Below are 57671 nucleotides of genomic sequence, written 5' to 3' on the forward strand. Positions count from 1 at the left end.
GATGCCGCGATGTTTGAGGCACTGGTGGCCACTACCGAGCGGCTGGCCAATGAAAAGGGCCTCCGGGTGGTAGTATTGTCCGGGGAGGGGCGGGCGTTTTGCGCCGGTCTCGATATGGGACGCTTTCAGGCCATGAAGGAAAGCGGCGGTAACGGGATCGCCGGCGGCGAGAAGCGCGACCTCACTGCACGCACCCATGGCATCGCGAACTTTCCGCAAGCTGCGGTCTGGGGCTGGCGCCAGCTTCCGGTGCCGGTGATCGCCGCGATCCAGGGCGTGGCGTTCGGCGGCGGCTTCCAGCTCGCGCTCGGGGCCGACATGCGATTCCTCACGCCAGACGCGCGGATGTCGATCATGGAAATCAAATGGGGCCTGGTGCCCGACATGGCCGGCACGCCCATTCTCGCAAGCCTCGTCCGCGACGATATTTTGCGCGAACTCACCTATACCGGCCGCATCTTCTCCGCGCAGGAGGCCATGAGTTATGGTCTCGCGACGCGGATCTGCGACGAACCGCGCACGGCAGCTTTCGAGGTCGCACGCGAAATCGCCGGCAAAAGTCCCGACGCGATCCGTGCCGCCAAGCGTATGCTGAACAAGCTCTCCGTCGATCCGGCTCCGGCGCTGCTGGCCGAATCCGTCGAGCAGCAGAAGCTGCTCGGCAGCCCCAACCAGACCGAAGCCGTGCGCGCCAATATGGAAAAGCGCGCGCCGCGGTTTGCGGACGCGTAGCGCGGCACTCCGTCATCACGGGGATAAGCCCGGTGATCCACGTTCTTTCTGGCTGCAGGCAAGCACGTGGATGGCCGGGTCAAGCCCGGCCATGACGAACTGAGAGATACTCGCAAGAAAAAGAACAAGACGATGACCGAAAACTCCCAACTCTTCCTCGGCATCATCAGCGGCGAGCGCCGGCGCGACCACGGCGAAGTCGCCGAACGGACCGAGCGCATCGCCTGCGGGCTGCAAAGGCTCGGCGTCAAACAAGGCGACAGCGTCGCCATGTTGATGCGCAACGACATCACCTTCATCGAAGCGGCTTATGCCGCGATGCGGCTCGGTGCCTATGGCGTGCCGGTCAACTGGCACTTCAAGCCGGAAGAGATCAACTATGTGCTGAAGGATTCGGGCACATCCGTGCTGGTCGCGCATGCCGACATGCTGCATCAGTTACGCGAGGCGATCCCGCAGGGCGTCACGGCGCTCAGCGTGCCGACCCCGCCGGAGATTCTCGCCAACTACAAGATCAATCCGGATCGTCTGACGACGCCCGACTTCGCGATCGATTACGAATCCTGGCTGAACCAACACCAGCGCTATGAAGGCCCGGCGGTGCCGCAGCCGCAGAACATGATCTACACCTCCGGCACGACGGGCCATCCCAAGGGCGTGCGCCGCTTTGCGCCGACGCCGGAGCAAAGCGCCAACGCCGAGCGCATGCGCGCGCTGATCTACGGCCTCAAGCCGGGTGCCCGCGCATTGCTTCCAGGGCCGCTGTATCATTCCGCGCCGAACTCGTTCGGCCTGCGCGCCGGCCGTCTCGGCGGCGCCCTGGTGATCATGCCGCGCTTCGACGCGGAACAATTTTTACGCGTGGTCACGACCGAGAAGATCGACACCATCTTCATGGTGCCGACCATGTTCATCCGGCTGATGAAGCTGCCCGAGGAAGTGCGCAGGAAGTATGACATGTCGTCCTTGCGCCATGTCATCCATGCTGCCGCGCCCTGTCCGGCGGACGTCAAGCGCGCGATGATCGAATGGTGGGGGCCGATCATCCACGAATTCTACGGCTCGACCGAGTCAGGTGCGGTTACGTTTGCGACTTCCGAGGACGCGTTGAAGAAGCCCGGCACCGTCGGCAAGATCGCGCCGGGTGCGGAATTGCGCTTCATCGGCGACGACGGCAGGGAACTGCCGCAGGGCGAGATCGGCGAAATCTACTCGCGCATCGCAGGCAATCCTGATTTCACCTACCACAACAAGCCGGAAAAGCGCGCCGAGATCGATCGCGACGGTTTCATCACCTCGGGCGATGTCGGCTATATCGACGCGGACGGCTATGTCTTCATCTGCGACCGCAAGCGCGACATGGTGATTTCAGGCGGCGTCAATATCTATCCGGCCGAGATCGAGGCTGCGCTGCATGCGATTCCCGGCGTGCACGATTGCGCGGTGTTCGGCATTCCCGACGCCGAATTCGGCGAGGCGCTGATGGCTGTGGTGGAGCCGCAGCCGGCGGTGACGCTAGATCCGACTTCCATCCGCAACCAGCTCAAGGTCGCGCTGGCCGACTACAAGGTGCCAAAGCACATCGAAATCCAGTCCAACCTGCCGCGGGAAGATTCCGGCAAGATCTTCAAGCGCCGCCTGCGCGATCCCTATTGGGAGCGGGCAGGGCGGAGGATTTAGCCGGCGCTGCCGTGCCAGCGCGAAGGGGGCTGCACTGCGTCCGGGATACCCCGGTGTGCACCGCCTCCATCTTTATCTTGCACCGCGGCAAAAAAATTGCACACTCGGAAGAGCCGGGCAGTTTGAGGTGGCCAGCCAATGTCTTCCCAGACCATGCCTTCCGAGATCGAAGTCCGGTCCAACCGCAGCGACGAGGCGCTGGCGTTGGAGGAGGATGCGCGGCTGCGGACCGACATTCGCCTGCTCGGGCGGATTCTCGGTGATACCGTCCGCGACCAGGAAGGCGCTGACGTCTTCGATCTGGTCGAACGTATCCGGCAAACCTCGATCCGGTTCCACCGGGACGAGGACAAGCTGGCGCGGCGGGAACTCGAGACCATCCTCGACAGCATGTCGATCAGCGATACCGTGCGGATCGTCCGCGCCTTCAGCTATTTTTCTCATCTCGCCAACATCGCCGAGGACCAGAACAACATCCGCCAGATGCGTGGCCGCGGTCCCGGCGGGCCGCGACCGAGCGCGCTGACCCAGACGCTCGCTCACGCAAAGACCGCCGGGATCAGCGCGGCCGAGCTGCGCCGCTTCTTCGAGGGGGCCCAGGTCAGCCCGGTCCTGACGGCACATCCCACGGAAGTCCGTCGCAAGAGCACGTTCGACCGCGAGATGGAGATCGCCGCGCTGCTCGACCGGCGCGAGCGCGTCCAGCTTACGCCGGAGGAGGCCGAGGCCTGCGACGAGCAGTTGCGCCGCGCCGTACTGACGCTGTGGCAGACCAACCTGCTGCGCCGGACCAAGCTGACCGTGCTCGACGAAGTCGCCAACGGCCTGTCGTTCTACGACTACACCTTCCTGCATGAGGTGCCGCGGCTGCATTGTGCGCTGGAGGACCGGCTGAACCGGGAGGAGGACGGCGCGCCCGGCGAGCTGGCGTCGTTCCTGACCGTGGGAAGCTGGATCGGCGGCGATCGCGACGGCAACCCCTTTGTCACTGCCGACGTCATGCGCGGCACGCTGCGCCTGCAATCGAGCCGGGTGATGAACTTCTATCTGGAAGAGTTGCATGTCCTCGGCTCCGAATTGTCGCTGGCCGCGCACCTCGCCGACGTCTCCGACGAATTGCGCGCGCTGGCCGAGCGGTCGCCGGATACTTCGCCGCACAGGAGCGGTGAACCCTATCGGCTCGCGGTATCCGGCATCTATGCAAGGCTGACCGCGACCGCTGCAAAGCTCGAGGTTGAGACGACGCGTCGTCCGGTCGGCGAGGCCGCGCCTTATGCGAGCGTGAAGGAGTTCAAGGCCGATCTCGACGTTCTGAATCGTTCTTTGATTGCGAACAATTCGGGCGTGATCGCGCGCGGTCGGTTGCGCTTGCTGCGTCGTGCCGTGGATTGCTTCGGCTTTCATCTGGCCCGGCTCGACATCAGGCAGAATTCCGCGGTGCACGAGCGCACGGTCGCGGAACTGTTCGATGCCGCGATTCCCGGCATGTCCTATCTGGCACTGAATGAGGAGGCCCGCGTCCATCTGCTGCTGCGCGAGCTGCGCAGTGCAAGGCCGCTGAGCTCGGTGTTCGTCAAGTACAGCGAAGAAACGCGCGGCGAACTCGCCATGTTCCGTGCCGCCGCCGAGGCCCATGCGCGCTTCGGCCCCGATGTGATCCACCAATGCATCACCTCCATGTGCAAGGGCATGTCGGATATGCTGGAGGTGGCGGTACTGTTGAAGGAGGTCGGCCTCGTCAATCCTTCCGGCCGCAGCGCCATCAACATCGTGCCGCTGTTCGAAACCATCGAGGATCTGCAGGCTTCATCCGGCATCATGGATAGGATGCTGGCGCAGCACGATTACCGCCGGCTGGTCGACAGCCGCGGCGGCATCCAGGAAGTGATGCTCGGCTATTCCGACAGCAACAAGGACGGCGGTTTCGTCACGTCGGGCTGGGAGCTGTATAAGGCCGAAATCGAACTGGTCGACGTGTTCGAGCGTCATGGCGTGCGCTTGCGGCTGTTCCACGGCCGTGGCGGATCGGTCGGCCGCGGCGGCGGGCCGAGCTATGACGCCATCATCGCGCAGCCCGGCGGCGCGGTGAACGGGCAGATCCGCATCACCGAGCAGGGTGAAATCATCTCCAGCAAATATTCCAATCCGGAAGTCGGTCGCAGCAATCTGGAAATCTTGGCCGCGGCGACGCTGGAGGCGAGCCTGCTGCATCCCAGGCAGAGCGCGCCGCGGAAAGAGTATCTCACGGCAATGGAGCAATTGTCGGCGCTGGCATTCAAGGCCTATCGCGGGCTGGTCTATGAGACCGAAGGCTTTGCCGATTATTTCTGGGGCTCCACCGTCATCACCGAAATCTCGACGCTCAACATCGGCAGCCGCCCGGCGTCGCGCAAGAAAACCCACGAAATCGAGGACCTTCGCGCCATCCCCTGGGTGTTCAGTTGGGCGCAGTGCCGGTTGATGCTGCCGGGCTGGTACGGCTTTGGCTCCGCGGTCGAGACCTGGATCGCGGAGCACCCGGAGCAGGGCATGGCCTTCCTGCAGGAGCTCTACCGCGAATGGCCATTCTTCCGCACGCTGCTGTCGAACATGGACATGGTGCTGGCCAAGAGCTCGATTGCGATCGCCTCGCGCTATGCCGAGTTGGTGCCGGACGTGGCCTTGCGCGAAAGCATCTTCGGGCGCATCCGGCGCGAGTGGCATGCCTCGATCGAGACCTTGCTCGACATCATGGGCCATGAGCGCCTGTTGCAGGGTAACCCGCTGCTGGAACGCTCAATCCGCAATCGCTTCCCCTACCTCGATCCGCTCAACCACGTGCAGGTCGAACTGTTGAAGGAGCATCGCTCGCATAGTCCGGACGAGCAGGTGCTGCGCGGGATTCAGCTTACGATCAACGGGATTTCTGCGGGGTTGAGGAATAGCGGGTGAGGTGAGCAAACTTCGGCCGTCGTCCCTGCGAACGCAGGGACCCATACCGCGTGATCTATCAGTAGGGGGAGGATGGGAGACATCATCCTTCAGCTACAGAACCCTGTGGTTATGGGTCCCCGCGTGCGCGGGGACGACTCGTGGTGGGAGATCGCACCTAACAATCAGCGCCCTTTGCGTTCACGGTTTCAACGCGCCCTGCGCACTTGTGTAGACCGCATAGAGCGATGATGAGCCGCAGATGTAGAGCCTATTCCGCTGCTGACCGCCGAAGCACAAATTGGCGACGGTTTCGGGAATGTGGATCTTGCCGAGCAGATCGCCGTCAGCCGTATAGCAACGCACGCCGTCCTCGTTCGGATCGCCCCAACCCACGGAGCACCACAGGCGCCCGGCGGTATCGCAGCGCAGACCATCGGTGATGCTGGGCTTGGGCATGTCCGCAAAGACCTTGCTGTTCGAAAGCTTGCCGGCCGCGAGATCCACGTCGAACACGCGGATATGCGACGGATTGTCCGGCCCGTCGGTGAAGCCGGTATCGCAGATATAGAGCTTCTTCTCGTCGGGCGAGAAGCACAGGCCGTTCGGCTCCACGAAGTCATCGACCACCACCTTGATGTCGCCGGATTTCGGATCCACCCGGTAGACGTTTTTCTTTTCCTGCTCGGGCTCCGCCTTGATGCCCTCGTAATAGCCGCCGATTCCGTAGGCTGGATCGCAGAACCAGATCGAACCGTCGGCCGCGACGACCGCGTCGTTCGGCGAGTTCAGTTTCTTGCCGTTGTACTTGTCGGCGATGATGGTGATCGAGCCGTCGAGCTCGGTTCGGGTGACCCGCCGGCCGGAATGTTCACAGGTGATCAGCCGTCCTTCGCGATCGATGGTGTTACCGTTCGAGTTCATCGAGGGCTGGCGATAGACGCTGAGATGACCGTCATCCTCCGAGAAGCGCATGATGCGGTTGTTGGGAATATCGGAGAACAGAACGTAACGCCCGGCTGCGAAGTAGACCGGACCTTCGGCCCAGCGGAATCCGGTCGCGACGCGCTCCACCGCCATCGTGCCGGCGAACGCCGGGAAACCGGTCGGTCCGAACGAAACCTTCGGCTTTTTCATCGACTCCAGGCGAGAGTCCGGATAGCGGGCGCCAGGAAGCGGGCCGAGCGGCAGGGGCGGCGTTGCCGTGGTTGGCGCGGCGGTCTGGCCGAGCGGCGCGACGGAGGCCGCGGAGGCCGTCTTCATCGTTACGGCCGAGGCGGCGAGTGCTGCCGCGCCGGTCAGTATCTTGCGACGGTCAAAACCGCCGCCTTGTTGCTGGGAATCGGAAAAGGTCAGCGAGGTTGTCATGATTTCCTCCCGTGTATTTTTGTTTGGGAGGAAAAACATCAGCCTGCATTCCGGCATAAAGCGGGCGGGCTGTGGTGAAATAATTGGACATGGAGGAGGAGTCGTCTCCCTGCGTTCGCAGGGACGACGGAATAGAGGCGAGAGCCCCTCAACTTGTCGCCCCTGCGAAAGCAGGGGCCCATAACCACCGGCTTTCGTTGTGTGATAAGGTGTCTGCTACCGCGCTTCCTCGATAGATCACGCGGTATGGGTCCCTGCGTTCGCAGGGACGACTGTGTGGAGAGTCTTCCTCAGATCGGATCCCACGTAAAGATGTCGGCGGAGCGGTCGAGCTTGTAGAACGATCCCGCGAGCGCCGGCATGCCGTGCTCGGCAATAGTCTGCGGCGTCCAGCCTTCGCTCCGCTGCACCGAGCGCAGCGGACGATTCTGGCTGAACAGGAAAATCTCGTTCATGCGCACGCCGAAGATCTGTCCGGTGACGTCCTTGGCGGCGTCGCTGAGCAGATAAGCGCATAGCGGCGCGATCTTCTCCGGACCCATCTGCTGGATCTTCGCTACGCGCGCCTTCTCGGCCTCGGTCTCGGTCGGGATGGTGCCGATCATGCGGGTCCAGGCGAACGGCGAGACGCAATTCGAGCGGACGTTGAAGCGGCCCATGTCGAGTGCGATCGACTTCGACAGGCCGACGATGCCGAGCTTTGCGGCGGCGTAGTTGGCCTGGCCGAAATTGCCGATCAGGCCCGAGGTCGAGGTGAAGTGCACGAAGGAGCCGCTCTCCTGTTCGCGGTAAAGCCGCGCTGCGGCGTGGCTGACATAGAACGAGCCCATCAGGTGCACCTTGATGACGGCTTCGAAGGCTTCGACGCTCATTTTGTGGAAGATCATGTCGCGCAGAATGCCGGCATTGTTGACGACGCCGTCGAGCCGGCCGAAATGATCGGTCGCCGTCTTGACGATCTTGCTCGCGGGGATCGCTTCCGCCACCGACTCGAAATTGGCGACCGCGGTGCCGCCGCGCTTCTTGATCTCCTCGACCACTTCCTCGGCGGGAGCTGCGTTCGATCCGGCGCCGTCGGCGGCGACGCCGGGATCGTTGACGACGACTTTTGCGCCTTCCGCGGCGCAGAGCAGCGCGATCTCGCGGCCGATGCCGCGGCCGGCGCCGGTGACGATGATGACTTTGTCTTGCAGTGATTTTGTCATTGTGTTGCTCCGGTTGTCCCCGTCATTCCGGGATGGTGCGAAGCACCAGACCCGGAATCTCGAGATTCCGGGATCGCGCTTCGTGCGCCCCGGAATGACAGGGTGTTACTTCTCGTTCGTAAAGATAACCGTACCACTTGCCGCGAACATGCCGCCGACGCCGTGGCAGACCGAAATCTTCGCGTCCTTGACCTGGGCCGGCGCGATGCCTCGCATTTGCCGCACGCTTTCCTGCAGCGCGTACATGCCATACATGCCGGAATGCATGTAGCTCAATCCGCCGCCATTGGTGTTGAGCGGCAGCTTGCCGCCGGGTCGAGTGTTGCCGTCGGCGATGAACTTGCCGGTCTCTTCGTGCGGCATGAAGCCGAGATCGCCGAGGCCGTAGAGCGGCAGATGCGCGAAGGCATCGTAGATCATCAAATGATCGACGTCCTTGTGGGTGATGCCGGCCTCCTTGAAGGCGGTGGGGCCTGCGACTTTGAAGGCGCGCGAGGAGTTGAACGTCTCCATCTGGCTGACCATCGGCGTTTCCACGCTCTCGCCGGTGCCGAGGATATAGACCGGCTTTCTCGGAAAGTCCTTGGCGCGGTCGGCCGAGGTCAAGATCAGCGCGCCGCCGCCGTCGGTAACGAGGCAGCATTGCAGCAGACGGAACGGGTAGGCGATCATCCGCGAGTTCAGCACGTCCGCAACCGTGATCGGGTCCTTCATCGTCGCGCGCGGGTTTTTCGCGGCCCACTCGCGCTGCACGACGGCGACCATGGCGATCTGCTCATGGGTGATGCCGTAAGTCTTCATGTAGCGCAGCACCGGAATAGGGAACATGCTGGGCGGGCCGTAGACGCCGAACGGTGCCTCGAACTGGCCCTGCAGGCTGTCGGCGGGGATCGAGCGCGGCAATTTGCCGATCATCGATTTTCCGCTCTCGGCGTGGGTGATCAGCACGGTCTTGCACAGGCCGGCCTCGATCGCTGCCGCCGCATGGCGGACGTGTAGCATGAACGAGCAGCCGCCGACGGACGTGCCGTCCACCCAGGTCGGCGTGATGCCGAGGTAATGGGCGATCTGCTGCGGGGTTTCTACGGCGGTCGCGATACCATCGATGTCGGACAGCTTTAGCCCGGCATCGGCGATAGCATTGAGCGCCGCATCCGCGTGGAGCTGGATCTGCGACATGTTCGGGATGACGCCGAGTTCGGTGGTCTCGGCAGCACCGACGACGGCAACTTGATTCCTGCGCATGGTGCTTAAGCCTTCGCCGGACGGAACATGGGAAGGGTGATCTTGTCGTCGAGCTTCTCGAACGCGACCTCGAGCTTCATGTCGAGCTCCAGCGCCTCCGGCGTCTGCGGGCAATCGATGATGTTGCTCATCATGCGCGGTCCTTCGTCGAGCTCGACGACGGCGATGGCGTAAGGCGGGGTGAAGCCGGGTGCGGCCGGGCGGTGGTTGATGACGTAGCTGTAGAGCTTGCCCTTGCCGCTGGCCTTGAAGACGGAAACCTTGCGCGAGGCGCAGGACGGGCAGAACGGGCGCGGCGGAAAATAGACATTGGCGCAGGCGTCGCAGCGCTGCAGGCGTAACTCGCCAGCCTGCGTGCCGTCCCAGAAATGCTGGGTCTCCGGGGTTGGTTTTGGTTTGGCGCGGGCGGGCTCGGCCATGTCGGCAGTTTCTCCTCGGGGAAGTCGGGCGTTTGCCCGCTTGTTGCGATCTTGATGCGACATTTGGCTGTTGCCCGTCAACGGCTCAGCGACGACGGCCATTGCATGGCCGCATTCCTGCGCGTGAGGGCGCTTGTATGCCAGCGTATCATCGGAGATAGTCCGCCCCACGGCAAATTGCCGACTGCATTTTTCGTCATCAGGCTCGCTTCAGACACAAGTGACGCCAAAGGAAGCGAACAAGAAAGCCATGCCGAACCATCCGACGCTCGCCAGCCTCGCCGCCGACCTCGACTCCGGACGCACCACCGCGCGCAAACTGGTCGAGGAATGTCTCGCCAAAATTGCCGATCCCGCCGGCGAGGGCGCGCGCGCCTTTATCCACGTCGACAAGGACGCCGCGATCGCAGCAGCCGACGCGATGGATCATCTGCGCAAAGCGCGCGCCGCGCCATCGCCCTATGCCGGCATTCCCGTCTCGATCAAGGATCTCTACGACATCAAGGGGCAGGTGACCCGCGCCGGCTCTCGCGCGCTGGAAGATTCTGCGCCGGCAGACGCCGATGCGCCGGTGGTGGCGCGGCTGCGCCGGGCCGGCTTCATCGTGATCGGCCGCACCAACATGACCGAGTTCGCCTATTCCGGCATCGGCATCAATCCGCATTACGGCACGCCGAAGAGCGTCTGGAACCGCAGCGTCGGCCACGTGCCCGGTGGCTCGTCCTCGGGCGCGGCGGTCTCGATCGCCGACCGCATGGCGTATGGCGCGCTCGGCACCGATACCGGCGGCTCCTGCAGGATTCCGGCTGCCTATAACGGCATCGTCGGTTACAAGCCGACGCAGGCGCGCGTGCCGCTCGACGGCGGCGTGCCGCTGTCCTCTTCGCTCGACAGTTTTGGGCCGCTGGCGCGTAGTGTAGCTTGCTGTGCGGTGCTGGATGCTGTGCTCGCGGATGAAGCCGTGCAGCCGCTGCAGCCGCGCACCGTCAAGGGCATGCGGCTCGCGGTGCCGACCACGATCGCGCTCGATGACCTCGACGAGGAGGTCGCCAAAACCTTCGAGCGCGCGCTGGCGACGCTGTCGCGCCACGGCGCGTTGATCGAGCGCATCGAGGTGCCGGAATTTCACGACGTCGGCGTCATGAACAGCAAGGGCGGTTTTGCCGCCGCCGAAAGCTACGCGTGGCACCGCTACCTGCTCACCGGCAAAGGCGACGTCTACGACCCTCGCGTCCGCGTCCGTATCCTGCGCGGCGAAGGCATCAGCGCGGCGGACTATATCGACATCCTCAAGGCGCGCCGCTCGTTCATAGCGCGAACCGAACAGCGCATCGCGCCCTACGACGCGCTGGTGCTGCCGACCACCGCGAATACGCCGCCCAGGATCGCCGACCTCGCCGACGACCAGGCCTTCGCCACGCAGAATCTGCGCGCCTTGCGCAATTGCACCCTGATCAACATGCTCGACGGCTGCGCGATCTCGCTGCCCGCGCATCGCGAAGGCGAGGTGCCGGTCGGGCTGATGCTCGCAGCCGCCGGCGGATCGGATCGCCGCGTCTTCCAACTCGCCGCCGGAATGGAGGATGTCATCCGTGTTTGATCTGACCTTCAACGTCGACGACAAGGGTATGCTGACGCCGCTGACGCTCGCGATCGACCAGGCCGTCATCGCCGGCTGGACCGGGCGCGATCCGGTCGCACGCGACAAACATATCGCCGAACTGGAAGCGATCGGTATCGCGCCCCCCGCGACGACGCCGATCTACTATCGCTGCTCGGCGCGGCGGATTACCCAGGACGATCGTATCGAGGTAACGGGCGGCGATTCCAGCGGTGAGGTCGAGTTCGTGCTGATCGGCTGGCAGGGTCGCATCTTTGTCGGCTGCGGCTCCGACCATACCGACCGCAAGGTGGAGAGCTACAGTGTCACCGTCTCAAAGCAGATGTGCGACAAGCCGGTCGCCTCGGTGCTGTGGGAACTGGAGGAGGTCATCGGTCACTGGGACCGGCTGATCCTGCGCTCCTGGGCCATCATCGGCGGCGCGCGGGTGCTCTACCAGGAGGGTACGCTGGATGCCATGCTGCCGGTGAACGACCTGATCGAGCGCGGCTTTGGCGGCAAAGGCCTGCCCGACGGCTGCGCCATGTTTGGCGGCACGTTTGCGGCCAAGGGCGGCATCCGCCCGGCTGATCGCTTCGAGTTTGAACTGGAGGATCCCGTGCTGAAGCGGAAGATCAGCCACGGCTATGACGTGATCGCGCTGCCGGTGTTGGGGTGACGCCGGGCTCTAACCGCAGTCATTGCGAGCGAAGCGAAGCAATCTATCTATCCCCGAGCTGAGGCGTGGATTGCTTCGCTGCGCTCGCAATGACGGGGATGGAACTCGTCAGAAATCGGGTGGTTCTGTTGTGGCCTGTTTGCGAGACTGCCAGCATGAAAGCAACCGCAAGAAACATCCACCATCCTGCCCCCGACATCGCCGCCCGCGTCGATGCCATCGACTGGACGCAGGCAACTGCCGATCTCGACGCGCAGGGCTGCGCTGTGCTGAAGGGATTGTTGTCGCCGGACGAATGCGCAGCGCTGGCTGCGCTTTATCCCGACGACAAGAATTTCCGCAGCCGGATCGTTATGGGGCGCCACGGCTTTGGTCGCGGCGAGTACAAATATTTTGACTATCCATTGCCTGATCTGATCACGGAACTGCGGCCCGCGCTCTATACACGGCTCTGCGGCGTGGCCAATCGCTGGAACGAAACGATGGGGATCGACATCCGCTATCCCGACAAGCATGCAGCGTTCCTGAAGCGCTGCCACGACGCCGGGCAGACGCGGTCGACTCCGCTGCTGCTGCAATATGGCGAGGGCGACTACAATTGCCTGCATCAGGACCTCTATGGCGAGCACGTGTTCCCGCTCCAGGTCGCGATCCTGCTGTCGGAACCGGGGCGCGATTTCGAAGGCGGCGAGTTCGTGCTGACCGAGCAGCGGCCGCGGATGCAGTCGCGGCCCGAGGTGGTGCCGCTGAGACAGGGCGATGCCGTTGCGTTTGCTGTGCATCATCGGCCGGTGCAGGGGACGCGTGGGCCCTATCGCGTTAACCTACGCCACGGCGTCAGCCGGATCCGCTCCGGCCATCGCCATACCGTCGGCGTGATCTTTCACGATGCCAAATGAGTGCGGACTGAGTTGACTGCGGATTTGTTCGAGGCCGTGCCGGATGTGCGCCCATCGCGCGAAGCGATGGCGGAGGGAGCGGTATTGCTGCGCGGATATGCGAAGCCCTTCGAAAACGAAGTGGTCGCGGCGTTGCGCGAGATCATCGCGCGAGCGCCATTCCGCCGTATGTTTACGCCCGGCGGTCATCAGATGTCGGTCGCGATGACCAATTGCGGCAGTGCCGGTTGGGTGACCGACCGCAGCGGCTATCGCTATGACGGCATTGATCCGGATTCCGGGCAGCCTTGGCCGGAGATGCCGCCGAGCTTCCACGTAATTGCCGAGCAGGCGGCCGCCGAGGCTGGCTTTGCCGGCTTCGCGCCCGATGCCTGCCTGATCAACCGCTACGCGCCCGGCGCACGGATGTCGCTCCATCAGGACAAGGACGAGCAGGATTTCGCCGCGCCGATCGTGTCGGTGTCGCTCGGTCTGTCCGCGATCTTCCTGTTCGGCGGTCCGAAGCGCGCCGACAAACCGAAGCGCTACCGGCTCGAGCATGGCGACATCGTGGTCTGGGGCGGACCGTCGCGGCTGTTCTTCCACGGCGTAGCCGCGCTCGCCGACGGCGAGCATCCCCTGATGGGCCGCCAGCGCATCAATCTCACTTTCCGCAAGGCGCGCTGATCCTCCCACAAGGGGAGAAGGGGAGAGACGTTCCATCGGCCGTTTTCATCGTCTATGCTCTTTCCGCCGGGGGGCCGACATGAGCACGACAGAAGCAACGTCCGAAACCACCGCCAATCGCACCGGCGTCTATCTTGCCGTGCTGCAGCTTGTGTTCACGCTGGGGTGGACCACTTACGTCATCTATTTGCCAAAACTCTGCGCCGATGTCGGCATCGCGCCATCAGCCGTGATCCTGATCCTGATGCTGGATCAGGCAATCTTCACCATCACCGACACCGCGATGGGGATTGCCGCCGACAAGATCGCACCCTTCGTCGGCAAGCTCGGCGTGTTCATCGCTGTCCTGACCGCAATTTCCTGCACGGCGTTTGTTGCGCTGCCGTTCGTGGCGGGTACGGGACCGGGCGCGCAGATCTGGTTCATCGCCCTGATCCTGATCTGGGTCGTGACGTCATCGGCCCTGCGCGCGCCACCGCTGACGCTACTCGGCAAATACGCGGCGCGGCCGGCGATCCCGTTTTTGTCGGCGCTGACGATGCTCGGCTACGGCCTGGCGGGCGCTGTCTCGCCCTATCTCGGCGTGGTGCTGCGCAATCACGACCCGCGGCTGCCCTTCGTGATCTCGGGCGTGGTACTGCTGCTCACGACGCTCGCGCTTTCGAGGGTCGAGCGTGATCTGGCGCAGACACCTCGCGCCGCAAAGCAACCGGTTGCGGCTGCAAAACCGCTTGGCCCGATACCGACGTTCTTCATCGCTTCGATGCTGATCCTCTCGCTCGGCTATCAACTGCATTTTTCCATCAACAGCACGCCGTTCTTCCTGCGCTTTGCCAAGCCGGACGAATTGCCATGGCTGATGCCGGTGTTCTGGATCGGTTTCAACATCGCGATGTTTCCGGCGAGCGTCGTGGTCAAGCATCGCGGCGGGCTGATCGTGATGGGGGCGGCCGGCCTGCTCGGCGCGCTCGCCGTGCTGGGCGCGGAGATGGCCGGCAATCTTAACATGCTGATCGCGGCACAGTTCGTCGCCGGCGCGGCGTGGGGCTGCATGCTGATGTCCGCGGTTTCGGCGGCGCTGGCGATCGGCGAGACCGGCGCCGAGGGCAAGGTGGTGGGGCTGGTCTTCTCCGCGCTGGCGCTCGCGACCTTTGCGCGGATGGCGGCGGTGGCCGGCGGCCTTCAAAAGCTGCCGGAATATGCGCCGCTGTTGCACTGGGCGCCCGTGGCGTGCTGGTCGGTTGCAGGTGCGGGGTTGCTGGTGATCGCAGCCTCGCGGATGCAACACGGTGGGGCGGCGAAGCAGGCCTAAGCGTTCTTCGCCGGGTGAATGAACGTCCACGGCGAGACTTCCGAATCCGTTGGCACCTCCACCGAGATCACGCACGGCCCGCCATCGGCCAGCGCCTTCTCCAGCGCGAGCCGGAACTGATCGGGCGAAGTTACCCGCGCAGCACCCGCGCCGAAGGATTCCGCCAGCTTCACGAAGTCCGGATTGACGAGGTCCGACGCCACCACGCGTCCGTCAAAATGCTGGCGCTGATCGCGCCGCACATTGCCATAGGCGTTGTTGTTGAACACCAGCGTCACCACGCCGATCTTGAATTGCACGGCGGTTGACAGTTCCTGCACGCCGAACATGAAGCCGCCATCGCCCGTGATCGCGACCACCGGGCGGTCCGGGTTGGCGACCTTGGCGCCCAGCGCGGTGGGGAAGCCGGAGCCGAGCGTGCCTTGATACCCCGAGGTGATGAAGGTGCGCGGCTCGTAGACCGGAAAGCCGTACCAGGAGGCGAAGCCAACCTGCGAGAGCTCATCGGTAACGATCGCTTTGGCCGGCAGCACCTCGCGCAACACGTTCAGATACGCCATCTGTGGCTGCACCTTCTGGATCTCCAGATGTGCCGCCGCGGTAGCTTCGCGGATTTCGGCGCGCCGGCCGCTGGTCCTGCTATAGCCAGCCTTCTTCACAGCAGCCGCGAGATCGGCCGTGCCAGCTTTCGCATCCGCGACCACGGCGGCATCGGACGTGAGTCGGCGCGTCTCGGCCGGATCGATATCGATGCGAACGGACTTCAGTCCCTTCGGCTGGTACGGCCAGCGGAATCCCGAGGCTGGCAACTCCATGCGCGTGCCGATCCCGATCATCAGATCGGTGTTCGGCCAGAGCTTGTAGGCCGCCGCCATGGTCAGCCCGAGCTCGTGCGCGTTGGAGACGATGCCGCGGCCGCTGCGGAACGCCACGACAGGCGCATCGATCATTTCGGCCAGTTCGAGAATCTCCTCGTGCGCATGGATCGCGCCGCTGCCGACGAAGATCATCGGCCGCTTCGCATCCTTGATCAGCGCAGCCGCCGCCTTGATCCGGTCGGGATCGGGTTGCGGCGCCGGAAACGGATCGAACACGGTTGAGGCGCCGACCTGCGCACGCTGCGTAAAGATGTCCCACGGCATTTCCAGCGACACCGGACCGCGGCGGCCCGACATCATCTCCTGAAACGCGCGCGACACCGCGGCGGGTGCGGCATCTGGGTATTCGATCCGCTCGGCCCATTTCACGAAGGTGCGCAGCGTTGCGAGTTGGTCCGGCATCTCGTGCAGATGGCCGCGGCCCTTGCCGAGAAACGCCGTCGGCACCTGTCCGGTCAGGCACAGCACCGGCTCGTTGCAGCCGAACGCAGTGAGTAGCGCGGCACTGGCATTGAGTACGCCCGGGCCGGGCACCACGCTGAACACGCCCGGCTTGCCCGATGAACGTGCGTAGCCGAACGCCATGTAGCCGCAGGCCTGCTCATGCCGCGCGCCGATCACCTTCAATTGCGCCTGATGGAAGGCATCGAACAGGCCATAGATCTGCGCGCCGGGCAGGCCGAACACGGTGTCGACGCCATGCGCGACGAGGCCGTTGACGATTGCTTCGCTGCCGGAAGTTGATTTCATAGTTCTGTCCACTCGCTCACGGGATTTATCAGGCTTCGTCGATGACGCCGTTTTTGAGCACACCGACGCCCTCTGCTTCAACCTCGATGACGTCGCCAGGCTTCAGATAGCGCGGCGGGTCGAACCGCGCGCCGGCGCCGGTCGGCGTACCCGTCACGATGACGTCGCCCGGCACCAGCGTGGTGAAGGTCGAGAGATAGTTGATCAGGTAGCGGAAGCCGAAGATCAACCGGCCGGTGCGGTCGTCCTGTCGGGTCTCGCCATTGACCTTCGTGGTGAGGCGGATGTCCGCAATCTGGCCTTCATCGGTGTAGGGCACGATCCAGGGGCCGAGGCTGCCGGTGGAATCGAAATTCTTGCCCTGGGTGACGTTGAACTTGGCGTGCCGCACCCAATCGCGGATGGTGCCTTCGTTGCAGAGCGTGACGGCTGCGATGTGGTCGAGCGCGGCGCTCTCCTTGATGTGCCGGCCGGCCTTGCCGATCACAAGCACCAGTTCGCCCTCGTAATCGAGTTGCGCCGAGGCGCGCGGGCGGACCAGCGGCGCGTTGTGGCCGACAAAGGAGCGCGGTGTCCGCATGAACATGCTCGGATATTTCGGCGCGTCCTGGCCGTCCTTGTATTCGGCGTTGCGGTCGGGGTAGTTCACGCCGATGCAGATGATCTTTTCCGGCGAGGGGATCGGCGGCTGCCAACTAACCGCATCGAGCGCGTAATCCGGCGCGCGCCGCGCCGCGTCTTCGGCGAGTTTCATCAGCGCGCCGGCGGCGATGACCTCGCGCAGTGTCGGGTATTCCGTTCCGAACCGGTCGGAGAGATCGACGATGCCGGCATCGGTCACGGCGCCGTATTTCTGGGTGCCGTTGACGGTGAAGGTAGCGAGACGGAGAGGGGCCATCTTCTGTTCCGTCAATCCGCAATCGTGACATCGGCGACGAAGAGCGGCTCGCGAACCTCTTGCCCCGTGAAGGGCGAACCCTCCTCGAACCAGGAGCGCGGTGCCGGTGCGCCCCACAGCGTTTGTCGGCGCGGGTCCTTTAACGACCAGCGCAGCGGTTCGTGGTCGTGGTCTCCGGTGAAGTAGTCGCTGGTGTAGAGTTCGAGCCGGTGGTCGTCCGGGTCCCGGACATAGAGGAAGAATGCATTCGAGATGCCGTGGCGGCCCGGGCCGCGCTCGATGTTCTTCAGATATCCGCTTGAAGCCATCACGTCGCAGAGATGCAGGACGTTCATCGCCGTCGGCACCCAATAGGCAAAATGGTGCAGGCGAGGACCGCGGCCGTTGGTGATGGCGAGGTCGTGGACGTTGCCCTTGCGGTGCATCCAGGCCGCTGCGATCCGCCCGTTCGGGCCGTCTTCCTCGCCGTATTCGGTCAGCCGGAAGCCGAGCCGCGCATAGAAGTCGATGGTGCCCTGAACCTCGGGCGCGAAGATGTTGAAATGATCGAGCCGCTGCGGATGGCAGCCTTTATAGAGATCGTAGCGCCGCAGCAGATGCGGGCGCTTGTCCATCGACGCATAGAGCTCGAGTTGGAAGCCGGCGGGATCGCTGAACTGCAGGGTGCGGCCCTGGAACGGCTGATCGGCGAAGGCGTAAGGGATGCCGTTCTCGGAAAAAAAGGTCGCGGCCTTGTCGAGGTCGCCGTCATTGCCGACCTTGAAGCCGAGTCGATTGCAGGCCGCGGCCGGGGCCTTCCGCAGTACCAGCGAGTGATGCTGATGCTCCTCGCTGCCGCGCAAATAAACCGCCTTGTCGTCGGCGTCCTCGACATGCAGGCCAACGGTGGTCTCGTAGAATGCGCGGCTCTTGCCGAGGTCGGTGACGTCGAGCACGGCATGGCTGCAGCGGATGATGTTGAACGGCGGGGTGAATGTGTGTGTCGGAACGGGCATGTGGTTTCCTCGGCGTTGTCATTCCGGGGCGGTCCGCGGACCGAACCCGGAATCTCGAGGTTCCGGGTTCGATGCTTCGCATCGCCCCGGAACGACGGTGGCTGTTACACTCCCAGTCTCTGAATCTTATGCGTCCCGCGGGCGAGCGAGACGTGCTTGGTTTCCATATAGAACTCGAACGAGTAGTCGCCGCCGTCGCGGCCGATGCCTGAAGCTTTCATGCCACCGAACGGCGTCGGCAGATGGCGGACGTTTTCGGAATTGAGCCAGATCATGCCGGCCTCCAGCGCGTCCGCCACGCGGAGCGCGCGCCCCATATCGCCGGTCCAGACATAGCCGGTCAGGCCGTATTGCACGCCGTTGGCGATGTCGATGGCGTCCTTCTCATCCTTGAACGGGATCACGGTCAGGAACGGGCCGAACACTTCCTCCTGCGCCACGCGCATGTTTGAGTGCGCGCCGGTGACGAGGGTCGGCTGCACGTAATGCCCGCCGCCGGGGCCGTCGTGCGGCCTGCCACCCACCGCGATGGTGGCGCCGTCCTTTCTGGCGATGTCAAAATAGCTGCAGACTTTTGCAAGATGCCGCTCATTGATCAGCGGCCCAATTTCGGTCGCCGGGTCGAGCGGGTGCCCGACCTTCAGGGCCTTCACCCTTGCGGTCAGCTTTTCGATGAATTCATCGGCGATACCTTGCTGCACCAGCAGCCGGCTCGACGAGGTGCAGCGCTCGCCGTTGAGCGAGTAGATCATGAAGACCACCGCATCGAGTGCCCGGTCGAGATCGGCGTCGTCGAACACGATTACGGGGTTCTTGCCCCCGAGTTCAAAATGCACGCGCTTCAGGGTGGGGGCGCCCTGCGCCATGATCGCGGAACCGGTCGAACTCTCGCCGACGAACCCGATCGCCTTGATGGCGGGATGTTCGGTCAGCGCCTTGCCCGCTTCCTCACCCATGCCATGGACCGTGTTGAGCACGCCGTCCGGCAGGCCGGCCTGTTTCGCAAGCTTCGCCAGCAGGTCCGCCGTAACCGGTGACCATTCGGCCGGCTTGTGCACGACGGTGCAGCCGGCGGCCAGCGCCGGCGCGATCTTCCAGGTCGACAGCATGAACGGCGTGTTCCACGGCGTGATCACGCCGACCGGGCCGATCGGCACTCGGGTCGAGATGTTCCAGTGCTCCTCGGAGGGCGTGTTGAGGCCGTCTCGGGCTTCGCCGCACTTATCGGCAAAGAAGCGGAAGTTCTCCGCCGCCCGGATCGCGGCTTTGGCCATGAAGCGGTGGGCCTGGCCGGTGTCGATGCATTCCAGCACCGCGATATCGTCGGCGTGGTCCTCGATCGCGTCGGCCACGCGATGCAGCAATTTTTTCCGCGCAGCGGCAGGCATGTCGCGCCAGGATTTGAAAGCCGTTGCGGCGGCGGTTGCGGCGCGGTCGATGTCTTCGGCATTGCCGCGCGCGACCGATGCCAGCACTGCGCCATCAACCGGGGACTTCGTCTCAAATGTCTGGCCGGAGACCGACGGCACGGTCTTGCCGTCGATCATGTGGCCAATGCCCTCGCTCTTCAATTTGGCGAGCAGTGGGGCTGCGCGGTCGCGGTTGGCCTGGAACACATCGCCTGATTTCGGCGTGGGCTTATCCATGGGCGGTCACCAGTTTCACAGCTTCGTGGATATTGTTGCGTTTCCAGCTCGTTTCCTTGTCGTTGATCTGCATGTCGAACGACAGCGCAAACTTGTTGTTCGCAAACACCGGATCAAGGTAGGCCGATAAGGCCTTGAAAATATGTTCGCCGGCCTTCTTGCGGGTGGCGAGGTCGCGGCCTTCGCCGAGCCGCAGCACCATGTCGAGAAAACCAAAATCCGGCCGTCCGTTGGCGATCGCATAGTGCTCGCATTTGATGGCGCGGACGCGGATACCCCCGAGCGGGAAGATGCCGGTTTCCACCGCCGCCTTCCGGACCAGTTCCACCACCGCGCCAATGTCGACGCGCCCATCGAGATTGGCTGAATATTCAATCGTGAAGTGCGGCATGTTCCGATGGCTCCTGTCGTCCTAAAGCATCAGGCGAAGTAGCAACTCACCGAACCGTAAGGTCCATAATCTGCCTGGATCGTGTCGCCTTTGCGGGTTTCGATCGGTCGGATGAACGAGCCCGCCAGCACCACTTGGCCGGCTTCGAGCGCCAACCCATTCGGTGCGATCTTGTTGGCAAGCCAGGCTACCGACGTGGCGGGATGATTGAGGACTCCGGCCGCAAGCCCGGTCTCTTCAAGCTGACCGTTGCGGAAACAGAGCGCGCCGATCCAGCGCAGGTCGGCGTCCATTGGCCGGATCGGGCGGCCGCCGAGCACGATGCCGGCATTCGCGGCGTTGTCGGCGATGGTGTCGAAAATCTTCCGGGTCGCCTTGGTCTGCGGATCGATCCGCTCGACCCGCGTATCCAGAATCTCCAGCGCGGGCACCACGAAATCGGTGGCGTTAAGGACGTCGAACATCGTGCTATCAGGTCCAGCCAGCCGCGACTTCATCACGAAGGCCAGTTCGGCCTCGATGCGGGTGGCGATGAAACGATCTGAAGGCACAAGCCCGCCGTCGGCAAAGAACATGTCATCGAGCAGGATGCCGGAGTCAGGCTCGTCAATATTGAGCGCGCTCTGCATTGCCTTCGAGGTCAGGCCGATCTTGTGGCCCTTCACGGTGCGCCCCTGCGCGACCTTCATCTCGACCCAAGCTTTTTGAATAGCGTAGGCATCCTCGATCGTTATGCCGGGATGTTCAAGCGAAAGCTGCCGGATCTGTTTGCGGGTCTTCTCGGCGGCATCGAGCCGCTCGGCGGCGCTTCGGATCTCGTCTCTGGAAAGGGCCATGGGCGTCCGGCTCGATCAGCAAAAAGCGGGTTCTGAAATCTGTTTAACATGTTAAATTATTCGGTGCAAACTGATTTGATGCTTGTTGCGCCGCAAAACTCTATCCTTGCCTCGATCGAGGATTCCCAATGGCGGGCCACTGAAGATGTCAGGCAAGAAATCGCCGAACGGATCGCGTTCGGACCCAGAGGGAACGACGGAGGTCCGTCGCGGGCCGATGCGCGAATTCTCGCGCTCGCTGCCGATGTCGCTCTTGCGCGCGCGCGAAGCCGTGATGCGCCAGTTCCGTCCGTCGTTGCGCAATCATGGGCTGACCGAGCAGCAATGGCGGATCCTGCGCGCGCTGACGGCGGTGGATACCATCGAGGTGACCGAGCTGGCACGCGTCGCCTTCCTGCTGGGGCCGAGCCTATCGCGAATCCTGCGCGATCTCGAAGCGCGCGATCTGATCGAACGCCGCACGGCCAAGGCAGATCTTCGCCGCGGCGAGGTGTCGATCTCCTCCAAGGGGCTGAAGCTGATCGAGGCCGTCGCGCCCACCTCGGAAGCGATCTACGCCGAGATCACGCACCGTTTTGGAGCGCGCAAGCTCGCCGAATTGCAGGACATGCTGGGCGAACTCGAGCGCAGCCTTGCCGCGATGGAGGTAGCGGGTGAGGGCGAGGCCGAAGCAGACGAGTAGGCGCAAATTTGCATGATGCTACTGGCCCGATGCATAGCGGCCGGGCAAATGATTGCAATCATTTGTCAAATGCGACTGAGGCGGTAGACATGCGCGCGATTTTTCGTTCAAAATGCCGGCCAAGCCGGTCATCAAAACCGGTGCGGGAATCGCGGGGCTAGCTGCTCAAACGCAGGCTCTCCCGTGCAAGGACAGGGCTGAAATCCGGACATGGTCACAATAAAAGTCAACAATCTGATCGACTTCGTCGCAGAGGTTTTTTCTCATTCGGAATCCTCGCCCGAGGAAGCAAGGCGCATCGCTACTTATCTCACGACAGCCAATCTCACCGGCCATGACAGCCACGGCGTGATCCGGGTTCCGGTCTATATCCGCTGGAAGAAGACGGGCAACGTCGTTCCAAATCAGACCCCTGAGATCGTCGTCGACACCCCGTCGCTCGCCGTGGTCGATGGCAAGTTCGGCTATGGTCAGACCGTGACGCCATTCGCGGTGCGGACCGGCATTGAGAAGTGCAAGAAGGCGGGACTGTCAGCCATCGCGCTGCGCAACGCCGGCCACATCGGCCGCGTCGGCGACTGGGCTGAGATGGCCGCCGCCGAAGGGCTAGTATCGGTGCACTTCGTCAATGCCGCCGGCTCGCTGCTGGTCGCGCCGTATGGCGGTGTCCAGAAACGGCTCTCGACCGCGCCTTACTGCGTCGGCATTCCGCGCCAGAGGCAAGATCCGATCGTGCTCGATTTTGCCACCTCGATCGTTGCCGAAGGCAAGGTGCTGGTCGCCAGCCGCGGCGGCAAAAAGCTTCCGACCGGCGCACTGGTCGATGCCGACGGCACGCTGAGCGAGGAGCCGTCCGTGCTCTACGGTCCCTACACGCCGGACGGGCCGCGCGACCACACCAAGGGCACGGGCGCGATCCGCGCGTTCGGCGAGCACAAGGGCTCGGGGTTGGCGTTCATCTGCGAACTGCTCGGCGGAGCGCTGACCGGCACCGGCGCCACTTCGGGTGGCCGGCAGTTCGCCAACGGCATGCTTGCCTTCTATATCGATCCCAAGGTGATCGACACGGCCAACTATTTCGACGACGAAATCTCGCGCTATACCGACTTCATCCGGGAGACCAAGCCGATCGCCGGCGTCGAGTCCGTGCTGGTCCCGGGTGACCCCGAACGCAAGATGCGCGCCGAGCGCACCAGGAACGGCGTGCCGCTGCCTGATGATACCTGGGCTGCAATCGTCAACACCGCCCGCGAGGTCGGCGTCAGCGAAGCGAGCATTCAGCGCGCGACCAGCTAATCAAATCTGCGAACTCCAACAAATTGTAACGATCACAAAGGGAAAGCGATCAATGGCAACCAACAACGTCAAGAAAGTATGGGCCTCGGGCAAGGCCGTGGTGAACGCATGGCTCGCGATCCCGTCCGGCTTCTCGGCCGAAGTGATCGCGCAATGCGGCTTCGACAGCGTTACCGTCGACATGCAGCACGGCGTGCAGGACTATCTTTCGATGGTGCAATGCTTTCAGGCGATGAACGGTCATCCGGTGACGCCGATGGTCCGCGTGCCCTGGAACGAGCCCGGCATCATCGGCAAGGTGCTCGACGGCGGCGCCTATGGCGTGATCTGCCCGATGATCAACACCAAGGAGGAGGCGAAGAACCTCGTCCAGTATTCCAAGTATCCGCCGAAGGGCACGCGCTCGAACGGCCCGATCCGCTCCGGCATGTATGGCTCGGCCGGTTCTTACCAGCAGACGGCGAACGACGAGATTGTGCTGCTGCCGATGATGGAGACCAGGACGGCGGTCGAAAACATGGAGTCGATCCTCGACGTCGAAGGCATAGACGGCGTCTATATCGGCCCGTCCGACCTCGGTTTCTCCTATGGCCTGGTGCCGAAGCTCGACCGCGACGAACCTGAAATACTCAAGATCTACGAGAAGATCGTCAAGGAATGCGGCAAGCGCGGGCTCAATCCCGGCATCCACTGCTCGGGTGCCGAGGGCGCGGTGCGCGCCATCAACATGGGCTTCAAGCTCGTGACGCTGTCGAACGAGAGCGGCCTGATGATGACCTACGCCAAGATGCAGGTGAATCAGACCCGCAAGGATAGCGGCGGGAAGGCGTAAAAGATCTCGTGTCCCGGACGCGGTGCAGCGCTTCTTAGCGCTGCACCGCAGAGCCGGGACCTAGTAGCAGCAGCGGTGCGTGGGCCCCGGATCAGCAGCGCATCGTAGGAGTCGCGCGAAGCGCGATCCCGAACGCGCTGCGCAGCATCCGGGGTACGATAGCTAGATACCGAGGAGATATCCCATGACCACCCCGGCACCCGTGATCCGCCTGCACCCTGACGATGGCGTGCTGATCGCGCGCGCGAGCTTGCCGCCGGGGATGGTGGTGGCCGAGGGCGTCACCACAACCGAACGGATTCCTGCCGGCCATAAGGTCGCGATCAGGCCGATCGCCGCAGGCGAGCCGGTCCGCCGCTACGGCCAGATCATCGGCTTTGCCACCGCGCCGATCGCGCCGGGCCAGCACGTGCACACGCAAAACTGCGGCATGGGCGATTTTGCCAAGGACTATGCCTATGGCGTCGACGTCAAGCCGGTGCCGAATTTCGATCTGCCCGCCAGCTTCGACGGCATTCGCCGCGCCGACGGCCGTGTGGCGACGCGCAACTATATCGGGATCCTCACCTCGGTGAATTGCAGCGCCCATGTCGCCGGCATCGTCGCCGACATGTTCAAGAAGAATCCATTCACTGGCGATAACCCGCTGGCCGACTATCCGAACGTCGACGGTGTGGTGGCGCTGACCCACAAGACCGGCTGCGGCATGACGCAGAACGAACCGCTGGCATTGTTGCGGCGGACACTCGGCGGCTACGCGCGGCACGCAAATTTCTCCCATGTGGTCGTGCTGGGCCTTGGCTGCGAGGTCAATCAGATCGGCGGGCTGATGGAGGAGCAGAAGCTCGCGGGACGTTTGCGCGCGATGGACATCCAGGAAGTCGGCGGCACCCGCAAGACGGTGGAGGCCGGCATCGCCTTCGTGAAGGAGGCGCTGACCGACGCCAATAAAGTAAAGCGCGAGAAGGTCGCAGCCAGCGAATTGACGGTGGCGCTGCAATGCGGCGGCTCCGACGGTTACTCCGGCGTATCGGCCAATCCGGCGCTGGGTGCTGCGAGCGATCTGCTGGTGCGCCACGGCGGCACCGTGATCCTCTCGGAGACGCCGGAGACTTATGGCGCCGAGCATCTGCTGACGCGGCGCGCCGTCAGCCGCGAGGTTGGCGAAAAACTCGTCGGCCTGATGCGCTGGTGGGAAGAATACACCAGGCGCGAAGGCGCCGAGATGAACGCCAATCCAAGCCCCGGCAACAAGGCCGGCGGACTCACCACCATCCTGGAAAAATCATTGGGCGCGATGGCGAAGGCCGGCAGCACCAATCTGGTCGACGTGCTCAACTATGCTGAGCCGATCACCAAGAAGGGTTTTGTCTTCATGGACACGCCCGGCTACGACCCGGTTGCGGCGACAGGCCAGGTCGCGGGCGGCGCCAACATGGTCTGCTTCACCACGGGCCGCGGCAGCGTGTTCGGCTGCAAGCCCGCGCCCTCGATCAAGCTCGCGACCAACACGCCGATGTACAAGCGCATGGAAGATGACATGGACGTCAATTGCGGCACCATCCTCGACGGCGAGGAGACCGTGCAGCAATGCGGCCAGCGCATTTTCGAATTGATGCTGAAAACGGCATCCGGCCAGCCGACCAAAAGCGAGAGTTTTGATTTCGGTGGTGCCGAGTTCGCGCCGTGGGTGCTTGGGGCGACAATGTAGGTCTAGCACAGCTCGTCGCCCCTGCGAACGCAGGGGCCCATAACCACCGCTCGAAGTCGTTGAAGCAAAGCTGTCCCCCCGCGTGCCCCTTACGCCGGCCGCGGCGCATGGGTCCCTGCGTTCGCAGGGACGACGTAATAGAGGCGAGAACCCCTCAACTTGTCGCCCCTGCGAACGCAGGGGCCCATAACCACAGCTGTTCGTTGTTTCAGCAGGTGTCAGCGATTCCGCTTCACTTCATAAATCACGCGGTATGTTGGGGTGGACGGCCCCCGACGGCATCGATGTGCCAGAATGAGGTCGGTAAAGATCTCAGACAAGGGAGCCGTCCATGAACGATATTATCCGAATTGGTGTCGACACGTCCAAGAGTGTTTTCCAGCTGCATGGCGTTGATGCGGCCGAGCGGCCGGTGCTGCGCAAAAGGCTGCGCCGGCGCGATTTCCTGAGCTTTTTCGGCAAGCTGCCGCCGACCGAGGTCGGCCTGGAAGCCTGCGGCGGGGCGCACTACTGGGCGCGCGAACTGATGGCGCTGGGACATGAGCCGAAGCTGCTGCCGGCGCAGCACGTGAAGCCGTATGTCCAGCGCAATAAGAACGACAAGCAAGATGCCGACGCGATCTGCGAGGCAATGAGCCGGCCGCGCATGAGCTTCGTGAGGGTCAAGAGTGTGGAAGAGCAAGCGGCGCAAATGTTGATGACGATGCGCCAGCGGCTGATCGACTATCGCACGCAGCTCATCAACACCATCCGCGGTCACGCGGCCGAGTTCGGCCTCGCGGCCGCCAAAGGGCCTGCCCATGTCGAGCCGCTGCTGACGCGCATTGCCGAAGACGGAACGGTGCCCGCGCTTGCCAAAGAGCTGTTCGCCATCCACGGTCAGGAGTACGACCGGCTGAGGGGTGAGCTGCGCGAGATCGAAGCGAAGCTGAAGGCCTGGCACCGGCAGAACGAGATGAGCCGCCGCCTTGCCGAGGTCGATGCCATCGGCCCGATCGGCGGTTGTCTGCTGACGATCAAGGCTCCCAATCCGCAGGTCTTCCGCTGTGGCCGCGACTTTGCGGCCTGGATGGGCTTGACCCCGAAGGATCATTCTACCGCAGGTAAAATGCGGCTCGGCGTCATTACCCGCGCCGGCGATGAGAGCTTGCGCCGCACCCTGGTGGTGGGCGCCACCTCGGTGATCAAGCAGGTTCGCAAAGGCAAGGCTCATCCCTCGCCCTGGCTGCGCGATCTGGTGGCGCGCAAGCCGCCGAAGCTCGCCGCCGTGGCGCTCGCCAACAAGGTGGCGCGCATTGCCTGGAAACTGATGGTCAGCGGCGAACGCTACGACGCGGCACGCGCCGGCATCGTCTCTCCGAGGCCGAGTGTAGCGCCGTGCTCGCCTCGTCAAGGCCGCTGCGCGCCGCCTGCGGCGGTGGCCTTCGGCCAGCCTTGACAACCCTGCGCGCGGCGCTCAACAGCGGCCGCCATCGGAGCAACGACCCAATCTGGGCCTCGCCCACACAACAAGGTGACCACATGACCTTCAACTGACGCAGATCAAAGCTTCGGCGTGAGGGTAACTTCACGCTGCAGGCCGAAGCTTGCTCGAGAACGGAAGATGGACCTGATCGATCGATCACAGTCACGAGGCAACACTCCGTGGGACCCATTGGTGCAAGACACCGCCACTATGTTTGGAGCTCGTATTGTGGACCCCATCTTGGCAGCGGTCATGTGCGACCGCATCAACAGACCGGACATATGGCCGCAATCGCTTCGATCGAACCGCGTTCCGCCTCTTGCAAGCAGGGGGCCGTCCACATATGGGTCCCCTGCGTTCGCAGGGACGACAGTGGGAGCCGCACGTCCCATAGGCACCTCGTGCCCGTTGTTAATGCTTGATCCTGCTCGGAACCGGTGTTCTGCTTAAAAAAGCCGCTGGAGTCTCCGGTCCGTGTCGATCTACGTCGCACTACACCACGTCACGCACTACAAATATGACCGACCGATCGATCTCGGCCCTCAGACCGTTCGCCTGCGTCCGGCGCCGCATACGCGGACGCCGATCCTGAGCTATTCGCTCAAGGTGACGCCCGCCAATCATTTCGTGAACTGGCAGCAGGATCCGCAGGGCAATTGGCTGGCGCGCTTCGTCTTTCCGGAGAAGGCGTCGGAGCTCAGAATAGAAGTCGACTTCACCGCGCAGATGACGGTCGTCAATCCCTTCGATTTCTTCGTCGAGCCCTACGCCAATTCCTTTCCGTTTCAGTACACCGCCGATCTCAAGACCGAGCTCGCACCCTATCTCGCGACCTCCGAGCAGGGGCCGTTGTTCGCGGCTTACTTAAAGGAGATTCCGCGCGAGGCCGACAGCACGGTCAATTTCCTGGTCGAGCTCAACGCTCAGCTTCAGAAGAAGATCAAGTATGTCATCCGGATGGAGCCGGGCATTCAGACGCCGGAGGAGACGCTGGCGCGGGGTTCCGGCTCGTGCCGCGATTCGGCGTGGCTGTTGATCCAGGCATTGCGGCATCTCGGTCTCGCCGCGCGCTTCGTCTCCGGCTACCTCATGCAGTTGCGTCCCGATATCGATCCTATCGAAGGCCCGCGCGAGGTCGAAAGCGATTTCACCGATCTGCACGCCTGGGCGGAGGTCTATCTTCCCGGCGCAGGCTGGATCGGCTTCGACGTCACTTCGGGCATGCTGACGGGCGAGGGACATATCCCCGTCGCTGCCACGCCGCATTATCGCTCAGCGGCACCGATCTCGGGCAGCGCCGGCTTCGCCAATGTCGAATTCGGTTTCGAGATGAGCGTCAGGCGCATCCGCGAGGCGCCGCGGATCACGCGGCCGTTCTCCGATGAATCCTGGACGCGGCTCGATCGGCTCGGCGAGCAGGTCGATGCCGATCTCAGGCGCGACGACGTGCGGCTGACCATGGGCGGCGAGCCGACCTTTGTCTCGATCGACGATCTCGAATCGCCGGAATGGAACATCGCTGCCATCGGCCCGACCAAGCAGGCGCTGGCGGATGAGCTGATCCGAAAGCTGCGGGCGCGTTTCGCGCCGGGTGGGTTACTGCATTACGGGCAAGGTAAATGGTATCCGGGCGAAAGCCTGCCGCGCTGGGCGTTCGGACTCTATTGGCGCAAGGACGGCGTGCCGATCTGGAAGAATGCCGACCTGATCGCAAAGATTGAGAACCCGCACAAAGCCGATGTCGCAGACGCCCGGCAACTGATGGAAGGCATCGCGAAGCGGCTCGGCCTCGACGCCAGCTACGTGATGCCGGCGCACGAAGACCCCGTGCATTGGTTGCAAAAGGAAGCCGCACTTCCGGTCAATGTCGATCCCGGCGACTCCAAGTTGTCCGATCCCGAAGAACGATCACGCATGGCGCGGGTGTTCGATGAAGGGCTCGACAAGCCGAAAGGGTTCGTGCTGCCGGTCCAGCATGCGGACGCCGATGGTCCTCGCTGGATGAGCGAGCGCTGGCAATTCCGGCGCAGCCATTTGTTTCTGATCCCAGGCGATTCCCCGCTCGGGCTCCGGCTGCCGATGGCGTCGCTGCCGCATGTTCCGCCGGAAGAATATCCTTATGTCGTCGAGCAGGATCCGATGGAAGCGCGGCTGGAGCTTGCGGCCGAAGACAAGGAGCCTGAAGCAGGGGACACGCAACGGCGAGCGCAAGAGCCGAAAGCAAAGTGCAAACTCAGGCCGGTGCGCACGGCAACCTCGGTCGAAATCCGCGACGGCGTGTTGTGCGCCTTCATGCCGCCGGTCGAGAAGCTCGAACACTATCTTCATCTGATCGCGGCGGTCGAGGCGACTGCCGAAGAGTTGCAGATACCGGTTTATGTCGAGGGCTACGGGCCGCCTTACGATCCGCGCGTCGAGGTCATCAAGGTGACGCCCGATCCCGGCGTGATCGAAATCAACGTACAGCCGGCGCAAAGCTGGCGCGAGGCGGTCGACATCACCTTCGGCCTGTATGAAGACGCCGCCAAGATCCGGCTCGGCGCCAACCGCTTCCTTGTCGATGGCCGCCACACCGGCACCGGCGGTGGAAATCATGTCGTTGTCGGCGGCTCTACACCGCAGGATTCGCCGTTCCTGCGCCGTCCGGATTTGCTGAAGAGCCTGGTGCTGTACTGGCAGCGCCATCCGTCGCTGTCCTATTTGTTCTCCGGCATGTTCATCGGCCCGACCAGCCAGGCGCCGCGTATCGACGAGGCACGGCACGACGGGCTCTATGAACTCGAAATCGCGCTCTCGCATGTGCCGCCGCCCGATATCGAAGCCCCGCTATGGCTGGTCGACCGTCTGTTCCGACATATCCTCGTCGACATAACCGGTAATACCCATCGCGCCGAAATCTGCATCGACAAGCTCTATTCGCCCGATGGCCCGACCGGCCGTCTCGGGCTGGTCGAATTCCGCGCGCTCGAAATGCCGCCCGACCCGCGGATGTCGCTGGCGCAGCAATTGTTGATCCGCGCGCTGATCGCAAAGCTCTGGCGCGAGCCGCAGCAGGGCAAGTTCGTACGCTGGGGAACCGCGCTGCATGATCGTTTCATGCTGCCGCATTTCCTCTGGGAGGATTTTCTCGGCGTGCTCGATGAGCTCAGGCAATCCGGCTATGAGTTTTCGCCGGAATGGTATTCGGCACAGCTCGAATTCCGTTTTCCCGTGTTCGGCCGTGTCCATCACGGCGGCGTCGCGCTGGAATTGCGTCAGGCGCTGGAGCCCTGGCATGTGCTGGGCGAGGAGGGCTCGGCCGGCGGTACCGTGCGCTATGTCGATTCTTCCGTGGAGCGCCTGCAGGTCAAGGCAACCGGCTTTGTCGAGGGACGCCACGTCGTGACCTGCAACGGCAGGCGGATGCCGATGACATCAACGGGACGCTCCGGCGAAGCCGTGGCCGCCGTCCGCTTCAAGGCCTGGCAGCCGGCCTCGGGGCTGCATCCGACCATCCCGGTCCACGCGCCCCTGACATTTGACTTGATCGATAGCTGGAACGGCCGTTCGCTCGGCGGCTGCGTCTACCACGTCGCCCATCCCGGCGGCCGCAATTACGATACCAAGCCGGTCAATTCCTATGAGGCGGAGGCGCGGCGGCTGGCCCGGTTTCAGGATCACGGCCACACCCCGGGGCGAATCGAGCCGCCGCCCGAGGAACGCACAATTGAATTCCCTTTGACGCTCGACTTGAGGACGCCGCTCCTGATCTAATCGGAAGCGACGGTCTCGGGGAATCGGAATGTCAGGCCTAGGCAGCAATCAGGAGAGCAAGGCCCGTCCGGGTCAGCGCCGGATGGCGCAATGGACGCGCGACTATGCGCGGCTGCCCGGCACTCCCGACGAATATATCGGGCCTGATGGCGCGCCGCGCGCGGCCTGGACCCGCTTTTTCGATGCCTTTTCAGCACTTTCGCCGCCAGATATCGAACGCCGCTTCGCCTCCGCGGACCGGCATCTGCGCGAGGCCGGCGTCACCTATCGCGCGCCTGGCGAAACCGCCGACCGGCTGTGGCCGCTCAGCCATCTGCCGCTGATCATCGACGAGGCCGATTGGCAGCAACTGACCACGGGTATCGCGCAGCGCGCCCAATTGTTTGAAATGATTCTGCGCGATCTCTATGGTGAGGCTCGGCTGGTCAGCGATGGTGCCGTGCCCGCGGCCGCGATTGCCGGCAGCAATGAATATCTCCGCGCCGTCTGCGGCGTCAAACCACCGGGCGGGCGTCATCTTCATTTCTATGCCGCCGATGTCGGCCGCGGCCCCGACGGGCGCTGGTGGGTGCTGAACGACCGCACCCAGGCGCCGTCGGGTGCCGGCTATGCGCTGGAAAACCGCTTGGTGCTGTCGCGCGCCTTTTCCAGTCTCTACAAGTCGATGAACGTCGAGCGCGTGGCGCCGTTCTTCGAGGCGTTCCGCGATTCGCTCCGCGCCAGCGCCGACCGGGACGAGCCGCGCATCGGCCTGTTGACGCCGGGCGCTTTCAGCGAAACCTATTTCGAACACGCCACGCTGGCGCGCTATCTCGGCTTTCTCCTGGTCGAGGGCGACGATCTCGCCGTTAGCGGCGACCGCATCCATATCCGCACCGTCGCGGGCCTGAAGCGGCTCGACGTGTTGTTGCGCAGAGTCGATTCCAATTTCCTCGATCCGCTGGAGCTCGATGCCTCGTCGCATCTCGGCGTGCCCGGCCTGATCGATGTGCTGCGCAAGGACGGCGCCGTCGTCGCCAACATGCCGGGCTCGGGCGTATTGGAGGCGAGGGCGCTGCTCGGATTCCTGCCTAGTCTGTGCCGCCGCCTACTTGGCGAGACTTTGGTCATGCCGCACATCGCGACGTGGTGGTGCGGCCAGAAATCGGCGCGTGAGGAAGTGCTGTCGCGGCTGGAGGATTTCGTCATCGAGGGCGCCTATGGCCGGGCCGTTCCCGGCTTTTCCAGCCATGCGCCCGTGCTTGCCGGCGAGTTGCCGCCAGCCGAGCGCGACCGGCTCCGGCAGGCGATCACCGAGCGCGGTATCGACTATGTCGGCCAGGAACTGGTGCGCCTGTCGACCACGCCGGTGTGGGAGCAAGGTCGGATCGCGCCGCGGCCGTTCGTGCTGAGGGTATTTGCCGCCGCTACCCCGCAAGGCTGGACCATCCTGCCCGGCGGCTTCTGCCGGATCGCCGAACAGGCGGATGCGCGTGCAGTATCGATGGGTGACGGGGCGCGGTCGGCGGATGTCTGGGTGGTGTCCGACAAGGCCGTATCGTCGGCGACGCTGTTGCCCGGCGCCGACACGGTGCGGATCAGGCGGATCGCCGGCGTGGTGCCGAGCCGTGCCGCGGATAATCTGTTCTGGCTCGGCCGCTATCTCGAACGCGCCGAGGCGACGCTGCGGCTGATCCGTGCGCTTGGCACCTCGACGCGCGACCCTGCCAAGGGAGCGTCAACCGCGTTGCATTCGGTCGAGCGTATCCAGCGGATTCTCGTGACCTGGGGCGCTACCTCGCAGGCGACGCGGACCAATCCGGCGCGGGTCATCGCGGAAGCGCTGCAGAGCGAGGAGAAGTTCGGTTCTGCACTTTCGCTGGTGCGATCCGTGCAGCGAACTGCGAGTTCGCTGCGCGAGCGGCTTTCGCCCGATGCCTGGCAGATCATCACCGAGATGGTGGAGCGCCTTGCGCTGCAGGTCGACGACGACGACAGCATCGTCAGCGCCGCTGAATTGACGCTGCAGGAGCTGGCGAGCCTTGCCGGCCTGGCGCAGGAGAACATGAACCGCGCCGCCGGATGGCGCTTCCTCGACATGGGCCGCCGCGCCGAGCGCGCCATCAACACCGCGCGGTTCGCGCGGCAGTTCGCCTATGACGAAGCGGGCGAAGATGACCTCGACGCGCTGTTGACGCTGGTGGATTGCCAGATCACCTACCGCTCGCGCTATCTGGTCGGGCCGGCGCTGGCGCCGGTTCGCGACCTCGCCGTGCTCGACCCTTATAATCCGCGCTCGGTCGCCTTTCAGGTCGCAGCGCTCAACGACCACATCGCGGCGCTGCCAAGCCTGAAGGAACATGGTTTGATCGAGCGGCCACAGCGGCTGGCGGTGGCGTTGCAGGCAACGCTGACGACGGCGGAGGCCGCGACGCTGGATGTGAAAACGCTGTTTGCGCTCGAACAGGATCTGCTCAATCTGGCCGACGCCATCGGCCTGCACTACTTCCCGCACGGGCCCAATGCGAGCCGGCCGGAGAAGCTCACGGGCCTCGCGTGATCTACGACATCCGTCACGTCACGACCTACGCTTACGAGAGCCCGGTGAGTTTTGCGCGCTGCTCGCTGCGGTTGGAGCCGCGAACCGACGACGGTCAGCAATTGATCTCGCACGTGGCCGAAATCCGGCCGCGGCCGGCCGAACGCACGGTGCGACGGGACTTTTTCGGAACGCATACCGAGAGCGTGCTGATCGAGACCGCGCATCGCAATTTGCGGATCGATTCCCGCTCGCGGGTTTCGGTCGCGCGTCTGGCGCCTGGTCGCGCGGCACCCAGCCCGCCCTGGGAGCGAATCCGCGACGGGGCCTTTGAGGCTACCAGCCTCGGTCCGGCTTCGCCGGTCGGGTACGTCTTTGCGAGCTCGTTGGTGCCGGTGCTGGCGCCGCTCACTGCCTATGCCGCGCCAAGCTTCGCGCCGGGCGGCGGCATCCTCACGGGCGCCGTCGACCTGATGCGCCGCATCCGCAGCGATTTCAGATACGACTCCAAGGCCACCGTGATTTCGACGCCGCTTAAGGAAGTGTTCGAGAAGCGCCACGGCGTCTGCCAGGACTTTGCCCATGTGATGATTGCCGGCCTGCGCGGGCTCGGCCTGCCGGCGGCCTATGTCAGCGGCTATCTGCGCACCGTTCCGCCTGCCGGCCAGCCGCGGCTGCAGGGCGCCGACGCCAGCCACGCCTGGGTCTCGGTCTGGTGCGGCGCCGAGCTTGGCTGGGTCGGCTTCGATCCGACCAACGACCTCCTGGTCGAGAACGATCATATCGTCCTGTCGATCGGCAGGGACTTCTCCGACGTCTCGCCGGTCGACGGCATCATCGTCGGATCGCCCAAGCAGAAGCTCAACGTCGCCGTGGACGTGCTGCTGGTGGAATGAGGCTGGAATGCCTCGATGCCGGACTTCTTAAGAATTGGTTGTCCCGCCGCAGCGGGCAAGCCGCGCTAATCTCCGCTGCACTACGGATAGGCACCTTAACGGAAGGTTTGCACTTTTGTCGCCAGCATGACGTGCGCGGAACCGCGCCTGCAAGTTGCGTCCACCTAGCCAGGAGATAATCGTGAACAATTGGTCAACAAAGCCTTTCGTTTCCGCCGTGGCAGCCATGCTTGTTTTCGGCGGTAGCGCCAGCGCGGGCGGCGGCGCAACCAAGGATGAAGCCGTTGCCATGGTCAAGCAGGCCGTTACCTTCATCAAGGAGCAGGGACCCGAAAAGGCGTATCCCGAGCTCACCAACAAGGCCAGCAGGTTCCGCGACCGCGATCTCTATGTCGTGGTCTATCAGCTCGACGGCAAAGTGCTGGCTCACGGCTCGAACGAGAAGTTCGTCGGCAAGGATCTGATCGACGCGCAGGATGTCGACGGCAAGCTCTACGTCAAGGAACGCGTCGAACTCGCCGCCAAGCAGCCTTCGTTCTGGCAGGATTACAAGTTCGTCAATCCGGTGAGCAAGAAGGTCGAGCCGAAGGAAATGTACTGCGAGAAGCTGGATAACACGGCCGTCTGCGCAGGCGTCTACAAGCTCTGACCCCGATCAAGCGTTTGCGTTGTTGTGCGGCGATCGCCGCACTGAAGGGGTGACATGCTCGGCTGGATCAAGAACATTGGCCTTTCATGGAAAGTCCAGCTCGCTCCCGCGTTCCTGATCGCCGTCCTGATCGGGCTCGGCGCCTACGCGTTGCAAACGTTGCGGTCGAATCAGGCCGCCGTTGACGCGTTGGTGTTCGGTCCGGTCCGGCAATCGGAGCTGGCCAACGATCTCACCACAACGGTGTGGACGGCGCACGCCAAGCTCTATCGTCTTGCTGCCACGGCAGCCAATGAAAAGGACGAGAAGAAAGTAGCTGCGGTCGCCAAGGAGGCTTCGGCTGCGGCCGGCAAGATTTCCGAGGCGATGAAGGCCGTCGAAGGCATCAAGGGCGGGCTCGGCCCGGAGACTTTCGACAAACTGAAAGCTGCGGTCGCGGGCTATCTCAAGCAATCGAAAAACGCCATCGAGATGGCCGACGGCGACGCCGGTTCGGCGCTGATATTCATCAAGGGTGCAGAGCGCAATTTTGCCGTCATTGAAAAGCTGGTCGATGACCTGATCGCCCATAGCAGCGATAGCAAGGATCGCGAGATTGCCCGTGCCGGGATCAAGCTCGAGCAACAACAGATGACGCTGACGGCGGCCCTTCTGGTGGTTGCACTTGCCGGTATCCTGGTTTCGTTTTTGATCGGCCGAAGTACGTCCCGTCCCGTCGTGGCGATGTCGAGGGCGATGCGCGAACTTGCCGCCGGGCATTTCGAGGTCCAACTGCCCGGCCTTGAGCGCCGCGATGAAGTCGGCCAGATGGCGCACGCGATCCAGGAATTCAAGGTGCAGGCGATCGCCAAGGCCGAACGCGAGACGGCGGAGCGTGAGGAAAAGAACCGCGAACTGGCATCGGCCCGCCGTGCCGAGCTCCATAACCTGGCCGAGAGTTTCGAGATCGCGGTCGGCAATATCGTCGAGAACGTTGGCTCAGCCTCGGCCGAATTGGAAAATTCCGCCGCGATCCTGACCAACAGCAGCGTGGCCACCCAGGAGCTCTCCACCGTGGTCGCCGCGGCTTCCGAGGAGACTTCCAGCAACGTGCAGTCGGTGGCGTCCGCCACCGAGGAAATGGCCAGCTCCGTCAATGAAATCGGCAGGCAGGTTGCGAATTCCAACCGGATCGCCAACGAGGCCGTCGTTCAGGCGCAAAAGACCGACGCCCGCATCATCGAATTGTCGGAGGCGGCAAACCGCATCGGCGACGTAACCAGGTTGATCACCACGATCGCCGAGCAGACCAATCTACTGGCACTCAACGCGACCATTGAGGCCGCCCGCGCTGGTGACGCCGGCCGCGGCTTTGCGGTGGTTGCCCAGGAGGTCAAGGCGCTCGCCACCCAGACCGCCAAGGCAACCAGCGAAATCTCGACTCAGATCGCCGAGATGCAATCGGCGACGCAGGAATCGGTGCACGCCATCAAGGAGATCAGCGGCACCATCGGCCGGGTTTCCGAAATCGCCGCGGCGATCGCTGCTGCCATCGAGGAGCAGGGCGCTGCCACCCAGGAAATAGCGCGCAACGTGCAGCAGGCGGCAGAGGGCTCGACCCAGGTCGCGACCAGCATCGCCGACGTCAACCGTGGCGCCGGCGAAATCGGCACGGCATCGTCACAGGTGCTGGCCAACGCGCAACTGCTCTCCAACGAAAACAAGCGCCTCAAGGCCGAGGTGGGCAAGTTTCTCGCAACCGTGCGGTCGGCTTAAGCCGTAGGGCCCACGTTCGCGCCTTGCAGGAGCGGCCATCAGCGGATCATCGATCGAGTGATTGTTGCGAATCCTCGACGTCACAAGGAACAACTAATGCCTACTGAAAAATGCCAGCACGGCTTGGTCGAACGCATCCGGTTTCTCGGAGGGGACGGTATGCGAACTGCCGGCGATAGTTGTCCGCTCCTGGTTAGGCAGGCAGCTCGCGAGCTGATCGATAATCCTGTGAAAGAACTTCGGGCTCGACTCACCATTTGACAGCAACGTCGGCGCATTGATGGTCTTGGCCATATCGCAGGTGAAGACGGGTCTCGGGCGTTTCGTCATCGCGTCAGCCCGGTAGGTCGCAAAATTATCCAAATTCATTTGCTTATCGACATCGGAACGGCGCTCATAGGCCCCAGCGCCACCTACTCCATTTACGAAAAGCGGAATACCAATTTCGGCATTCCCAGCCCTAATGGCTTCTCTCGCCGCGGCCAGTTTGCCGCCGAACTCTTTAAGTACATCAGCTCCATCGGAGGTACCAGCCAACATGCCTGCCGCGGGCGGTTCGTTTAGAGCGAGACTGGTTACCATTTCCGGGTGCGACGCGGCGAAAAAAAGAGCCGCGTGCGCCCCAGAAGAATGCGCCACCACCCGAACCTTTGACAGTCCGAGCGCGCGCACCAAGGCTGCGAGGTCTTCGCCGTGGGCATCGGCGGCTCCGTCTGGCATCCCTTCCGGGCTGCTCTCGTTCGGGAAATTGTTGCGGCGACTGTACGCGATGGCGCGATAGCGGTCGGCGAATTTCGGAAGATGACCGGCCCACATTCGGTAGTCTTGCAGGCCACCATGAACAAATATGACCGGATCGCCTCGCCCCAATTCGACATAGGCAAGCTCAGTACCGTTTACTGAAATTCGCTTCACATCTTGAGCGGTAGCTGTTGCCGCTAGAAATATCGATGTTGCAGCCCCTAAGACGCCTCGGAACATGCTCGTCTCCATCTGTGTATCTGGAGGTTTGCCCTTCGACGAATGGGAGGATTATGATCCGAAAACGGTCATCTGTCTGTTGTATGCTTCACACGCCACCACTATTGCCCAGCCTCAGATGCCGCCGGCTTACGTGCCGGTCTTGCGCGCCGGCTCTGACGAATCCGCACGCAGGTTGCGGAAGAATTTTTCGACCTCGCGCGACAGCGTTTCGGCCGTGGCCGTCAGCTCGCTGGATGCCGTAAGGACCGAAGTCGCCGCCGTGCTCGTCGTGCCGATGGCGTCGCTGAGCGATCCGATATTGACGACCAGCGTTCCGTTGCCCTGCGCCGCCAATTGCGCGTTCGCCGAGATTTCACGCGTCGCCGCATCCTGCTGCTCGATCGCGCTGGCAATGATGGAAGTCACCTCGTTGATGTCGCGCACGGCGGCGCCGATCTCGCGGACCGCTTCGACGGAGGTTTTGGTCGACGTCTGGATCAGGCCGACGTTCTGGCCGATTTCGGCGGTTGCCTTGGCGGTCTGCTCGGCCAGCGCCTTGACCTCGTGGGCGACCACGGCGAAGCCGCGGCCGGCGTCGCCGGCGCGCGCGGCTTCGATCGTTGCGTTGAGCGCGAGAAGGTTGGTTTGCTCGGCGATCGCCTGGATCAGGTTGAGCACGCCGTCGATCCGCTGGGTCGCAGCCGCAAGCCCCTCGATTTCGGAGACCGATTTCTCGGTGCGCTGGCCCGCCTGCTCGACGGCGTTGGCCGACTGGCGCACCTGGCGGCCGATTTCCTCGACGGAAGCGGAAAGCTCTTCGGCAGCGCTCGCGACCGCGGAGACGTTGCTGGAGGCCTGTTCGGTCGCACCGTTGGCGGCCACCGCGCGTCCGCTTGCTTCCGATGAGACGCTGGCGATGGTCTGGGCGGTACCGCGCATCGCGGTCGCATTGTCGGTGACCGCGCGCAGTACGCCGCCGATCGCTTCCCGGAACGCATCGACCGAGGCTTCGATGTGGCGGGTGCGCTCGTCACGCGCCCTGGAATCCTCCAGCACCTGCGAATTGAGGTTGCGGTTGCGATCCATCGCTTCCTGGAAGATCTTGATGGCACGGGCGAGCGCTCCGATTTCGTCGGCGCGTTCAGCATGCGGAACCTCGACGCCTTCGGCGCCGTCGGCAACCTGCCTGTAGTGATGGTGGCGGTGATCACCGAGAGCGGGCGCGCGATCGAACGGGAAATGATCAGCACGCCGAGGACGACTACCACCAGCGCCAACAAGCCGAGGCAAGTCAGGATAAATGCCATCGTATGGTTGGTGTCGGTCTGTTGGGCCAGCCTCCTGCTGCGTTCGGCATAGACTTTGGAGAGCGCCTCGAGATCCTTATTCAGCGCGGTGCGCACTTGGCGGTTGGCGTCGTTGTCGCCCCATTCACGCCCCGCAGCCCCGTTGATCTCGACGCCGCGGCGAACCAGCTCCTTGCGGAAGTCGACGAACTGTTCGATGCGCTTCTTGAAGGTGGCGAACTGCTGGGCGTCGTCGGCCTGGACCAGCGTTTCCCAGTTCTTGACCACATCGAGAATACGCTCGTTGAACTTGAGCAGCCCGTCGCCGTACTTCTTCACCACGGCGGGTTCCGTCGACATGTAGATGCCGCGGGATTCCATCACGACCGCATAGACCAGCGAATTGATGCGCTCGACGTTGAGCGCGGCGCGGCTCGCGATCGAGACCTCTTCGGTAAGGGCCGCATTCTGACGGGTGTTGTAATCGGATAAGGCCGTGATGGCTGCGACGAGCAACGCGAACAGCGCGAAGATCGAATACAATTTGGCTGCAAGCGAAAATCGGGATGCCATGGCGCCACCAAAATAACTAGGGGAAATTCAGCCGTATCGGCACGCCGGATGAGATCCAGGGAATGCCGTCAGCGTAGGCAATGTGCTGAATTTTGGTGGAGAATGTCTTAACGCGCGAAGTTCGTAGAACCGCAACTAACGGCAAATCATCGAGTAACTTCAAACGATTACTTGGATGTCGCGGGATGCGTCGCCGGGAAAATTCGGCATGTCGGTGCGACTGCAACGGGCCTTGGTATATCCGCGCAATTGGAGGTGGCTGGCGCGGCGGAAGAAGCCCGGGTCCCGCAACTGCCCGACAAGACGGTACCGCCATGACGGCGCAGCGCGCCTGAGCCTCCGAAGGACGGTTCGCATTGGCAAGCAGCCGTGGCGCGAATCAAGCTAGTTAGACAGCGAGCACGGCGAAGGTGGCGCCGCGCTGATCCGATTATGCGTGAGAATTGGGACTCATGACTCAAAGTGCCGCCTTGCCGGGCAATCTCGATCTCTATCTCCACGTGCGCGTGCTGATCGCCCTGATCCTCGGGCTCAGCGTCACGCGTCTGGTCAGTGGTATCGCGGCATTGGTCCAGCACCCCGGTCGCTACCCGATTTGGCCTGTACATCTTGGCTGGGTCGCCTGGACGCTCCTGAACGTGGTCGCGTTCTGGTGGTGGGAGTTTCGGCTGAGCCACATCCAGCACTGGACGTACGGCCTTTACTTCTTCGTTTGCGTGTACGCATCGATGTACTATTTCCTGAGCGTTCTGCTTTTCCCGCAGGATCTCGATGAATATAAGGGCTACGAGGATTACTTTCTCTCCCGCCGCCGCTGGTTCTTTGGTTTTGCGGCCCTCACGGAAGCCCTCGATGTGGTCGATACCTGGATAAAGGGCGAAGCGCATCTGCGATCGCTGGGACTGGAATATCTCGTCGCCACCAGCGCATTCATATTGCTGTCCGTGGTAGCCGCGAGAACGCGCAACCCAAAATTTCACATGTTGTTTGCGCTCAGCGCGGTGGCTTATCAAATAAGCTTTTCGATCCGCCATTTTGGTACGCTGGATTAGTCACAGGCGGGGACCCTGATCGCTGGTCCCGTCCACCGCGCGGCCTCGAGCGGATTGAAGCCCGGATGAAGCCGACACTCCGCTGATTGCGCCTGTAGCCTTGGCTGGTCGCCCGGCATAGACTAGCCAGGCAATGGAGCGGGTACGGCGCAGGAAGGTCAGCATGGTCTATCGGCAGATCATCGGTGCCACCACCTATGCGTTCGACGGTTTGCGCGAGCTGCTCGCCAAAGCGACACCGCCGCGATCCGGCGACCGTCTTGCCGGCGTCGCGGCCGATAGCGCGGAACAGATGATCGCAGCGCGAATGGCGCTCGCCGACGTGCCGCTGAAGCAGTTCCTCAACGAGGCCGTCATTCCCTATGAGGATGACGAGGTCACCCGGCTGATCATCGACAGCCACGATGCCCCGGGCTTTGCTGCCATATCGTCGCTGACCGTCGGCGGCTTCCGCGACTGGCTGCTCTCCGACGCCGCAACAAGCGAGTCTTTGGCGAAGGTCTCGCGCGGGATCACGCCGGAAATGGCCGCCGGCGTCTCAAAACTGATGCGCAACCAAGATCTGATCCTGATCGCCAAGAAATGCGCGGTAACCTCGGCCTTTCGCAACACCATCGGCCTGAAGGGGCGGATGAGCGTGCGGCTGCAGCCCAACCATCCCTTCGATGACGCCAAGGGCATTACCGCTTCGATCCTCGACGGCGTCCTCCTGGGATCGGGCGATGCCTGCATCGGTATCAATCCGGCCAGCGATGATCCCGCCGTGATCGGCGAGTTGCTGCGGCTGCTCGACGGCATCATCTCGCGGCTGCAGATCCCGACGCAGGGCTGCGTGCTCACGCATGTCACCACGACGCTTGGATTGATCGGGCAGGGTGCGCCGGTCGATCTGGTGTTTCAGTCGATCGCCGGAACGGAGGCTGCCAATCGCAGTTTTGGTGTCGATCTCGCGCTGCTGCGCGAGGCGCGTGAGGCGGGGCTGTCGCTGCGCCGCGGCACGGTCGGCGAAAATTTGATGTATTTCGAGACGGGGCAGGGTTCGGCGCTGTCGGCCAACGCCCATCACAATGTCGACCAGCAGACATGCGAGGCGCGGGCCTACGCGGTGGCGCGCGCGTTCGATCCGCTGCTGGTTAACAGCGTGGTCGGTTTCATCGGTCCGGAATATCTTTTCGACGGCAAGGAAATCATCCGCGCCGGCCTGGAGGACCATTTCTGCGGCAAGCTGCTCGGCCTGCCGCTCGGGGTCGACGTCTGCTACACCAACCATGCCGAAGCCGATCAGGACGACATGGACAATTTGCTGACGCTATTGGCCGCCGCCGGCGTCACCTTCATCATGGGCGTGCCGGGCGCCGACGACGTCATGCTGAACTATCAGTCGACCTCGTTCCACGACGCGCTCTACGTCCGGGACCTCTTCGGCTTGAAGCGAGCGCCCGAGTTCGACGATTGGCTGGTCCGATCAGGCCTCGCGGACGGCAATTTCCGGCTTGCCGGCAACGCCGGCCTGCTGCCCGAATTTGCCTCGCGGCTGATCGCCTGAACTCCGGCCTGCAGATTTTCGTGCAACCAATTGAACCCAAAGCGAGTTAGAAGTCACAGTCACAATATTGAAGAATTTCTGGCCCAACTTTCAATGTCGTGCTTAAATTCATGTCAGCCTTGAGGAAATTTGATGAGAGCTGAAGGCATTGGAACGGTACGGCGTATCCTGTGCGTCTTCCCGCGCTATACGTCTTCTTTCGGCACGTTCGAATACGCCTATCCCCTGACCGCTGGCGTGAAGGCTTTCATGCCGCCACAGGGCCTCCTCCTGATCGCGGCCTATCTCCCGGCAAACTGGCAGGTGCGTTTCATCGACGAGAACATTCGCCCCGCCAGCAAGGAAGACTTCGAATGGGCGGAAGCGGTGTTCGTCAGCGGCATGCACATCCAGCGCCAGCAGATGAACGACATCTGCCGCCGCGCGCATGCCTTCGATCTTGCGGTCGCGATCGGCGGCCCGTCGGTGAGCGCGTGCCCGGATTACTATCCCTCGTTCGACTATCTCCATGTCGGCGAACTCGGCGACGCCACCAATGAACTGATCGCGCGGCTGGCGCGCGACCCTTCGCGTCCCGAGCAGCAGGTGGTGCTGACGACCAGCGAACGCCTGTCGATGACGGAGTTTCCGATTCCGGCCTACGAGTTGGCGGAAGTGAAGAAGTATCTGCTCGGCAGCATCCAGTATTCGAGCGGCTGCCCCTATCAGTGCGAGTTCTGCGACATCCCCGGGCTCTATGGCCGCAACCCGCGCCTGAAGACGCCGCAGCAGATCGTTGCCGAACTGGACAGGATGCGCGAATGCGGCATCACCGATACGGTCTATTTCGTCGACGACAATTTCATCGGTAATCGCAAGGCCACGCTGGATTTGCTGCCGCATCTGATCGAATGGCAGAAGAGGACAGGCTACGTCGTGCGGCTGGCGTGCGAGGCGACGCTGAACATCGCCAAGCGGCCCGAGATCCTGGAGAAGATGCGCGAGGCGAGGTTCGTCACCGTGTTCTGTGGCATCGAGACGCCCGATCCCGACGCGCTGCACGCAATGCACAAGGACCACAACATGATGGTCCCGATCCACGAAGGCATCCACACCATCAATTCCTACGGCATGGAGGTCGTCTCCGGCATCATCATGGGTCTCGACACCGACAAGCCGGGCACGGCGGACGCACTGCTCAACTTCGTCGATGAATCGCGGATTCCGCTGCTGACGATCAATCTGCTGCAGGCGCTGCCGAAGACGCCGCTGTGGGACCGGCTGGAGCGCGAAGGCCGGCTCAACGATGACGAGAGCCGCGATTCCAACGTCGAATTCCTGATGCCCTACGACCAGGTCATCAATTCCTGGAAGCGATGCATGGAGGTCGCCTTCCAGCCCGAGAAGCTCTATGCGCGCTACCAGTATCAATGCGACTATACCTACGCCAACCGGATCAAGGTGCCGGTCGCGCCTGAAATGAAGACCTGGCCCAACATCAGGCGCGCGCTGATCATGCTGCGCAACATCTTCTGGCAGGTCGGTGTGCTCAGCGATTACAGGCGCGTGTTCTGGAAATTCGCGATCGGGCGCCTCAGGCGCGGCGATCTCGAAGGGCTGATCGGTTCGGCCACGATCGCGCATCATCTGATCAAGTTCGCGCGCGCGGCGTCCGGCGGCCAGCAGAATGCATCGAACTATTCGATCCGGCTGCGCGAGGCCTCCGTGCCTGCCGAGTAAGGCTCATGAAAACGCCGACACCGCCGACCCGCTCGCTCGAAGCCCTGCGGAAGCTGACGCCGGCGCGCGTCGGACTCGGCCGCTCCGGCGCGAGCATGCCGACCGACGCGCTGCTTGCCTTCACCCTCGACCACGCACGCGCGCGCGATGCCGTGCATGCCGCATTCGATGTGGAGCATCTGATTGCCGGATTGGCCGGCCTCGACCTGCAGGTCAGTGAGGTTTCCAGTCAGGCGGGCAACCGGCGCGACTATCTGCGCCGCCCCGATCTCGGACGCATGCTCGACCCGGATTCGCGGCGCGCACTGGAAAAGCAGGGCGGCGGTGCGAACCAGGTTGTGATCGTGATCGGCGATGGGCTGTCGTCGGCGGCCGTCAATGTCCACGCGGTCGAGCTGGTCCGCCATCTTGCTCCGCGCCTGACGGACGCCGGGATCCGGTGCGACCACGTCGTGGTCGCTTCCGGCGCACGCGTGGCGCTGGGCGACGAGATCGGCGCCGTGCTCGGCGCGCAGATGGTGGTGATGCTGATCGGCGAGCGGCCCGGCCTGTCGGCCCCCGACAGTCTCGGCGCGTATCTGACCTTTGCGCCGCGCGGCGGCCTCACCGACGAGAAGCGCAATTGCGTGTCCAATATCCGCGGCGCAGGCCTGAGCTACGATGAGGCCGCCTTCAAGATCGCGTGGTTGGTGCGTGAAGGCATCGCGCGCCAGGTCACGGGCGTGGCGCTGAAGGACGAAAGCGGAACCGCGCTGATCGCCGCCGGTGGCGCTGGCAGGTGTGGCAAATCAGAGACTTAACGCGCATTTTCGACATTTGCGTCCCGATTTGCCCTGCCGCGCGCGCTTGCCGGATCAGGTTCGGGCCTGTAAAACGGCGCCGGTTAATTTACCGCGTGATTTCAAGGGCTAGTGCCGATCGGATAGGGGCTGGCAAAGCCGTATTCGCGCCACCAAGCTGCACAAAAAACCAAGCTACACAAACAGGCCGACGTGAGAACTGGACAGGGTATGCTCGACAAGAACTCGGAAAGTCGCGTCCACGTCGCAGCCATAGAGGAGCCGCCGCAGGGCAAGAGCATCGCCTTCGGGCTCGAGCGCATGGGGCTGATCGCGATCAAGGCGCCGATCCTGTCCATGGTCATTCTCGCGGTGCTGATCGTGGCGGCGATCTTCGGCATCCAGCGCATCAAGATCGACGACTCGCTGAGCCAGTTGTTCCGTTCCGATTCCAAGGACTTCAAGCAATATGAGGCCGTGACCAAGCGCTTTCCGGCGACCGAATTCGACGTGCTGGTCGTGGTCGAGGGCAAGACGCTGCTGGCCCGCGAGAACCTCGAAAAGATCCGCGACATGGTCACCGACCTGCAACTGGTCGAGGGTGTGCGCGGCCTGGTCTCGCTGTTTTCGGCGCGTCAGGCGCCGGAGCCCGGCAAGTTGCCGGCCGCGCTGTTCCCGCCCGAACTGCCGCAGGGCGCCGCCTACGACAAGTTCGTCGAGACCGTCAAGACCAACGAGATCATTCGCGGCAAGCTGTTGTCCGAGGATGGCACGCTGGCGCTGATCGTGCTGTCGCTGGAGCCGAAGGTCGTTTCCTCGAACGATCTCGGCACGGTGGTCGGCGAAATGCGGAAGATCATGGCCGAGGATCTTTCCGGCAGCGGGCTCAACGCCCAGCTTTCCGGCGTTCCCGTCATGCAGCTCGAGATCCGCAACGCGGTCAAGCGCGACGGGCTGACCTACAACATTCTCGGTATCCTGGCCGGCTGCATCATCGCGATCGTTTTCTTCCGCAAGATATCGTTCATGGTGGTTGCGGCCTTCCCGCCGATCATCGCGATCCTGCTCGCGCTCGGTGGCCTCGGGTGGGCCGGTTTCAACCTCAACATGTTCCTGAACGTGATGACGCCGCTCATCATGGTGATCAGCTTCTCGGACTCCATGCAGTTGACGTTCGCGGCGCGCGACCGCCTCATTGCCGGCCAGGACAAGCTGAAGGCCTTCACCAACGCCGTGCTGGTAGTCGGCCCGGCCTGCGTGCTGACCCATGGCACCGCCGGCATTTCCTTCATCGCGCTGCAATTCTCCGATTCCGAACTGATCCGCAAATTCGGCGAGGCCGGTCTTGCCGCCACCATCATCGCGCTGGTGGCCGTGCTGTCGCTGGTGCCCGTATTCGGCGTGCTGTTCGTCCGCAACGAGAAGATTTTTGCGGTGAAGTTCCAGAGCGCCGACGCCGGCGTGCAGGCGCTGCGCAATTTCTGTTACTGGATTGCGGTCCGCATGGTCAGCCGCCCCGGCATGTTCAGCCTGATCGCGCTGATCTTCGTCGGTGCGCTGGGCTACATCTACGCCACGCTGGAGCCGCGCTACCGGCTCGCCGACCAGGTGCCGGACAAGCGGCAGGCGGTGGCGGCATCGGGCCGGCTCGACGCCAAGCTCACCGGCGCCAACCCGATCGACGTGCTGATCGAATTCCCCAAAGGCGCCTCGCTCTACGCGCCGGAAACCTTGAAGACGATCGCCGACGTCCACTCGATGGTCGAGAAGTCGGCCGGCGTCGGCAACGTCTGGTCGCTGGAAACGCTGCGCCGCTGGCTCGCCGAAAAGGCCGGCAGCAACGACGTCGCGACGCTGAAGGAATATGTCAGCGTCATCCCGGAACATCTGGTCCGTCGCTTCATCTCGGCCGAACAAGATGCGGTGGTGGTCTCAGGACGTGTGCCCGATCTCGATTCGAGCGAAATCCTTCCCGTGGTCGACAAGCTCGACAAGGCGCTGGACAAGGTGCGCGCCGAGCATCCAGGTTATGAGATTGCGGTCACCGGCCTGTCGGCGATTGCCGCCCGCAACAGCGCCAACATGATTTCGAAGCTGAATGCCGGCCTCACGGTCGAGTTCCTGCTGGTCGCGATCTTCATTGGCCTCGCATTCCGCTCGGTCGTGGTGATGTTCTCCTGCATCCTGCCCGGCATTTTTCCGGTCGTAGCATCGGGCACGGTGCTCTGGATAATGGGTGAGGGGCTGCAATTCGCCAGCGTCGTCGCGCTGACGGTATCGTTCGGCCTCGGCTTGAGCGCCACCATCCACTTCCTCAACCGCTTGCGGCTGGAGAGCAAGCCGGGCGTGACCGCGGGACTGGCGGTTGAGCGCGCCACCGTGCTGGTCGGTCCGGCGCTGATTCTGACCACGGTGGTGCTGGCCTGCGGCCTCGGCGTCACCGTGTTCTCCGACCTGCCGTCGCTACGCTTGTTCGGCTGGCTCAGCGCGTTCTCGATGATTGCAGCGCTGGTCGCTGACCTCTTTATCCTGCGGCCGACCTCGATGTTCCTGATCAGCCTGTCGGAAAAGATTCGCGGCGTCAGTCACGCCAAGCCGGCGGAGAACAAGGCCGCCGAATAACGAACGCTGCTGAACAATAGGGGTTGCCGGCCAACGGCAGCCGCAGAGGGGATGAGGAATGACGTCTGCAGGATTAGCCGCTCGCCCTGCGGCCGACGCTGCCGCCTACCGCGCGGTCGAACACATCTATCATTCCTATCTCACCGGGCTGATCCTGATGCTGGCGTCGCGGGCCGGCGCGCCGCGCGCGGCCGAGGTGGTATTTCGCACCTTCCGGCGCCAGCAACTGGCGCGCTTCCTTCCCGGATTGAAGAAGCTCGGCCTCGACCAGCTTCCGCATGCGGTCGCGTGCGCCCAATATCACTATCTGTCGAACCAGGTCGGCGGCGTGAAGGTCGAATATGTCTACGAGAGCGACACCAAGGCCTGGGTGCGCTATCCACCGCCGCGCTGGATCTGGTCCGGCACGGCCATTTGCGGAATCCCCTCGGAAGTCTCGCGGGCGATGTTGCGCGGATGGCATGCCAACAACGGCGTCGTGCTCGGCAATCCCAGGCTCGGCTTTGTCTGCACGGGTCAGACCGTCGACGGTCAGCCGGGGCTCGAAGGTTACTACAAGGAATGGGATCACGATCTCGCGCCTGAGGAGCGACTGCAGTTTTCGCCGGGCGAACGCTGTCCGCCGTTCCGTGCCGAATTCGCGCCGCGCCTGCCGGAGAATACGTGGCCGGAGGAACGGCTGCAGAAGGTGCTTCGCAATTATGCGATGGAGTACATCACCTCGGTCGTTCCGGAGACGATTGCCGTGCTCGGACCGGAGGAGGGCGGCCATCTCGCCGGCGCCGCGGCGCGGCTCGTCGGGATGCACACCTTCGACGACGTCGCTGCGCTGTTGGGTGGCGTGGAGGCGGGGGCGGTGGGTTTCGCCAAGGCCTTCGCCCGGCTTGCGCGGGGGCAGGACGATGATGCGGAACTGCAAGTCGAAGGCTCGGGCGCAACCGTGCGCCAGATTTCGTGGCGCCTGATGACGGGACGTGAAGCGCTGTCGCCTCAAGTGTTCGATGCCTGGAACGAATTGTGGGTGGGGGCCGCGCTCGCGCATGATCGCTTCATGCGTGTCGAGGTGACGGAACGCCGCGACCGCGGCGAAGCGCATTGGGCGTGGCAATTCCGCTGAGCTGCCGAAAATAAAAATGGCGGCACCCGGGGAAGCCGCCATTGGCACTACTGCTTCCAAGAACCGTATCAGGTCCTGGTCATCGTGATCTTGACGCCGCGGATCTCGCCCTTGGAGTCGATCTGCACGCTCTGCTTGTTGCCGGTGGTGCGCAGATTCAGGTTGGCTGCAAATCCCGATGCTTCGACAAACACGTCGATCTGGCCACCACCGGCGGTGCCCTGCAGATTGCCGAAGATGTTTCGGCTCTTTTCGCTCCAGTTGCCCGAAATGCGTTCACCCTGGCTGGTGACATCGCTCGAGAGATCGAACTTGTAGCTGTCGCTGGCGCAGTGCAGGTTTTGCTTCAGGCCAAGCCCGTTGGCGTTGACCTTGTAGTCGGCCTTGCAGCGGATGTTCTCGGTGGTGCCGTTGGAGAGCGCGACCGTGCCTGTGCCGCTCCAGTTTCCATCAAAGCCGGCAAACGGGCCGCCCGCCTGCGCATGGCTTTGAGCGATCGACAACATCAGCGCGGCGCCGACGCCGGCCGTTGCAAGAGCCTGACAGAGCAAGCTGGAACCAAACAGTTTCATCGTGAGTCATCCCCTCAAATAGACGTTCTTCGTAAAGATAGGTCTCGCCGCATCGAAGATTTAGTGTTCCCGCAGTATGTTAGGTTCAAATGACCGGGATGCTGTTTCCGGCGGTCGCGGCAGGAAGAAACGCCGCAAGCGACCGAAGGGAATCAAGGCGTTGCATCAGCTCCGTCGGCGCAGCATCTAGCTTCGCGCTAGATCGTCTGCAAGAACCAATTTCCAAGAAAGTGTGGCAGAAATACACTTTAGATATCAGCCGGTTATTTATCGCGCTGAGATCGCCGTAAATTTAGCCGCATTTGCCATGCTTGTCCTGTACACGTTGCTGCGTTACGCGGCACCTGCCATCCAAACAAATCCGCCCGGCGAAGCCGAAACGCAAATCGGGAACGGGATTTCATGCTGCCGAAATGAAGGAATACGATGCGTAAATCTCTCCTGGCCCTCACCTTGTTGTCGATCTCGATTTCTACGAGCGTCTTCGCCCAGCAGCCGCAGCAGCGCAGCGGAACGGCGGAGGAGCAGAAGGCCTGCACCCGTGACGTGCAGAAGCACTGCCGTCCGGTCATCGACCAGGGCGACCTCACGATCCTGGCCTGTCTCAAGGAGAATCGCTCCAAGATCAGCGCGGCCTGCAACACGGTTCTCAAGAACAACGGCCAATAAGGCGCTACGCCCGTCAATCCTCGCGGAAAAAGCCATGTTCGGCTCTATGACGCGCGTCACGGGCGGGGTTAATAAGCCCATATAGCATTGGTTTTGGTAGCGTATTCCCCTATATGGGGCTCGCGATCTCGCATGCGCCGAGCGTCGGCGCATGCCGCCAATCCCGATTGATGTAGCCAGTTTTTGATGACCACCGCGAGCGACCTGCGATCCGGAAAGACCGACCGCGACGAGAATTTTCCTGTCGCGTCGTGGATCATTCATCCGCGTCACCGGGCGCTGATCCTCGCATTCTACAATTTCGTCAGGACTGCCGACGACATCGCCGACCACGCGACCCTTAGCGCGGAAGAAAAGCTGCGCTATCTCGACCTGCTCGAGGCCGAACTGCTCGGCAAGGGCGACACGCAAGCGGAGGCCGTCAATCTGCGCCGTGCCTTGGCCGAGCGCGCGATGGCGCCGCGCCATGCGCTCGACGTGCTGGTCGCGTTCCGGATGGACGTTACCAAGCTGCGCTACGAAAACTGGGACGACGTCATTCATTATTGCCGCTATTCGGCCATGCCGGTCGGTCGTTTCATGCTCGACGTTCATGGCGAGAGCACCTCGACCTGGGCCGCTTCCGACGCGCTGTGCGCGGGCCTACAGATCAACAACCATTTGCAGGACTGCGGCAAGGACTACAAAAACCTCAACCGCGTCTACCTGCCGCGCGATGCGTTGGCAGCAAGCGGGGCCACCGTCGAGATGCTGGGCGAGGGGAAATCGCAGCCGGCGCTGTTGCAATGTCTCCATGCGCTCGCGGTGCGGACTGAAACCCTCCTCAATGGAAGCAGGTCGTTGAGTGTCGCGGTAAAGGATTTTCGGCTCGGACTCGATATTGCAGTGATCCAGGCATTTGCCGACAAGATCGTCGGCATGCTGAAAGTGCGCGATCCGCTCAGCGAGCGCGTGCATTTGAGCAAGCTGGAGTTGCTCGGCCATACCATCGGCGGCATCGCCGGCGAGGTCACCCGCCGCGCGATTGGACGCCGTCCCCAGGCAAACCCGGCGGCCGACGCATGACGTTGCATCCGGCGGCGGCCAACGCAGATTACGGTGCCACCGCGTCCGGCAGCTCGTTCTACGCCGCGATGCGCATCCTGCCGCGCGACCAGCGCGAGGCGATGTTCCAGATCTACAGCTTCTGCCGTCAGGTCGACGACATCGCCGATTCCGACGGCCCGCGACCCGAGCGGCTGGCCGCGCTCCAGCAATGGCGCGACGATATCGATGCGCTGTATCAGGGGCACCCACCGCCGCGTCTGCAGGACTACGCCGCGTCGGTCAAAACCTTCGGTCTCAAGCGCGAGGATTTTCTCGCCGTCGTCGACGGCATGGAGATGGACGTGCCGCAAGACATCCGGGCGCCGGATCTTGCGACCCTCGATCTCTATTGCGACCGCGTCGCCAGCGCCGTCGGGCGACTGTCGGTGCGCGTGTTCGGCCTGCCCGAGGAAGACGGCATACTGCTCGCCCACCACCTCGGGCGCGCGCTGCAGTTGACCAATATCCTGCGCGACATCGATGAAGACGCCGGCCTCGGTCGCCTCTATCTGCCTCGCGAAGGCCTGCTGCTTGCCGGCATCACGACCGACGATCCGCAGCGGGTGATCGTCGATCGCGCATTGCCGAAAGTATGCCTGCCGCTGGCCGAGCGCGCGAAAAAGCATTTCGAGAAAGCCGACGAAATCATGAAACGCAATTCGCGGCGCGTGGTGCGCGCGCCGCGGATCATGTCGAAATATTACCGCGCGATCCTGGACTTGCTGCTGGCCCGGGGCTTTGCCGCCCCGCGCGAGCCGGTCCGCGTCCACAAATGGGCGAAAATCGCCATCCTTCTCCGATACGCGATCATCTGATGCAGAAAAACGTTCATATCATCGGCGCCGGCATTTCCGGCCTTTCAGCGGCCGTGCGGCTCGCCAACGCCAATTACCGGGTGCATGTCCACGAGGCCACCCAGCAGGCCGGCGGCCGTTGCCGGTCCTATTTCGATGGAGCCACCAACCTCACGATCGACAACGGCAATCATTTGCTGTTGTCCGGCAACCGCCATGCGCTGGCCTACGCCAAATCGATCGGCACCGAGTCGGGGCTGGTCGGGCCAAAGCTTGCGCAGTTTCCCTTTGTCGACATCTCAACCGGCCAGCGCTGGCAACTCGACCTTGGCGACGGCAAGTTGCCGTTGTGGGTGTTCGACCAGGCGCGCCGCGTCCCCGATACGAAGCTGTTCGATTACCTCGCATTGATGCCGCTGATCTGGGCAGGGACCGATAAGCTGGTCGGCAATGCGATCCCCTGCAAGGGCACGCTGTACCAGCGGCTGGTGCAGCCGCTGCTGTTGGCCGCGCTCAATGTCGATCCGCCGGAGGGTTCGGCGGGCCTAGCCGGCGCGATTGTGCGGGAAACGCTGCTGGCGGGTGGGCATGCCTGCCGGCCGCTGATCGCGCGCGATGGCCTCAGCGCCGTGCTGGTCGAGCCGGCGATCAAGCTTTTGCAGGACAAGGGCGCCTCGATCCAACTCGGCCATGAGCTGCGCGAACTCGTGATGAAGGGGAGCCATATCGGCGAGCTGAAATTCGTTGGCGACAGCATCGCGCTCGGCCCCGACGACGTCGTGGTACTCGCAGTGCCGCCGCGCCCTGCAGCGGCGCTGCTGCCGGGATTGAAGACGCCGTCGAAATTCCGCGCCATCGTCAACGCGCATTTCCGCTTCGATCCGCCCAAGGATGCGCCGCCGATTCTAGGCGTCGTTGGCGGGCTGGTGGAGTGGCTGTTCGCATTCCCGCAGCGGCTGTCGGTCACCATCAGCAATGGCGACCGGCTCGTCGACATGCCGCGCGAAGAACTCGCGCTGGCGATTTGGCGGGATGTCTGCAAAGCCGCCGGCCTGCCGGGCGAAACTCCATTGCCGCCCTGGCAGATCGTGCGCGAGCGCCGCGCGACCTTCGAGGCGACGCCGGAGCAGAACGCACTGCGGCCGGGGGCGGTGACGTCCTTCAAAAACCTGTTTCTCGCCGGCGACTGGACTGATACCGGATTGCCGGCAACCATCGAGGGATCGGTACGGTCGGGCGATCGCGCCGCCGATCTGGTCCTGGCGAGGCGTTAGGCCTGAGGACGAGTTGCGTGACCGGCTTCACAGAGCCCGTCGCGAACATAGGGATGTATAGCGAAATGCTTGCCATCGACAAAACAAACACCGTCGACCCCGTTGCCCTCGAAAAGAGCATCTCTTCCGCGACCGAGGCGCTGTTCGGTTACCGCCAATCCGACGGACACTGGGTATTCGAGCTGGAAGCCGACAGCACCATCCCTGCCGAATACATCCTGCTGCGCCACTATCTCGCCGAGCCCATCGACAGTGAGCTCGAAGCCAAGATCGCGAACTATCTACGTCGCACCCAAGGCAATCATGGCGGGTGGCCGCTGGTGCAGGATGGCCCGTTCGACATGAGCGCCAGCGTCAAATCCTATTTCGCGCTGAAGATGATTGGCGATTCCGTCGATGCGCCGCATATGGTGCGCGCGCGCGAGGCGATCCGCTCCCGCGGCGGTGCTGCCCGCGTCAACGTTTTCACGCGGTTTCTGCTGGCGTTCTACGGTGTATTGACGTGGCGCGCGGTGCCGGTGCTGCCGGTCGAGATCATGCTGTTGCCGATGTGGTCGCCGTTCCATCTCAACAAGATTTCTTATTGGGCGCGCACCACGATCGTGCCGCTGATGGTGATGGCGGCGCTGAAGCCGCTGGCGAAGAATCCAAAGGGCGTCGGCATCGACGAGTTGTTCCTGCAGGATCCCAAGTCGGTCGGGATGAACGCCAAGGCGCCGCATCAAAGCTGGGGCTGGTTCACGCTGTTCAGTGCGCTGGACAAGATCCTGCGCGTGGTCGAACCGTTGTTTCCGAAGAAGCTGCGCCAGCGCGCGATCGACGCCGCGCTCGCGTTCACCGAGGAGCGGCTCAACGGCGAAGACGGCATGGGTGCGATCTATCCGCCGATGGCCAATATCGTGATGATGTACGACGCACTCGGCAAGGGGCCGGATTATCCGCCGCGTGCGGTCACCCGCAAGGGCATCGACAATCTGCTCGTGATCGGCGAGCACGAAGCCTATTGCCAGCCCTGCGTCTCCCCGGTGTGGGACACGGCGCTGACCTGCCACGCGCTTGCCGAGGCCGGCGGCGAGGACACGCTCAAGAAGATGAAGCAGGGTCTCGACTGGCTGAAGCCGCGGCAGGTGCTCGAGCTCAAGGGCGACTGGGCGGCGAAGGCGCCCAACGTTCGTCCGGGCGGCTGGGCGTTCCAGTACAACAACGACTATTATCCCGATCTCGACGACACCGCCGTGGTCGTGATGGCAATGGACCGGGCGCGCCGGCAGACCGGCAGCAAGGAATACGATCAGGCGATTGCGCGCGGCCGCGAGTGGATCGAGGGGCTGCAGAGCCGTGATGGCGGCTGGGCTGCCTTCGACGTCAACAACCTTGAATATTACCTCAACAACATCCCGTTCTCCGATCACGGCGCGCTGCTCGATCCGTCGACCGAGGACGTCACCGCGCGCTGCATCTCAATGCTGGCTCAGCTCGGCGAGACCGCGCAAACCAGCAAGGCGGTCGCGGACGGCATTGCCTATTTGCGCCGCACCCAGCTCGCGGAGGGCTCCTGGTACGGCCGCTGGGGACTGAACTACATCTACGGAACCTGGTCGGTGCTGTGTGCGCTCAATGCCGCCGGCGTGGACCACCAGGACCCCATGATTCGGAAGGCGGCGGACTGGCTGGTTTCGATCCAGAACCGGGATGGCGGCTGGGGCGAGGATGCGGTCAGTTACCGACTCGATTACAAGGGATATGAGCAGGCGCCGTCGACCTCCTCGCAAACGGCATGGGCTTTGCTTGGATTGATGGCGGCCGGCGAGGTGGAACATCCGGCCGTCGTGCGGGGCGTGGAGTACCTAAAAGCCACACAGACGGAGAAAGGACTGTGGGATGAGGCGCGTCACACGGCTACAGGCTTTCCGCGGGTGTTTTACTTGCGGTATCATGGATACTCGAAGTTCTTTCCGCTCTGGGCGCTGGCGCGGTATCGGAATTTGAGAAGCACCAACAGCAGGGTGGTAGGGGTCGGGATGTGACTTTGGAGGCGGGGGCCGCCGCGATCGTGGACAATTCGGTTGATCGCAATTCGAATGATCCGCGACCGGTTTTGATCGTTACAGGATTGGTGCAGGAAGCCCGCATTGCGGCCGGGCCCGGCATGATCGTCATCTGCAGTTCCAGCGACCCGCAACAATTGCGCGCACTGCTGGCAACGCTGGATTCTACCACTTTCAGGGGTGTGATCTCGTTCGGCGTCGCCGGCGGGCTCGATCCGTCGCTGAAATCGGGCGATGTGGTGGTGGCGACCGAGGTTCTCGCCGGCGATACCCGGTTTCTGGCAGGTCTGGCGCTGAACGAGGAAATGATTACCCGCGCGGCGCTGCGCCGCCGGCGCGTGGTCCGTGGTATTCTTTCGGGTGTGGAACAGGTGATCGCGGCGACCGCCTGCAAGGCCGCGCTGCATTCGGAGACCGGGGCGGCGGCGGTCGATATGGAAAGCCACATCGCGGCGGCCTATGCGGCCGAGGCCGGGCTTCCGTTCGCGGCGCTGCGGGTCATCTCCGATCCGGCCACCAGGGCGCTTCCGGCGCTCGCCAAGAGCGCTATCAAGCCGAATGGCGACATCGACCTCGGCAAGGTGCTGCGCGGGGTGGCGCGCAATCCCGCCACGCTGCGTGCGCTGGTCTCCACGGGCCTTGATTTCAACCGCGCGCTGCGCTCGCTGCGCGGCTGCCGTGGTTTCCTGCACGGCGAGAGCTTTGCCATGGCGGAGGCCTGAGGCAGGCTTCAGAGTTTTCGAAGGCGTCAAAAAACAAAGGGCCCCGGTTCGCTCAAGAACCGGGGCCCTTTAAGCTTGTTTCCGTGCTCGCTCAGGCGGCGGTGGAGGCCTTCGCCTGCTGTTTGGCGGCGGCAGCAGCCGCCTCGTCGCGGCGGATTTCCGACAGTTTCTTCTGAACCTGTTCGGAGAAGATGTACTGCGCCGGGCGCTGGTTGGAGAGGTCGATCTCGGGCGCCATCGGACCCGAGGTGCGGACGCCCCGCAGCGCGACCCACATCGCCTTGAACGGACTGGTCAGCGCGGCGTTGGCAGCGGTCGGCTCATAGCCGCAATGCGCCATGCAGTCGGCGCACTTCTCGTAACGGCCGGTGCCGTAGGAATCCCAGTCCGTGGTCTCCATCAGCTCCTTGAAGGTCTTGGTATAGCCCTCGCCAAGCAGGTAGCAGGGCTTCTGCCAGCCGAAGATGTTGCGCGCCGGCATGCCCCAAGGCGTGCATTCGTAGGACTGGTTACCGGCCAGGAAGTCGAGGAACAGGCCGGAATGCATGAAATTCCACTTCTTGCCCTTGCCGAGCGCAAAGACGTCGCGGAACAGTTTTTTAGTCTTGGTGCGGTTGAGGAAGTGCTCTTGGTCCGGGGCGCGCTCATAGGCGTAGCCCGGCGACATCGAGACGCCGACACCGAGTTCGGTGGTGAAATCCAGGAACTTCGCGATGTCTTCGGCAGCGTGACCGTCGAAGATGGTCGCATTGACGTTGACGGTGAAGCCGCGCGCTTTCGCGGCCTTGATGGCGGAAACCGCGCGATCGAACACGCCCTTCTGCGACACCGCCTTGTCGTGGTGGTCCTTGAGGCCGTCGAGATGCACCGAGAAGAACAAGTACGGCGAGGGCTCGAACAGATCGAGCTTCTTTTCAAGAAGCAGCGCGTTGGTGCAGAGCGAGACGAACTTCTTGCGCGCCACGAGGCCGCGTACGATCTCGCCGATCTCCTTGTGGATCAGCGGCTCGCCGCCGGGGATTGCCACCATCGGCGCCCCGCATTCGTCGGCCGCATCCCAGCATTCCTGCGCGGTCATGCGGCGGTTGAGGATCGCATCGGGGTAGTCGATCTTGCCGCAGCCTACGCAGGCGAGGTTGCAGCGGAACAACGGCTCCAGCATCAGCACGAGCGGGTAGCGCTTCCGGCCGAGCAGCTTCTGCTTCATCAGATAGCCGCCGATACGCATTTCCTTGAAGAACGGTATTGCCATTTTGGAGATTTTCTTTCTGGACCTGTAAATCTTGAAGTGGATCAACCCGCAGTCAGTTCGGCCGGAAGCCGGAACTCGATATTTTCCTCCCGGCCGGGCAGCACCGAGACCGTGACGGGTCCGATACGCCTCAAAGCCTCGATCACGTCGTCGACCAAAACTTCGGGCGCCGATGCGCCCGCCGTAATGCCGACAGCCTTTGCATCCTTCAGCCAATCAGGGTTCAGCTCGCTCCCGTCGGCAATGAGATAACTCGCGACGCCGACCTCGGTGCCGATTTCACGAAGCCTGTTTGAGTTGGAACTATTGGCAGCCCCCACCACCAAGATGACGTCCACCAGCTTACTCAGGTCCCTTACCGCAGATTGGCGGTTCTGTGTCGCATAGCAGATATCCCGGATGTCGGGGCCTTGAATATCTGTAAATTTGGCCTGAAGGGCGGCGATTATGTCTTTTGTGTCGTCCACGCTGAGGGTGGTCTGGGTGATATAGGCCACCGGGGCATCGGTCGGCAGCGGCAGGGCCGCCACGTCATCGACGTTCTGGACCAGGAGAACCGGGCCCGGAACCTGGCCCATGGTACCCTCGACCTCGGGATGGCCGGCATGGCCGATCAGGACCAGGGTCCGGCCCTTGGACATATACCGTTTACCCTGATTATGGACCTTGGTGACCAGCGGGCAGGTGGCATTGAGGACCGGCAGGCCGCGGGCCGCGGCCTCTTCCTCGACGCTTCGGGCCACGCCATGGGCGCTGAACACGGTTACCGCAAGCGGCGGCACCTCCGACAGGTCCTCGACGAAGATCGCGCCCTTGGCCTTCAGGCTCTCGACCACGTATTTGTTGTGCACGATCTCGTGCCGGACATAGACCGGCGGGCCGTATTTCTCGAGCGCACGCTCAACGATTTCGATGGCACGCACGACGCCCG

General features: G+C 63.2%; 44 protein-coding genes and 1 pseudogene (2 of these 45 running past the window's edge). 30 read left to right on the plus strand and 15 right to left on the minus strand.

Annotated elements, in window-relative coordinates:
• The 3 genes from V1273_RS11465 to ppc all read left to right on the plus strand — a co-directional run.
• Positions 1-732, plus strand: partial view of a crotonase/enoyl-CoA hydratase family protein gene (locus V1273_RS11465; protein ID WP_334409664.1) — the 3' portion only. 81 nt of this gene lie to the left of the window's left edge; 732 of the gene's 813 nt are visible here — the last part of the coding sequence; its start codon lies beyond the left edge, outside the window; it ends in the stop codon at positions 730-732.
• Between the two features lie 132 nt (positions 733-864).
• On the plus strand, positions 865-2412 hold the full coding sequence (locus V1273_RS11470; RefSeq protein ID WP_334409666.1) for an acyl-CoA synthetase: 1548 nt from the start codon (positions 865-867) through the stop codon (positions 2410-2412).
• Positions 2413-2550: 138 nt separating this feature from the next.
• A complete protein-coding gene (ppc, locus tag V1273_RS11475) occupies positions 2551-5343 on the plus strand; it encodes a phosphoenolpyruvate carboxylase (protein ID WP_334409667.1) in 2793 nt (930 codons plus the stop codon).
• 180 nt (positions 5344-5523) lie between these two features.
• Here ppc and V1273_RS11480 read toward each other — a convergent pair whose 3' ends face one another.
• The 4 genes from V1273_RS11480 to V1273_RS11495 all read right to left on the minus strand — a co-directional run bounded on the left by V1273_RS11480 (position 5524) and on the right by V1273_RS11495 (position 9559).
• On the minus strand, positions 5524-6459 hold the full coding sequence (locus tag V1273_RS11480) for an SMP-30/gluconolactonase/LRE family protein (RefSeq protein ID WP_442893814.1): 936 nt from the start codon (positions 6457-6459) through the stop codon (positions 5524-5526).
• Positions 6460-6980: 521 nt separating this feature from the next.
• Positions 6981-7895, minus strand: coding sequence for an SDR family oxidoreductase (locus V1273_RS11485; protein WP_213255746.1), 915 nt, complete (start codon positions 7893-7895; stop codon positions 6981-6983).
• Positions 7896-8000: 105 nt separating this feature from the next.
• Positions 8001-9140 carry a thiolase C-terminal domain-containing protein gene (locus V1273_RS11490; RefSeq protein ID WP_334409669.1) on the minus strand — a complete coding sequence of 380 codons (1140 nt, stop codon included), beginning with the start codon at positions 9138-9140 and terminating at the stop codon, positions 8001-8003.
• A gap of 5 nt (positions 9141-9145) precedes the next feature.
• Positions 9146-9559, minus strand: coding sequence for a Zn-ribbon domain-containing OB-fold protein (locus V1273_RS11495; protein WP_334376558.1), 414 nt, complete (start codon positions 9557-9559; stop codon positions 9146-9148).
• A 250-nt stretch (positions 9560-9809) separates the two neighbouring features.
• Here V1273_RS11495 and V1273_RS11500 point away from each other — a divergent pair, with 250 nt between their 5' ends.
• The 5 genes from V1273_RS11500 (at position 9810) to V1273_RS11520 (ending at position 14715) form a co-directional block, all read left to right on the plus strand.
• Positions 9810-11159 (plus strand): amidase, encoded by a 1350-nt coding sequence (locus V1273_RS11500; RefSeq protein ID WP_334409670.1) that lies wholly within the window; start codon positions 9810-9812, stop codon positions 11157-11159.
• Positions 11152-11838, plus strand: a complete 687-nt coding sequence (locus tag V1273_RS11505) for a DUF2848 domain-containing protein (protein WP_334384285.1) — start codon at positions 11152-11154, stop codon at positions 11836-11838. Before V1273_RS11500 ends, V1273_RS11505 begins: the two co-directional genes overlap by 8 nt.
• 155 nt (positions 11839-11993) lie before the next feature.
• Positions 11994-12737 carry a 2OG-Fe(II) oxygenase gene (locus V1273_RS11510; RefSeq protein ID WP_334409672.1) on the plus strand — a complete coding sequence of 248 codons (744 nt, stop codon included), beginning with the start codon at positions 11994-11996 and terminating at the stop codon, positions 12735-12737.
• Positions 12738-12749: 12 nt separating this feature from the next.
• On the plus strand, positions 12750-13403 hold the full coding sequence (gene alkB / locus V1273_RS11515; protein ID WP_334369221.1) for a DNA oxidative demethylase AlkB: 654 nt from the start codon (positions 12750-12752) through the stop codon (positions 13401-13403).
• 79 nt (positions 13404-13482) lie between these two features.
• Positions 13483-14715 carry an MFS transporter gene (locus V1273_RS11520; protein ID WP_334409673.1) on the plus strand — a complete coding sequence of 411 codons (1233 nt, stop codon included), beginning with the start codon at positions 13483-13485 and terminating at the stop codon, positions 14713-14715.
• On the opposite strand, the gene V1273_RS11525 is transcribed toward V1273_RS11520, so the two are convergent.
• The 6 genes from V1273_RS11525 to hpaH form a co-directional block, all read right to left on the minus strand.
• A complete protein-coding gene (locus tag V1273_RS11525) occupies positions 14712-16343 on the minus strand; it encodes a thiamine pyrophosphate-dependent enzyme (protein ID WP_334409674.1) in 1632 nt (543 codons plus the stop codon). The genes V1273_RS11520 and V1273_RS11525 overlap by 4 nt on opposite strands.
• A gap of 28 nt (positions 16344-16371) precedes the next feature.
• Positions 16372-17241 carry a fumarylacetoacetate hydrolase family protein gene (locus tag V1273_RS11530; protein WP_334409676.1) on the minus strand — a complete coding sequence of 290 codons (870 nt, stop codon included), beginning with the start codon at positions 17239-17241 and terminating at the stop codon, positions 16372-16374.
• 11 nt (positions 17242-17252) lie between these two features.
• Positions 17253-18236 carry a 3,4-dihydroxyphenylacetate 2,3-dioxygenase gene (gene hpaD, locus V1273_RS11535; RefSeq protein WP_334367799.1) on the minus strand — a complete coding sequence of 328 codons (984 nt, stop codon included), beginning with the start codon at positions 18234-18236 and terminating at the stop codon, positions 17253-17255.
• Between the two features lie 104 nt (positions 18237-18340).
• Positions 18341-19882, minus strand: a complete 1542-nt coding sequence (gene hpaE, locus V1273_RS11540) for a 5-carboxymethyl-2-hydroxymuconate semialdehyde dehydrogenase (RefSeq protein WP_334409677.1) — start codon at positions 19880-19882, stop codon at positions 18341-18343.
• Positions 19875-20273: a 5-carboxymethyl-2-hydroxymuconate Delta-isomerase gene (locus tag V1273_RS11545; RefSeq protein ID WP_334409678.1), complete on the minus strand. Its 399-nt coding sequence runs from the start codon at positions 20271-20273 to the stop codon at positions 19875-19877. The genes hpaE and V1273_RS11545 overlap by 8 nt, the downstream gene beginning before the upstream one ends.
• Before the next feature lie 29 nt (positions 20274-20302).
• Entirely contained in the window at positions 20303-21109 is an 807-nt protein-coding gene (hpaH, locus tag V1273_RS11550) for a 2-oxo-hept-4-ene-1,7-dioate hydratase (protein ID WP_334409679.1), read from the minus strand.
• A gap of 217 nt (positions 21110-21326) precedes the next feature.
• Between hpaH and hpaR the strand changes: the two genes are divergently transcribed.
• From hpaR to V1273_RS11600, 10 genes are all read left to right on the plus strand, one after another.
• Positions 21327-21791, plus strand: coding sequence for a homoprotocatechuate degradation operon regulator HpaR (gene hpaR / locus V1273_RS11555; RefSeq protein WP_334367803.1), 465 nt, complete (start codon positions 21327-21329; stop codon positions 21789-21791).
• 210 nt (positions 21792-22001) lie between these two features.
• Positions 22002-23087, plus strand: coding sequence for a malate/lactate/ureidoglycolate dehydrogenase (locus tag V1273_RS11560; protein WP_334367804.1), 1086 nt, complete (start codon positions 22002-22004; stop codon positions 23085-23087).
• Between the two features lie 52 nt (positions 23088-23139).
• The gene (locus tag V1273_RS11565) at positions 23140-23919 is read left to right on the plus strand and encodes an HpcH/HpaI aldolase family protein (RefSeq protein ID WP_334367805.1); all 780 of its coding nucleotides are present in this window, start codon (positions 23140-23142) and stop codon (positions 23917-23919) included.
• A 184-nt stretch (positions 23920-24103) separates the two neighbouring features.
• Positions 24104-25630 (plus strand): UxaA family hydrolase, encoded by a 1527-nt coding sequence (locus tag V1273_RS11570; RefSeq protein ID WP_334383016.1) that lies wholly within the window; start codon positions 24104-24106, stop codon positions 25628-25630.
• 331 nt (positions 25631-25961) lie between these two features.
• Positions 25962-27068: an IS110 family transposase gene (locus V1273_RS11575; RefSeq protein ID WP_334383034.1), complete on the plus strand. Its 1107-nt coding sequence runs from the start codon at positions 25962-25964 to the stop codon at positions 27066-27068.
• 501 nt (positions 27069-27569) lie between these two features.
• Positions 27570-30848 carry a transglutaminase family protein gene (locus V1273_RS11580; RefSeq protein WP_334383015.1) on the plus strand — a complete coding sequence of 1093 codons (3279 nt, stop codon included), beginning with the start codon at positions 27570-27572 and terminating at the stop codon, positions 30846-30848.
• Between the two features lie 28 nt (positions 30849-30876).
• Positions 30877-33387: a circularly permuted type 2 ATP-grasp protein gene (locus tag V1273_RS11585; protein WP_334409680.1), complete on the plus strand. Its 2511-nt coding sequence runs from the start codon at positions 30877-30879 to the stop codon at positions 33385-33387.
• Positions 33384-34262: a transglutaminase family protein gene (locus tag V1273_RS11590; RefSeq protein ID WP_334409681.1), complete on the plus strand. Its 879-nt coding sequence runs from the start codon at positions 33384-33386 to the stop codon at positions 34260-34262. The genes V1273_RS11585 and V1273_RS11590 overlap by 4 nt, the downstream gene beginning before the upstream one ends.
• Before the next feature lie 226 nt (positions 34263-34488).
• Positions 34489-34911 (plus strand): cache domain-containing protein, encoded by a 423-nt coding sequence (locus tag V1273_RS11595; protein WP_334412195.1) that lies wholly within the window; start codon positions 34489-34491, stop codon positions 34909-34911.
• Positions 34912-34965: 54 nt separating this feature from the next.
• The gene (locus V1273_RS11600; RefSeq protein ID WP_334409682.1) at positions 34966-36666 is read left to right on the plus strand and encodes a methyl-accepting chemotaxis protein; all 1701 of its coding nucleotides are present in this window, start codon (positions 34966-34968) and stop codon (positions 36664-36666) included.
• Between the two features lie 93 nt (positions 36667-36759).
• Here V1273_RS11600 and V1273_RS11605 read toward each other — a convergent pair whose 3' ends face one another.
• Positions 36760-37647: an alpha/beta fold hydrolase gene (locus tag V1273_RS11605; protein ID WP_334409683.1), complete on the minus strand. Its 888-nt coding sequence runs from the start codon at positions 37645-37647 to the stop codon at positions 36760-36762.
• Positions 37648-37776: 129 nt separating this feature from the next.
• Positions 37777-39488, minus strand: a pseudogene (locus V1273_RS11610) (methyl-accepting chemotaxis protein).
• A gap of 452 nt (positions 39489-39940) precedes the next feature.
• On the opposite strand from V1273_RS11610, the gene V1273_RS11615 reads away from it, so the two are divergent.
• The 6 genes from V1273_RS11615 (at position 39941) to V1273_RS11640 (ending at position 48323) form a co-directional block, all read left to right on the plus strand.
• Positions 39941-40540, plus strand: coding sequence for a hypothetical protein (locus V1273_RS11615; RefSeq protein WP_334409684.1), 600 nt, complete (start codon positions 39941-39943; stop codon positions 40538-40540).
• Between the two features lie 163 nt (positions 40541-40703).
• Positions 40704-42086: an ethanolamine ammonia-lyase subunit EutB gene (locus tag V1273_RS11620; protein ID WP_334409685.1), complete on the plus strand. Its 1383-nt coding sequence runs from the start codon at positions 40704-40706 to the stop codon at positions 42084-42086.
• A 132-nt stretch (positions 42087-42218) separates the two neighbouring features.
• Positions 42219-43805, plus strand: a complete 1587-nt coding sequence (locus tag V1273_RS11625) for a B12-binding domain-containing radical SAM protein (protein ID WP_334383008.1) — start codon at positions 42219-42221, stop codon at positions 43803-43805.
• Positions 43806-43810: 5 nt separating this feature from the next.
• Positions 43811-44605 (plus strand): ethanolamine ammonia-lyase subunit EutC, encoded by a 795-nt coding sequence (eutC, locus tag V1273_RS11630; RefSeq protein ID WP_334409686.1) that lies wholly within the window; start codon positions 43811-43813, stop codon positions 44603-44605.
• Between the two features lie 210 nt (positions 44606-44815).
• Positions 44816-47206, plus strand: coding sequence for an efflux RND transporter permease subunit (locus V1273_RS11635; protein WP_334409687.1), 2391 nt, complete (start codon positions 44816-44818; stop codon positions 47204-47206).
• A gap of 58 nt (positions 47207-47264) precedes the next feature.
• On the plus strand, positions 47265-48323 hold the full coding sequence (locus V1273_RS11640) for a hypothetical protein (protein WP_334409688.1): 1059 nt from the start codon (positions 47265-47267) through the stop codon (positions 48321-48323).
• A 68-nt stretch (positions 48324-48391) separates the two neighbouring features.
• Here the strand turns inward: V1273_RS11640 and V1273_RS11645 are convergent, their stop codons facing one another.
• Entirely contained in the window at positions 48392-48895 is a 504-nt protein-coding gene (locus tag V1273_RS11645) for a hypothetical protein (protein ID WP_334367819.1), read from the minus strand.
• A 426-nt stretch (positions 48896-49321) separates the two neighbouring features.
• On the opposite strand from V1273_RS11645, the gene V1273_RS11650 reads away from it, so the two are divergent.
• From V1273_RS11650 to V1273_RS11675, 6 genes are all read left to right on the plus strand, one after another.
• Complete coding sequence (locus V1273_RS11650; RefSeq protein WP_334367820.1) at positions 49322-49564, plus strand: hypothetical protein; 243 nt, start codon at positions 49322-49324, stop codon at positions 49562-49564.
• Positions 49565-49750: 186 nt separating this feature from the next.
• Positions 49751-50629 (plus strand): squalene synthase HpnC, encoded by an 879-nt coding sequence (hpnC, locus tag V1273_RS11655; RefSeq protein ID WP_334367821.1) that lies wholly within the window; start codon positions 49751-49753, stop codon positions 50627-50629.
• The gene (gene hpnD / locus V1273_RS11660; RefSeq protein WP_334367822.1) at positions 50626-51465 is read left to right on the plus strand and encodes a presqualene diphosphate synthase HpnD; all 840 of its coding nucleotides are present in this window, start codon (positions 50626-50628) and stop codon (positions 51463-51465) included. Before hpnC ends, hpnD begins: the two co-directional genes overlap by 4 nt.
• Positions 51465-52718, plus strand: coding sequence for a hydroxysqualene dehydroxylase HpnE (hpnE, locus tag V1273_RS11665; RefSeq protein ID WP_334409689.1), 1254 nt, complete (start codon positions 51465-51467; stop codon positions 52716-52718). Before hpnD ends, hpnE begins: the two co-directional genes overlap by 1 nt.
• 65 nt (positions 52719-52783) lie before the next feature.
• A complete protein-coding gene (gene shc, locus V1273_RS11670; RefSeq protein WP_334409690.1) occupies positions 52784-54745 on the plus strand; it encodes a squalene--hopene cyclase in 1962 nt (653 codons plus the stop codon).
• A 26-nt stretch (positions 54746-54771) separates the two neighbouring features.
• Complete coding sequence (locus V1273_RS11675) at positions 54772-55488, plus strand: phosphorylase (RefSeq protein ID WP_334369224.1); 717 nt, start codon at positions 54772-54774, stop codon at positions 55486-55488.
• Between the two features lie 91 nt (positions 55489-55579).
• Here the strand turns inward: V1273_RS11675 and hpnH are convergent, their stop codons facing one another.
• Both hpnH and ispH read right to left on the minus strand, forming a co-directional pair.
• The gene (gene hpnH / locus V1273_RS11680) at positions 55580-56740 is read right to left on the minus strand and encodes an adenosyl-hopene transferase HpnH (RefSeq protein WP_334367825.1); all 1161 of its coding nucleotides are present in this window, start codon (positions 56738-56740) and stop codon (positions 55580-55582) included.
• Between the two features lie 41 nt (positions 56741-56781).
• Positions 56782-57671: the 3' portion of a 4-hydroxy-3-methylbut-2-enyl diphosphate reductase gene (gene ispH, locus V1273_RS11685; RefSeq protein WP_057848041.1), read on the minus strand. It continues 37 nt past the right edge of the window; the window shows 890 of its 927 coding nt (coding positions 38-927); its start codon lies beyond the right edge, outside the window; the stop codon is at positions 56782-56784.

The sequence above is a fragment of the Bradyrhizobium sp. AZCC 1721 genome (genome assembly GCF_036924715.1).
In the GTDB taxonomy this organism is placed as follows: Bacteria; Pseudomonadota; Alphaproteobacteria; order Rhizobiales; family Xanthobacteraceae; genus Bradyrhizobium.

Bases quoted from the DNA above. Each gene is read 5' to 3' on its own strand.
- eutC (WP_334409686.1), top strand. From the start codon at position 43,811: ATGAAAACGCCGACACCGCCGACCCGCTCGCTCGAAGCCCTGCGGAAG.
- V1273_RS11480 (WP_442893814.1), bottom strand. From the start codon at position 6,459: ATGAAAAAGCCGAAGGTTTCGTTCGGACCGACCGGTTTCCCGGCGTTC.
- V1273_RS11595 (WP_334412195.1), top strand. From the start codon at position 34,489: ATGCTTGTTTTCGGCGGTAGCGCCAGCGCGGGCGGCGGCGCAACCAAG.
- V1273_RS11570 (WP_334383016.1), top strand. From the start codon at position 24,104: ATGACCACCCCGGCACCCGTGATCCGCCTGCACCCTGACGATGGCGTG.
- V1273_RS11605 (WP_334409683.1), bottom strand. From the start codon at position 37,647: ATGTTCCGAGGCGTCTTAGGGGCTGCAACATCGATATTTCTAGCGGCA.
- V1273_RS11510 (WP_334409672.1), top strand. From the start codon at position 11,994: ATGAAAGCAACCGCAAGAAACATCCACCATCCTGCCCCCGACATCGCC.
- V1273_RS11560 (WP_334367804.1), top strand. From the start codon at position 22,002: ATGGTCACAATAAAAGTCAACAATCTGATCGACTTCGTCGCAGAGGTT.
- V1273_RS11490 (WP_334409669.1), bottom strand. From the start codon at position 9,140: ATGCGCAGGAATCAAGTTGCCGTCGTCGGTGCTGCCGAGACCACCGAA.
- V1273_RS11620 (WP_334409685.1), top strand. From the start codon at position 40,704: ATGGTCTATCGGCAGATCATCGGTGCCACCACCTATGCGTTCGACGGT.
- V1273_RS11485 (WP_213255746.1), bottom strand. From the start codon at position 7,895: ATGACAAAATCACTGCAAGACAAAGTCATCATCGTCACCGGCGCCGGC.
- V1273_RS11650 (WP_334367820.1), top strand. From the start codon at position 49,322: ATGCGTAAATCTCTCCTGGCCCTCACCTTGTTGTCGATCTCGATTTCT.
- V1273_RS11565 (WP_334367805.1), top strand. From the start codon at position 23,140: ATGGCAACCAACAACGTCAAGAAAGTATGGGCCTCGGGCAAGGCCGTG.
- hpnD (WP_334367822.1), top strand. From the start codon at position 50,626: ATGACGTTGCATCCGGCGGCGGCCAACGCAGATTACGGTGCCACCGCG.
- V1273_RS11500 (WP_334409670.1), top strand. From the start codon at position 9,810: ATGCCGAACCATCCGACGCTCGCCAGCCTCGCCGCCGACCTCGACTCC.
- V1273_RS11525 (WP_334409674.1), bottom strand. From the start codon at position 16,343: ATGAAATCAACTTCCGGCAGCGAAGCAATCGTCAACGGCCTCGTCGCG.
- V1273_RS11600 (WP_334409682.1), top strand. From the start codon at position 34,966: ATGCTCGGCTGGATCAAGAACATTGGCCTTTCATGGAAAGTCCAGCTC.
- V1273_RS11625 (WP_334383008.1), top strand. From the start codon at position 42,219: ATGAGAGCTGAAGGCATTGGAACGGTACGGCGTATCCTGTGCGTCTTC.
- hpaR (WP_334367803.1), top strand. From the start codon at position 21,327: ATGCGCGAATTCTCGCGCTCGCTGCCGATGTCGCTCTTGCGCGCGCGC.
- ppc (WP_334409667.1), top strand. From the start codon at position 2,551: ATGTCTTCCCAGACCATGCCTTCCGAGATCGAAGTCCGGTCCAACCGC.
- V1273_RS11520 (WP_334409673.1), top strand. From the start codon at position 13,483: ATGAGCACGACAGAAGCAACGTCCGAAACCACCGCCAATCGCACCGGC.
- V1273_RS11645 (WP_334367819.1), bottom strand. From the start codon at position 48,895: ATGAAACTGTTTGGTTCCAGCTTGCTCTGTCAGGCTCTTGCAACGGCC.
- hpaD (WP_334367799.1), bottom strand. From the start codon at position 18,236: ATGCCCGTTCCGACACACACATTCACCCCGCCGTTCAACATCATCCGC.
- V1273_RS11545 (WP_334409678.1), bottom strand. From the start codon at position 20,273: ATGCCGCACTTCACGATTGAATATTCAGCCAATCTCGATGGGCGCGTC.
- hpaH (WP_334409679.1), bottom strand. From the start codon at position 21,109: ATGGCCCTTTCCAGAGACGAGATCCGAAGCGCCGCCGAGCGGCTCGAT.
- V1273_RS11615 (WP_334409684.1), top strand. From the start codon at position 39,941: ATGACTCAAAGTGCCGCCTTGCCGGGCAATCTCGATCTCTATCTCCAC.
- V1273_RS11575 (WP_334383034.1), top strand. From the start codon at position 25,962: ATGAACGATATTATCCGAATTGGTGTCGACACGTCCAAGAGTGTTTTC.
- shc (WP_334409690.1), top strand. From the start codon at position 52,784: ATGCTTGCCATCGACAAAACAAACACCGTCGACCCCGTTGCCCTCGAA.
- V1273_RS11585 (WP_334409680.1), top strand. From the start codon at position 30,877: ATGTCAGGCCTAGGCAGCAATCAGGAGAGCAAGGCCCGTCCGGGTCAG.
- V1273_RS11530 (WP_334409676.1), bottom strand. From the start codon at position 17,241: ATGGCCCCTCTCCGTCTCGCTACCTTCACCGTCAACGGCACCCAGAAA.
- hpnH (WP_334367825.1), bottom strand. From the start codon at position 56,740: ATGGCAATACCGTTCTTCAAGGAAATGCGTATCGGCGGCTATCTGATG.
- hpnE (WP_334409689.1), top strand. From the start codon at position 51,465: ATGCAGAAAAACGTTCATATCATCGGCGCCGGCATTTCCGGCCTTTCA.
- V1273_RS11495 (WP_334376558.1), bottom strand. From the start codon at position 9,559: ATGGCCGAGCCCGCCCGCGCCAAACCAAAACCAACCCCGGAGACCCAG.
- V1273_RS11640 (WP_334409688.1), top strand. From the start codon at position 47,265: ATGACGTCTGCAGGATTAGCCGCTCGCCCTGCGGCCGACGCTGCCGCC.
- V1273_RS11470 (WP_334409666.1), top strand. From the start codon at position 865: ATGACCGAAAACTCCCAACTCTTCCTCGGCATCATCAGCGGCGAGCGC.
- hpnC (WP_334367821.1), top strand. From the start codon at position 49,751: ATGACCACCGCGAGCGACCTGCGATCCGGAAAGACCGACCGCGACGAG.
- V1273_RS11635 (WP_334409687.1), top strand. From the start codon at position 44,816: ATGCTCGACAAGAACTCGGAAAGTCGCGTCCACGTCGCAGCCATAGAG.
- hpaE (WP_334409677.1), bottom strand. From the start codon at position 19,882: ATGGATAAGCCCACGCCGAAATCAGGCGATGTGTTCCAGGCCAACCGC.